Origin of the sequence: Rhodococcus sp. OAS809 (genome assembly GCF_040546695.1) — a bacterium.
Lineage (GTDB): Bacteria > Actinomycetota > Actinomycetes > Mycobacteriales > Mycobacteriaceae > Rhodococcus_F > Rhodococcus_F qingshengii.
Genome location: NZ_JBEPOI010000002.1, coordinates 3820596 through 3878266 on the forward strand (window position 1 = coordinate 3820596; position 57671 = coordinate 3878266).

Consider the following 57671-nt stretch of genomic DNA (forward strand, 5'->3'; position numbering starts at 1 on the left):
GGCTGTGCCCGAACGCTTGACGCGCCTTGGTGTATGCAACGGTCTCCTCGACTGCACGCTCGATGGTGCCGATGGCCTGCGCGCCGATGATGAGGCGTTCCTGCACCAGCTGCGCCATCAACTGACCGAAGCCGAGCCCCTCGGACTCACCGAGGAGGTTCGAGACGGGAACGCGAACGTCGGTGAAGGACAGCTCCGACGTATCGGCGCCGTGCTGACCGACCTTGTCGAGCACGCGGCCGACCGCAAAGCCTTCGCAGTCACGAAGATCCACGATCAGGAGCGAGACACCCTTGGCGCCCGCCTTGGGGTCGGTCTTGACGGCAAGCACGATCATGTCTGCGCTGCCACCATTGGTGATGAAGGTCTTCGACCCGTTCACGACGTAGTGGTCACCGTCACGGATCGCGGACGTGGTGATTGCCTTGAGGTCGGAACCTGTTCCTGGCTCGGTCATTCCGATGGCGCCGAGGATTTCGCCCGTCGCCATACCTGGCAGCCAGGCCTTCTTCTGCTCTTCGCTTCCGTACTCGAGCACGTAGTGGGCGACGATGCCACTGTGCACGGAGTTACCGAGCGCATAGTCACCGCAGTAGCCCTGCGCCTCGAAGACAGCGAGATCGTGCGCGAAAGTTCCACCGCCCCCGCCGTATTCCTCGGGAATCGAGCAGCACAGCAGGCCGAGCTTGCCGGCTTCGAGCCACACGGACCGGTCGACGCGATGCTGAGCGTCCCACTGCTCACGCTTGGCGATCAGTTCACGATCGAAGAAACCACGGGCCAGTTCGGCTACTGCGGTGATCTCGTCGTCGTGCCACGACGGCTTGCGCTTGGTCGCCATGATCAGACCCGCTTCAGCAGGGCAGCGAGTGCCTGACCGCCGCCGATGCACATGGTGACGATGCCGAATTCGAGGTCGCGGCGAACCATGTCGCGCGCGGCACGCAGGGTCAGGATGGCTCCGGTGGCGCCGACCGGGTGTCCGAGGGCGATCGCTCCGCCGTACGGGTTGGTCTTCTCCGGATCCAGGCCACTGTCACGGATGACGGCGATGGCCTGCGAAGCGAACGCCTCGTTGACCTCGGCGGTGCCGATGTCGGACGGCTTCAATCCTGTTTGTGCAAAGAGCTTTTCGAGAGCGAGCACGGGAGCGTAGCCCATCAGACCGGGCTCCATGGCTGCCGTCGTGACGGTTTCGAGCGTGACCAGTCCGGTGAGACCGCGCTTGGCTGCCTCGGTGCCCGTCGCGAGGACGAGTGCGCCGGCGCCGTCGTTGATCCCCGACGCGTTACCGGCGGTGACGGATCCGCCCTCTTCGAATGCGGGGCGCAGCTTGGCGAGGGTTTCGACGGTGGTTCCGGGCTTGGGATGCTCGTCCTCGGTGACGGTGACGGAGCGCCGACCACCGGTCTCGACGGGAGTGATTTCCTCGGCGAATGCCGCCTTCGCTGCGTCGGTAGCGGCGCGGCGCTGAGATTCGACGGCGAACTCGTCCTGCTGCTCGCGACTGACGCCGTACTTACGGGCGACGGCTTCGGCAGTGCGGCCCATGTGAGCCTTGCTGAACGGGTCGGTGAGCATCGCGACGGTGCCGTCGACGAGGCTGCGATCGCCGAGCTTGTAGCCCGAGCGGGCGGCGAAGTCGTAGAAGGGCATGCGAGACATGCTCTCGTCACCGCCGGCGAGCGTGATGGCAGCTGCGCCCCATCGCATCTGCATCGCCGCAGACCACACAGCCTGCAGACCGCTGCCACAGAGGCGGTTGACGGTGTAGGCGGGGACGTTCTCGGGCAGTCCGGCGGCGATGCCGACGCGGCGTGCGTTGTAGGCGTCCGGGCCGACCTGGCCGATGCAGCCCATGACGACCTCGTCGATGTCTTCGGGCGCAACGCCGGCGCGGCTCAGCGCGGCCTTGGCTGCTGCGGCGCCCAGCTCGTGTGCGGGTACGTCCTTGAAGACGCCGCCGAAGCTACCGACGGGGGTCCTGGCCCCGTCGACGATGACGATCGGTTCGGGTGTGGTCATGATTGTCCCCATCTGCTGTGCTCACGTCGATTTCTCTGTCCGTGGCCGATACTAGGACATCGAAGTATCTCGCAGATGGGGACGTTGGTGTCAGGGTGTGGGAGCGCTCTCGGCGACGGGCACGACCTCGGCGTCGGCGTCGGTGTCTTTGTGGTTCCGGTAGCGGTAGAGCCCGATACCCACGAGGATCGCTGCAAGTCCCAGGGACACGATCATCTGGCTGCGCGTCGAGTCCAGGGTGAGCATTCCGATGCAGAGCGCGATGATGGCGGCGATCGTGGCGTAGGTCAGGTACGGGAAGAACCACATCTTGAGTTCCAGCTCCTGGCCCGAAGCTTCGAGCTTGCGGCGGGTGCGCAGCTGGGACACCGAGATGACCAGCCAGACGAACAGCGCGATCGCACCGGAGGAGTTGACCAGGAACAGGAAGACCTTGTCCGGGGAGAGGTAGTTCATGCCGACGGTGAGGAAGCCGACGATCGTCGAGACCAGGACAGCGCGCATCGGGACGCCGGTCTTCTCGATACGTGAGAGCGACTTGGGGGCGTCGCCGCGGCCGGCGAGGGAGAAGATCATGCGGCTCGCGGTGTAGAGACCCGAGTTGAGGCAGGACAGAACCGACGTGAGGACGACGACGTCCATGATGTTGCCCGCGGCCGGAATGCCGTAGGAGTCCATGACGGCGACGTACGGGCTGAGTGCAACCGACGCGCTGTCCCAGGGAAGCAGAGTGACGACCACCGCGATCGAGCCGATGTAGAAGATGAGAATTCGCCAGACGACGGATTTGACGGCTGCGCGAACAGCTTCGAGCGGGTTGGCCGATTCACCGGCGGCGATCGTGGCGATTTCGGCCCCGAAGAACGAGAACACGACCACAAGGACTGCGGCGAGCATCGCTCCTGTTCCGTTCGGCAGGAAGCCGCCGTGACCGGTCAGGTTTGTCATTCCGGGTGCTTCGACGCCGGGCATCCATCCGCAGATCGCCACGATGCCCATGCCGAGGAACGCGATGATGGCGACGACCTTGATGGAGGCGAACCAGAACTCGAACTCGCCGAACGACTTGACCGAGATGATGTTGGTCAGCGTCAGCACGATCATCAGAATCAATGCCCAGGTCCACTGGGGAACCCCCGGAACCCAGCGATTCATGATGAGGGCACCGGCGGTGGCCTCGATGCCGAGCACGATGATCCAGAACCAGGCGTACAGCCAGCCGATCGAGAAGCCCGCCCAGCGGCCGATGGCCTTGTCGGCGTACGAGGAGAACGAGCCGGTTTCCGGCGACGCTGCCGACATCTCACCGAGCATGCGCATCACGAGGATGACGACGACGCCGGCAAGCGCGTAGGAAATCAGGACACCGGGTCCCGTCTCCTGGATCGCCACACCGGAGCCGACGAACAGTCCGGCGCCGATGACGCCTGCGATCGCAATCATCGACAGATGCCGCTTCTTCAGCGTGTGCTGAAGTGCCGGCTGGTCTGTACTGGACATCAGTACTCCTTGTGGGCTGTTCGGGACATGGATCTCGGTGGCGCTCTATCCGGAGCGCATTTTCGATAGCGCCAGTGTCGGACCTTCGGCAAGCTCGCGTCAGGCTCCACTTTGTACAAACGTGACCGCAGGCACTACAAAGTGGCGAGTTCGAGGTGTCAGACTGGACTCATGCCCATCACGCTCCGCCAGCTTTGTGCGACCGAACAGTTCGGCCTTCGCGTCCTGGCTGGGCACGACCAGCTCGATCGCACCCTGACCTGGGCACATGTCTCCGAACTTCCCGACCCGACGCCCTTCCTCGACGGCGGTGAACTACTACTCATCACCGGGGTGTCACTACCGACGACGGCCGCGGAAACGACCCGATTCGTACGGACCCTGGTGGCGGCCGGAATTGCCGGAATCGGTTTCGGAACCGGCCTCGGATACGAGCAGGCGCCACAGACTCTGGTGGATGCGGCCACCCGTTTCAGTGTGCCCCTTCTCGACGTCCCATTGCGAACACCTTTCATCGCCCTGACCAAAGCGGTGTCGAAGGCGCAATCCGACGACGACATGAAAGCGCTGCGCAGCAATTACCAGAGCCTGCGGCGACTGCTTCAAGCTGCGGTGACGGTCAACGGCACCCGGGCAGTCGTACGACGGGTGGCGGAATTGATCGGCGGATGGGCGGCTCTGCTGGACTCGGCCGGACATACCGTCGAGATCTCACACACCGCCGCGGCCGCAGGAATCGAGCGAACTGCCCCCGAGCGCGACGCCCGCCCGATGGAAGTCAGTTTCCTCACGAGTGAGAACGAGGACGTCATCTCCCATCCTCTGCTGACGTCGAGGGGAAAGCTGATGGGGTACCTCGTCGCCGGCTGCCCCGGCGCCGTCGGTTCACTGAATCAGGGCATCGTCATCGCAGCCGCGTCTCTGCTCACGTTGATGACGGCTCGAACCCGAGACGCACAGCTGACGATGAACCACCTTCGTACCGTTGCGATGCATCAGCTGTTCGAGGGACAGAATGCGCTCGCCCGCAACATCTCCGGGGAACTGTGGGGAGGATTTCCGGTCGAGCCTTTCCAGGTCTTCCACGTAGCGGGCCCGAGTGGCCTGCTCGAGAGCGTGTCCGTCTCACTGCTCGATGGTCTCAGCCGCGATCTGGCGTTCGGCATCACCGACGGTGCACTGATTGCCGTCGTCTCGGCTACCGACAGCGGGCGAATCCTCGCCCGTGTCAACGAAATCGACGTCACCGTCGGCGTGTCGGACATGCTGTGGTGGGACGATCTCTCGCGCGCCAGACGCCAAGCCGCGCAAGCAGCAGCCGAGGCGGGTGCCCGCAACCTGCCTTCGATGCGGTTCGCCGAACTCTCGGAGAGCGGATTGTCCGCATTTCTCGACCAGGATCGCTCGACGGCATTCGCGGCGGCACACTTGCGCCCGCTTCTGGAAGCGAAGGGCGGTAGCGATCTCTACCGGACCTTGGCCATGTGGTTGGCACACAACGGGGTGGGCGACGCCGCAGCCACAGCGCTGAATATTCATCGGCATACGTTGCGCAGCAGACTCGCTCGGATCGAGAGCCTTCTCCAGCTCGACCTCGGCTCCCCCACGGAACGTGCGGAGTTGTGGCTCGAGTACCGCCTGCTCGGCGACGCCCCGACCATCTGACCGACAACCAACGAACCCTGAACGACCTGAAGGGCCTCCGCCGGGTTACGGCAGAGACCCTTCAGAGTCGATACGTGCGAGTCGCTACCGACCGACCTTCCCCTAGCTTCCGCCCGTCGGTATCCACTCGCGGAGCACGTTGGCATCAACTACCTGCGCGCCCAAAACCTTTGTCCAGATGATGGTTCCGTTTTCGTAGACACGGAAAGTGCCTGCTTCGGAGGGCAACTGCATCTCCGGGCCGGCAGGAGCACCGAGAGAGCCGCTTTCACCGCCGAGCTCCCGATACTTCTTCTCGATCTGCGTCTCCGTAACCGTACCCGATGGATCGTCGGATGGCGAATTGGATTCCGGCACTGTCGATTCCGAATTCGGTGCCACTACCACACCCGCACCGTCACCGATGGTGAACCAGTCGGATTTCAGGCCGAGTTTCTGACGGAACTGAATTCCGGTGGCGCCAACAGTTGCATCTGTTCCGACTACCTCGACTGCCGTCACTCGCCCGCCGTCGGTACCGAATCCGTTGCGCGAGAGAATCTTGAGCGATTGCAGCTCACCCACATCGAAGGCGTCCGCAATCTGCCCTGCGGTCAGATTCACTGTCCAGTCATGATTCGGAGAAAGGGCGTCACCGAGATCCTCGACGGCCGGGAATTCACCGCCGGAGCTGTAACCTCCTGTGGACGAGGAGAATTCGGTGGCAACGATCTTGCCGTCACGCGACAGAACGGCGCCGGCGGTGGACCGGACGGCTTCGGTGGTGCGGGGATCTTCCTTGCCCGCTCCGCCGTAGACCTGGCAGTCCTGAGTGTCGCAGGTGTCGGCGTACGAGCTGCGATGCTCGGTCGCAGCGTACGAGCGTGCTGCCACGGCTTGCGCCCGTAGCGCTTCGGCCCCACCGGAATCGGCCCATTCGGCCTTCGCTTCGACCGGCACCACGCCGAGCAGGTAGTCCTCCATGTCGAGGAGATTGACTGTCCGAGCCGAGCCGTTGTCGAGCACTACGCCGAGGGCGCCTCGATAGGGCGCGTCGTTGTTGCACAGCTTCAGGAACTGGTCGGCGGGTCGATCAGGACCGAGGTCCACCGGGTCCACCCACGGATGGTCGGTGACCGCTTCCCAGACAACCCCGCCACCACACCCGCTGGTGACCACTACCTGCGCACCGCCACCGGGCAGTGCAGTGAGATGGGCAGCCTCGCCGGGCGCGGTGCGCTGACCGTTGACCACGAGGCCGGCGTCGGAGTAGACGTCGAGCGTCGAGTTGTCCTGGGCCGTGAGCCGCACACTCATCTGGGCAGGCGGCATCGAGTCCAGGACGGTTCCCCCGTAGTAGTGACTGAGGATTCGCTCGCCGGACCAGCCGTCGTTCTTGGCGTAGCCGTAAGCGCCCCACTGGCCCATTCCACGGCCATGTCCGTTGCCGTGCCCGGAGAGCGTGAATTGCGTGTCGGCAGCGACGGCGTGCAGGATCGACGGCTCGTCAGCGCGGATTTGCGTGAAACCTCCGATCGCGACGCCGAGCGCAAGAGCCGGAACGAGACCGAGGACCGAGATCCGCATCAGCGAGGTTCGCCTCCCGGGTCCGCCCACCAGAAAGCGACCTGCGCGACCGGACACAGGCTTCTTACCTGCAGTTCCGCTTCTTCCGCTTCTCGCCATCAATGCTCTCCTCATCGCTACCGGCCTCACGAGTCCGCGAAGTCGGTACTTCGTGCGCAGGCCAGTCCACAACGATTTAACTAAAGTCTCACCCTAAGGTTGAGCGTTATGGACTTTTGTGACTAGTGTGGCAAGAGTGTTTGGAGTTAGCAACACCAGTCACACGAGTCACATCAGCATCACGAGTTGCAGACGTACGCGTCCGAAAACTGGAGTTCAACCCCAGAACATGGCATCCGACCTGCTCGGATCCGGTTTTGAAGGATTCCGTTCACGGCCGTCATCGGCCCTGAAGTTCGCTCGCAAGTAACTACAACCGAGGAGTAATCCCTTGCCACACCGTCGACCGAAGCCCTCGCTCGTACTCGGGGCTGTAGCCGCAGTGGCTGTCGCAAGTCCTTTTGCGGTCTACGGCTTCACGAGCACTACGTCCGATGTACGTTCCGCGAACGAGACGACGTCAGTAGCAGTGCCGACCCAGATCGCAGAGGTGCTCCTCGCGTCGGTGCCCGACATCATCATTCCGGTCAAGGAGCTGACCGGTCTCGATCTCCCCGACATCAACCTCGGTGATCTGAGAAACCTCAAGCTCCCGACCGAAATCCCGCTACCTCCCGGGATCACGCTGCCGACCGAGCTGTTCCCGGCACCCGCTGCTCCCGGCGCCCCGACCGAAACCGCTCCGGTTCCTTCCGAGGAAGAGCCAGGTGCCGTGGTCAAGGAAGTCACCCGCGACACTCCGTTCAGCATGGTCGCGTTGACCTCGGACACCATCGCCTCGGCGCAGTCCAAGGTCCGCGCCCTGGCCGAAGACGGCACCTGGGGCCCGTGGTTCACCCCTGACGCCATCGACTCCGCCAGCTCGGATCAGGCAACCAACGCCGGTACCGCCACCGAACCTGTCTTCGTCGGCGCCACCAAGTCCATCCAGATCCTCACGCCGCAGGGTGCCGCTGCTCCCGCAGCCGAGGTTGTGCCGGCCCCGACTCCGGAAGCTGCCCCCGCGCCCGCTCCGGAAGCTGCCCCCGCGCCCGCTCCGGAAGCTGCCCCCGCTGAAGCACCCGCAGCCACCGGCGAACTCGGGTACACACCCGCTTCGGTGTCCAAGCCGCTTCGCCAGGTGACGACGGCAGCAGATGCCGTCACCGCCGTGTTGATCGACCCGGGTGCCAGCGAGGCAGACAGCAATCTGCAGGCCGTCGCAGCGCCGCTCGGCGGCAGCGGACCGTCCGTCATCACCCGTGCTCAGTGGGGAGCAGACGAGTCACTTCGCTGCGACTCCCCCACCTACGACGACTTCATCGGTGGCGCGACCGTTCACCACACCGCAGGTAGCAACAACTACACGAAGGCCGAATCGGCCGGCATCGTCCGCTCGATCTATGCCTACCACGCACAGACGCTCGGCTGGTGCGACGTCGGATACAACGTCCTCGTCGACAAGTACGGTCAGACCTTCGAAGGCCGCGCAGGCGGACTCGACAAGGCAGTTCAGGGTGCACACGCGGGTGGATTCAACGAGAACACCACCGGTATCGCGATGATGGGCGACTACTCCACCGTCGAGCCTTCGCAGGCGACGCTCAACGCCGTCGGCAAGTTCCTCGGTTGGAAGCTCGGCATGGCCGGACTCGATCCCAAGGGCCGAACGACGATGTACTCCGAGGGCACCGAGTTCACGCCGTACCCGCAGGGCGCAGCAGTCGATCTGCCGATCATCTTCGCCCACCGCGACGTCGGAAACACCGCGTGCCCGGGTGATGCCGCATACGCACACATGAACGACATCCGGAACATCGCGGCCGCGAACATCGGGGGAACGTTGAACCCCTCGAACCCCTCCAATCCGTCGACACCCGCGCCCAAGCCGACCACTCCGGTCGACACGGTCACCGGTGGCACCGGTTCGTCGATCCCGGATCTGGTCACCCAGATTCTGCAGATCACCGACAATTCACCGCTCGCGCAGAAGTGGATCGCCGAAGGTGGCGAGATCGGACGCCTCGGCCAGGCACTGTCCGGAATTCTGCAGGCGAAGCTCGGCAACCAGGGTGCGCTGTTCCAGAACGGCGCTGTCTACACCTCGCCGAACGGCGGAGTGTTCACCGTGCTCGGCGAGATCTTCAAGTCGTGGCAGAGTTTCGGTTCCGACGCGGGTGAACTGGGATTGCCGATCTCGGACGAGTACTCGATCCCGGACGGCCTGCGAAGCGACTTCGAGAACGGTTCGCTGATCTTCAACCAGATCACCGGCATGGTCACGAAGGTCCTCAAGACCTACAACGAGACCTTTGCCCAGGAAATGGCCAACAGCGCGCCTGTCGGCTGACACTCGAGCAGTACACGTCCTCGGGCGCTGGTGGGTTCTACGACCACCAGCGCTCGAGGACTTTTGCGACCCCGTGTGCCGAATTGGTGTCGGTGACCTCGTCGGCTGCGGCTTTGGCTTCGGGGTGAGCGTTGCCCATGGCAACGCCGAGGCGTGCCATCCCCAGCATCGGGATGTCGTTGGGCATGTCCCCGAAGGCAACCAGACCCGACAGGTCGAAGCCGAACCTCTCCGCGGCGGCAACCAGGCCCGACGCCTTCGTGATTCCCGGCGCCGAGAGTTCGATCAGTCCGTTCTCGGTGGAGTACGTCATGTCGGCGAGCGCACCGACGTGCGGAGCGAGCGTGTCGTACATCGCCGTGCTGGTCATGCCTGGACGGCGAATCAGGAGTTTGACGGCCGGCGCCGCAAGCACTTCGTCCTCGGACATCTCGGTGTTGTCCGGGTTGAGCCAGGCATGTTCGTAGTCCGGTGAGCTGACGAACTGTGGGGTGGCGGCGTCATGTGCGCTCTCCCCCACTCGTTCCGCGGCCAAACCTGCGCCCGGGAGTGCAACCAGTGCCAGCTCGGAGAGTTCGGTGAGTGCGTCGACCGACAAGGTCGCGGCGCTGAGGACGCGGTCGGCGTAGCTGTCGTAGACAACGGCTCCATTGGCGCAGACGGCGAGTGGCGCGTATCCCAAGCCCTCGACGACGGGCGAAATCCATCGCGGAGGACGCCCGGTTGCCAGCAGGAACGGCGTGCCGGATTCGACGACGGCATGCACGGCGGCGCGGGTGCGGGCACTGACCAACTCGTCGTGATCGATGAGGGTGCCGTCGACATCGGTCGCAACCAAGGTTGGGCGGTCAGGGCTGATACGACGGTCTGGGCTCACACCGCCATTGTGCCTGCCCGGTACGACGGTCTCGCTCAGCGCGCCCGCTTCGGACATCGCGAAACCGCGAGAGATTCGCGCAAAACGCATTTCAGTCCGACCGGTCTGGTATCTATTGCGGGAGAACAAGACTTTCACAAAGGGAGAAACACCCATGTCCGTGCCGCCCGATCTGCCCCCGCCGCCCTATGGAAACTCCCAGCCTTACGGGAATTCCCAGCCCTATGGCAACTCACAGCCCCAATTCCAGGTGCCTTCGCCGCAACCGCAACCTGAGAAGAAGTCGAAGAAGTGGCCGTGGATTGCCGGTGGAGTCGTCGTGTTGCTTGTCGTCGCAGGCCTCCTCGGTGGACGAGATAAGGACGACTCGAAGTCCACCGCTGCACCGACCACCACCGCTGCACCGACTACCACTGCTTCTACGACGCCTGCAGCTGTCGCACCGATCGTCAGTGCGCCGCCCGCTGCTCCTGCCCCGTCGTCCAGCAAGGTGGCGGCGCCCACGACGACCACATACCAGGCGCCCGCACCTGTGGTCACTACGACAGTTGCGCCTGCCCCGGCCAGGCCGCAGGTCAGCTCCGGTCAGCGGAACGCCGTCCGATCCGCCCAGCAGTACATCGACATGACTGCCTTCTCCCGCAGCGGACTGATCGAACAGCTCGAGTACGAAGGTTTCTCCACGGAGGATGCGACGTACGCGGTAGACAATTTGAACGCCGATTGGAACAAGCAGGCTGCGCTGAGTGCCGAGCAGTACCTCGAGATGACGTCGTTCTCCAGGTCAGGACTGATCGAGCAGCTCGAGTACGAGGGCTTCACGAGTGCGCAGGCCGAGTACGGAGCCAACGCCGTGTACTGACCGCATCAGCGCAAGCGCCGTCTATTCAGCGCGCCCGCTTCGCGCGTTCCTGTGCGTCCATGGCCGCGGCTTCCTCCGGCGTCGGTGCGCCACCGCCGAGTCGGCGAGGCACCCAGTACGCCCCGGGCTCGTGCACGAACCCGTCCTGAACGTGGCGCAGGATCGCATCCATCTCGATGCGCAGAATCTCGCTCAACGCTTCGGCGGGTTCTACCGGATCGATCGGTGCACCCACCTCCACCGAGATCGGGAAATGATTGCGGCCCAGATTTTTCGGTCCGCCCTTGGTGACGATCCGCTGGGCGCCCCAGACGATCAGCGGAATTATCGGAACGCCGGCGTCGATGGCCATCCGAGCTGCTCCGGATTTCATTTCCTTGATCTCGAAGCTCCGGCTGATCGTCGCCTCCGGGTAGACGCCCACCAGTTCGCCCCGTTTCAGGGCGTCGACTCCGGCTCGATACGCCTGCGCTCCGGCAGAGCGATCGACTTCGATGACTCCGCATCCACGCATGAGGAAGCCGAGTACCTTGTTGTCCGCCAACTCGGCCTTTGCCATCACCCTGAGCTTGCGTTTCGCGGTACCGACCGCCAGGGCCGCCGGTATGAAATCGAGGTAGCTCGTGTGGTTGATCGCGATGACGGCACCGCCGGACACCGGGACGTTCTCAGTCCCGGTGCGGGTGACCTTCACACCCTGGAAACCGCTCAGACCACGCGCGACTACCTCGACGGCGGTGTAAACGGGCTCGAAGGACATCGGTCAGCCTTCGGACTTCCGCGCCTCGCGAGCCTTGGCTTTCGCCTCGGCCTCATCGGCATCCATCTTGTCGGCCTGCTCGAGCGTCGGCGCGCTGCCACCGAGGCGAGCCGGCACCCAGTACTCGCCGGCGGGATGGTCGTAGTTCTTCTGCAGATCGAGCAGCAACTCCTGCATCGTCGACCGCAGCTTCGCCGTCAGCTCACTCGCCGGCTCGAAAGGTGCAATCGGCTCGCCGACGGCAATGGAGATGGGAGTGTTGGTGCGGCCCAAACGCTTCGGATAACCCTTCGTCCACACGCGCTGAGCGCCCCAGATGACGACGGGAACGATCGGGACGCCCGCCTCGATCGCCATCCGAGCGGCGCCGGACTTGAATTCCTTGATCTCGAAGCTCCGACTGATCGTGGCTTCGGGGTACACGCCCACCAATTCGCCGCGCTTCAGGAAATCTACGGCCGCCTTGTAGGAGTCGGCGCCCGCGCCGCGGTCGACCGGGATGTGCTTGAGGGCCCGCATGATCGGTCCGGAGATCTTGTTGTCGAAGACCTCTTTCTTGGCCATGAACCGGATGTAGCGCTTCGGGGTCCGTGCCGGCAGTCCCGCATACGTGAAGTCCATGTACCCGGTGTGGTTGATCGCGATCACGGCGCCACCGGACGCCGGGATGTTCTGCTCTCCCTTGACGGAGAACTTCAGGCCCTCGAAAGCGAAGACGGTACGGGCGATGCCGATGACTGTTCTGTAAACGGGATCCACAGTTCGCTAGCGTAGACGGGAATCCGTGATCTGACCCGCAGCAGTTCTGGGGTGGATGTTGGTCAGAATGTCGCAAAAGGGGCGTACGAACGAATGAAGTCGGCAGGACGAGCGGCAGTGGGGGCAGTCGCACTCGCCATGACGTTGGCGATAACCGCATGTGAGGACGACGGACGGACGGGAATCCTGACGGACGAACCGTCTCCGCCGACGACTGAAACCACGACAACAACCACTCTCGCACCCACGACGACAATTGCGCCCACTGCGCCGGTCGCGCCACCTCCGGTTGGTGACGTGCCCGGCAATCCGGCTGCTGCGCCGGCCTTGGCAGCTTGGGCAACGGACCTGGTGTCCTTGGACGTGGCTGCGCTCACGAACGCATGCTGGACGATGCCGCCCACAACGATCGCCGACCGATATTCGGATGTTCCCGCCATCTTGACGGCCATCGCTGCACCAGGCGTCGACGGCCAGTACGCGGTCACCTGGAGCGGCGGCGGACTCTCCGTCGCCGCCAAGCGCTCGGAGATCGCTTCCGGCTATGCGTGCCCGTTCGTCTTCCCTGCGGGGCAATCAAACTTCTACACCGCGGCCGACGCTTCCCATGCCGTCGTCAGGTTTCTCTCACGCGCCACGGGACGGCCGGTCAATACCCGCGACGTCGAGACGTTCTATCCACTGATCTGCCCCGGCAACAGCCCGTGGGATCCCGACGGCACCGGCGCAACCGGCCAGCCGCCACTCAAGCTCGATCCGAATCAGCTGGCCGGTATCAAGTCTTTCGACGCCGACGCTGCAACAGTCACTCCGGTTCGCGGCGACTACGTCCGTGTCACCCTGCCCGTCCGCGACGGAACGGGTAACTCACGCTCGATGCAGTTCACCCTGTCGATCGGCCCCGAGGGATATTGCCTCGGGGCCGCGACCTGAACTGTTCCGGTCAGGAACCGAACGGAAGGAAATCGCTCGAGCCAGCGCTTCCTGAACCGAGGCTGCCCGTGCCACCGCCGGTTGCAGCCTTGACCTGAATTGCGTGGGCCGCCGAGGTGGAGCCTGTGAATCCGGCTGCGCCACTGTAGATTGCCGAAATCGAATGCGTGCCAGTTGTGGTGAAGGTGTGGTTCAGCGCCGCGATCCCGTTGACCACTGCCACAGCGTCACCGATCGGAGTATCCCCATCCATGAACTGCACCGTTCCACCGTTCTGCACCGAACTGACAGTCGCCGACAGGGTCACCGACTTGTTCACCACGGCATCACCAGGCACCGTCACCACAGTCTCCGTGGTGACATCCGAAGGCGCAGGGTCCGTTACATTCACCGTCCGCGCCTGGGCCGAGGATCCGACTACACCGGCTCCTCCCGAATAGACCGCAGTGATGCTGTGCGCACCCGCAGAGGTAAACGAATGCGTCAGGCCGGCAGCGCCGGCCGTAACCGCTTCAGGACCGCCGATCGCGACGCCACCGTCGTAGAACTGCACGGTTCCGACGCCGACAGCATCATCCGACGACGTTCGGACGGTTGCCCACAAGTCGGTCGCCACACCAGTTTTGGCGTCGGTCGGGATATTCAGTTCGACGACGGATTCCTGGTCGGCAACACTGACCTGAACTGACTTCGCACTTGCAACCGAGTTCTTGAATCCGGCACCAGCGGTGAAATCCGCGGTAATGCTCTGTGCACCAGCAGCATCGAAAGAATGTGAGAGGGTCGCGGTGCCACCGGACACCGTCACCGGGGAACCGATCGCAGTGCCATTTGACTTGAACTGCACCGAACCCACAGCGTTGTTCGGAGCTACCGTCGCGGTGAGATCAACAGCAGTACCCGTAACCGCCGTAGCCGGAACCGACAGCGACGTCGTCGTCTCGACATCCACCGGAGCCGGATCAGAAACGGTCACCGTCTGAGCAGATGCCGACGAACTCACAAAGCCAGCACCGGCGGTGAAATCGGCCGTAACACTCTGAGCACCAGCAGCATCGAACGCATGCGACAGCGTCGCAACACCCGACGTGACTGCCACCGGAGTGCCGATCGCCGTGCCATTCGACTTGAACTGCACCGTACCGACAGCGTTGTTCGGAGCTACCGTCGCGGTGAGATCAACCGCCATACCCGTAACCGCCGTCGCCGGAACCGACAACGACGTCGTGGTCTCGACATCCACCGGAGCCGGATCAGAGACCGTCACCGCCTGAGCCGACGCCGAGGAACTCACGAAGCCTGCACCGGCAGTGAAGTCAGCCGTAACACTTTGTGCACCAGCAGCATCGAACGCATGCGACAGCGTCGCAACACCGCCAGTCACCGTCACCGGGGAACCGATCGCCGCACCGTTCGACTTGAACTGCACCGAACCCACAGCGTTGTTCGGAGCAACCGTCGCGGTCAGATCAACCGCAGTACCCGTAACCGCCGTCGCGGGAACCGAGAGTGACGTCGTGGTCACCACATCCACCGGAGCCGGATCAGACACGGTCACCGCCTGAGCCGACGCCGAGGAACTCACGAAGCCTGCACCGGCAGTGAAGTCAGCCGTAACACTTTGTGCACCAGCAGTATCGAATGCATGGCTCAATGTCGCAACACCGCCAGTCACCGTGACCGGGGAACCGATCGCCGCACCGTTCGACTTGAACTGCACCGAACCCACAGCGTTGTTCGGAGCAACCGTCGCCGTCAGATCAACCGCAGTACCCGTAACCGCCGTCGCGGGAACCGAGAGTGACGTCGTGGTCACCACATCCACCGGAGCCGGATCAGACACCGTCACCGCCTGAGCCGACGCCGAGGAACTCACGAACCCTGCACCGGCAGTGAAGTCAGCCGTAACACTTTGTGCACCAGCAGTATCGAATGCATGCGACAGCGTCGCAACACCTGACGCAACTGCAACCGGTGAACCGATCGCAGTGCCGTTCGACTTGAACTGCACCGAACCCACCGCATTGTTCGGAGCCACGGTAGCGGTCAAATCAACCGCAGTACCCGTGACCGCCGTAGCCGGAACTTGAAGCGTTGTAGTCGTACTCAGCGCTGAGCTCGAGATCTCGATGGTCTGAGCTTGCGCGGTCGAACCACCAAAACCTGCAGTACCTGAATAGACCGCAGTGATCGAGTGCGATCCTGCCGTAGTGAACGTGTGATCCAGGGTCGCCGCTCCGCCAGTCACCGCGATGGGTCCGCCGATGTCGATGCCACCGTCCTTGAACTGGACCGTTCCGCCGTTAGCTGCCGGTGAGATGTTTGCGGTCAGCGCGACCGAGGTCTGCTCTACGGCACTACTCGGGACTGTCAACGACGCAGTCGTCTGTACATCGGCAGCGGCCACGCTCACTGTGCGTGCTGGTGACGTGGATGTCAGAAACTCGAGAACACCGTCGTATACAGCGGTGATGGAGTGATCGCCTGCCGCGGTGAATGTATGTGGCAGTGTGGCAACGCCATTGACGACGGCCACCGGGGCGCCGATGTCAGTTCCGCCATCCTTGAACTGAACGGTGCCGCCTGTCGGTGCCGGGGAGACCTGCGCAACCAAATCGGTCGACTGACCGACCGTTGCAGCCGCGCCGGATGTCACTGTGGTCGAGGTCGCCGCCTGCGAGACGACGTTGACGGTGGCCAATGCCTGACCACCCGCATTCAACCCACCACCACTCGAATCGCGCGGAGAGCAGTTGTAGCGCTCCCAGTACCCCGGCCAAAGGGTCTCGTACTGCAAGAACGTGAACGCATTCTTCGGCGAATTGAACGCACCCGAATCACCATCTGTGGCACGCAACTTCGGCTGCACCGTACTACCCGCGGCACCGGCAACCACCGTCACGTCGATCGCGGGCAACCGGAAGGTCTTCCCTGCCCCTACCTCGATTCCACCGTCACTGTTCTTGCTCGTGCTCGGGCCGTTACCGCCCTTGTTGTTCGAGTCAGCAGTCTGATTGTTCCCCGAAATACGCAGATGCGTACCCGCGCCATCCGGCGAACCGCCGTCGTTGATCCGAATCACCGACGGAGTTACACCGGACAAATTCGACGAAGTACCTGCCACGACCTGAGCATCCACCAACGACACCCCTGCAGGTATATCGAAGTCGTACTTGAGCCGCGTCCATTTACCGACACTGCGGCCTGCATGCCCACCCGTCGGCACCGACATCACGTTCGGCTGAACCCGATAGGTGAACGTCGACCCCGCCACCACCTTCTCCGGTGCAGACACCGTCACACCCGTCGAATGAAACACATCCGCGATATCAACAGCCAGATGTTCGTAACCATCGCAACCCAGCTTGAACCCGATCGAGTTCTCCACCGCGGGAGATGACGTCGGAGCTGCCGAAGCAACGCCACCTGCCACCAGCACGCCACCGACCAACGCCGCCACCACGACCGCGGAACTTCTTCTCACCAACACGAACTCTCCTCAGCTAGCAACAGACGTGGATCGGGAACCGCACGGAAGGAGGTCACTCGAACAGAGCGGAAATCGGAATGGAGCTGGACGCTCGTACAGTACCCGTCAAAAGTAGTACTTGTATCAGTTATTTCAGACAAATATTCATGAATTGCCAATAGTTCAGCTAACGACCGATCAGCGATTCCCGAAGAGCGATGCCCCCTTGCACCTATGGGCGCAAGGGGGCATCACATCATCGGAGAATCATGAACCGAACGGCAGCGACAGTGAACCGAGCGAACCGGAGCCACCACCCCCGTTGCCGACGTTCACAACCGATGCAGTCGACGTGGAACCCGTGACGCCCTGGGCTCCGCTGTAGACCGCGGTGATCGAATGGTTGCCGGTCGTGGTGAAGGTGTGGCTCAGCACGGCCTGCCCACCGACAACATCAACGGCAGTTCCGATCGGAGTCGTTCCGTCGAAGAACTGGACGGTTCCCGACGTCGCGCCGGAAGAACTGACCACAGCCTTCAGCTGCACCGCCGTGCCGACCTTTGCCGAGGACGGAGCCGTCAACGACGTAGAGCTTTCGACATCCGACGGGGTCGGAACCGTGACATTGACGTCGACAGACTCCGCAGTGGACGACGTGAACACACCGGATCCACTGAATACAGCCGAGACTGCAAAGGTGCCTTCTGCTCCGAAGACGTGCGGGAGCTTGGCAACTCCGTCAACAACCGCGACCGGGGCGCCCAGATCGACTCCACCGATCTTGAACTGGACCGTTCCGCCGGACGGTACCAGGGCGTCCGAGGGATCTTCGGACACTGTCGCGAAGAGATCAACAGGCAGTCCGACCTTGGCTTCACCCTGAACACTCAGCACCGTCTTTGTCGCCTTGTCGACCGGAGCCGGATCCGACACCGTCACCGTCTGAGCAGGCGCCGACGAACTCACAAACCCAGCTCCAGCGGTGAAGTCGGCCGTAACACTCTGCGCACCAGCAACATCGAACGCGTGCGACAGCGTCGCAACACCCGCGGAGACTGCCACCGGAGTGCCGATCGCCGTGCCGTTCGACTTGAACTGCACCGTACCGACAGCAGTATTCGGAGCAACCGTCGCCGTCAGATCAACAGCCGTACCCGTGATCGCCGTCGCCGGAACCGAGAGTGACGTCGTGGTCTCGACATCCACTGGAGCCGGATCCGACACGGTCACCGTCTGAGCCGACGCCGACGAGCTGACAAAGCCGGCACCCGCGGTGAAGTCGGCCGTAACACTTTGCGCACCAGCAGCATCGAACGCGTGCGACAGAGTCGCAACACCGCCAGTCACCGTGACCGGGGAGCCGATTGCCGTGCCGTTCGACTTGAACTGCACCGTGCCGACAGCGTTGTTCGGAGCAACCGTCGCGGTCAGATCAACCGCCGCACCCGTGATGGCAGTCGCGGGAACCGACAACGACGTCGTGGTCTCCACATCCACTGGAGCCGGATCCGACACGGTCACCGTCTGAGCAGGCGCCGACGAGCTGACGAACCCTGCACCAGCGGTGAAGTCAGCCGTAACGCTTTGAGCGCCAGCAGCATCGAACGCGTGCGACAGAGTCGCAACACCGCCAGTCACCGTGACCGGGGAGCCGATTGCCGTGCCGTTCGACTTGAACTGCACCGTACCGACAGCAGTATTCGGAGCCACGGTAGCGGTCAGATCAACAGCCGTACCCGTGATCGCCGTCGCCGGAACCGAGAGTGACGTCGTGGTCTCCACATCCACCGGAGCCGGATCAGAAACGGTCACCGTCTGAGCCGGCGCCGAGGAACTCACGAACCCTGCACCAGCGGTGAAGTCAGCCGTAACACTTTGTGCACCAGCAGTATCGAATGCATGCGACAGCGTCGCAACACCTGACGCAACTGCAACCGGTGAACCGATCACCGTGCCGTTCGACTTGAACTGCACCGAACCCACAGCGTTGTTCGGAGCAACCGTCGCGGTCAGATCAACAGCGGTACCCGTGATGGCAGTCGCGGGAACCGAGAGTGACGTCGTGGTCTCGACATCCACCGGAGCCGGATCCGACACGGTCACCGTCTGAGCAGGCGCCGACGAGCTGACAAACCCTGCACCAGCAGTGAAGTCAGCCGTAACACTTTGTGCACCAGCAGCATCGAACGCATGACTCAATGTCGCAACACCGCCAGTCACCGTGACCGGAGTGCCGATCGCAGTGCCGTTCGACTTGAACTGCACCGTACCGACAGCAGTATTCGGAGCAACCGTCGCGGTCAGATCAACCGCCGCACCCGTGACGGCAGTCGCGGGAACCGACAACGACGTCGTCGTCTCCACATCCACCGGAGCCGGATCAGAAACGGTCACCGTCTGAGCCGACGCCGACGAACTCACAAATCCTGCACCAGCAGTGAAATCAGCCGTAACACTCTGCGCACCAGCAGCATCGAACGCATGGCTCAATGTCGCAACACCGCCAGTCACCGTGACCGGAGTGCCGATCGCCGTGCCGTTCGACTTGAACTGCACCGTGCCGACAGCGTTGTTCGGAGCCACGGTGGCCGTCAGATCAACCGCCGTACCTGTGATGGCAGTAGCCGGAACCGAGAGTGACGTCGTGGTCTCGACATCCACCGGAGCCGAAGCAATGCTGATCGTCGCGAGTGGACCTGCACCAGCGTTGAGAGGCGTGGTGTCCTTGTTCTCGCGAGGCGAGCACCGGGTCGGAGCCCACTGTGTACCAAGGAAACTCGCCTTTGCGAGCTGAGTGCTGAAGTTTTCGCTGGCACCGAGGTTGCCGGCCGCACCCGCGGTCCTCACCTTCGGCTGGATCACTCCCGTCGCACCAGCGACCATTGTTACGTCGACTGCGGGAAGTCGGAACCACGTGTCTCCGTTGCCGTTTGTCGAGCCATCGAGGTTCTTCTTGGACTTCGGTACTCGAATTCCACCCTCCGAGTTCGTGCTCGTCGTCGGACTGTTGCCGATCACCTGGTTGTTTCCTGACAACCGCAGGATCCCGCCGCTGCCGTCGACATTGCCAGAATCGTTGACTCTGAGAACATTCGGTGCGACATTGTCGAGTCCGATGGAGGTACCTGCGACGACGGTAGCGGAAACGTACGTCGCATTGCTCGGGATGGCATAGTCGATTTTCAGACGTGACAAGTTCGTAGTAGTCGCTCCGGAGTCCTTGTCCGGATATGACGTTCCGCTCGGCTGAATTCGGTAGGTGAAAGTCTCGCCGGGCTGGACAGAAGCCGGGGCGTCGACCGTGATGAGGTTGTCGGTGACCTTGTGGACGTCTCCGATAATCGATCCGGCAACGCACGCTGTTTTGAAACCGGTGGTCGAGATAGCAGCTGACGCGGGCGTGCCGACCAGCAGCATTCCGGCGACCATGGCGGTTCCGGTTATGGGCACGGCGAATCGCCGCAACTGAGAGATTTGGGGCATGGGCACTTCCTTCGGAAGGGCAAACATGAGCAGTGGATTCGGACAAAACGTGTGCGCGCCGTCACAACATAACGAAAAAACTAGTACGTGTACTACTTTTGGCAAGACACTTGTCCAATTCACCCCGGACTCACCCTCGTATCACCAGACGCGGGATGGAAAAGCAGAGTATGGAAACTCGATTGAACGCAAAACTATCGCCAAAGCGGCCCATCGACAACGCTTTTGGTGGTCACCGCGCCAATCGGCGGGAAAAAGTTGATATTTCGTCAGTTCAGAAAAAGTTCCAAACCTACCAGTACGAAAGTACGAAAAGGGCCGCGACGGAGTCCGTCGCGGCCCTGATTGTGTTGGTTCAGCGTGTCAGCGAAGCACATCCGTGCCGACAAACGGCACCAATGCCTCGGGCACTCGCACCGAGCCGTCGGCCTGCTGATGGTTCTCGAGAATCGACACGATCCAGCGCGTCGTAGCCAAGGTGCCGTTGAGAGTAGCGGCCGTCTGCGGCTTGCCGTTCTCGTCGCGGTACCGAACTCCGAGGCGGCGGGCCTGGAACGTCGTGCAGTTGGACGTCGATGTCAGCTCGCGGTAAGTGCCCTGCGTCGGGACCCATGCCTCGCAGTCGAACTTACGCGCAGCCGAAGAACCGAGGTCTCCGCCGGCGACGTCGATCACGCGGTACGGAACGTCGATGGCCGCCAACATGTCTCGCTCCCACCCTAGGAGACGCTGGTGTTCGGCGTCGGCGTCCTCGGGACGGCAGTACGTGAACATCTCGACCTTGTCGAACTGATGAACACGGATGATGCCGCGGGTGTCCTTGCCGTAGCTTCCGGCCTCGCGGCGGAAGCACGACGACCAACCGGCGTAGCGCTTCGGGCCTTCGTTCAGTTCGAGGATCTCGCCCGAGTGGTAGCCGGCCATGGGTACCTCGGAAGTTCCGACGAGGTACAGGTCGTCATCCTGCAAGTGGTAGATCTCGTCCGAGTGAGCACCGAGGAAGCCGGTACCGGCCATGATTTCCGGGCGTACGAGCACCGGCGGAATCATCATCGTGAATCCGTTGGCGATCGCCTTCTGCGCAGCCAACTGCAGCAGTCCGAGCTGGAGCATGGCCCCGTAGCCGGTCATGAAGTAGAAGCGCGAACCCGAAACCTTGGCGCCGCGTTCCATGTCGATCAGGCCGAGCGACTCGCCCAGCTCGAGGTGATCCTTCGGCTCGAAGTCGAACTTCGGAATCTCACCGACGTGTTCGAGAACGATGTAATCGTCCTCGCCGCCGGCCGGCGCACCTTCTTGTACGACGTTGGAAATCGCGCGGTGTGCGGCGTCGAGCGCGGCCTGCGCCTCGTGCTGCGCGGCCTCGGCTTCCTTGACCTTTGCCGCCAGTTCCTTGGAACCTTCGAGCAGTGCGGGACGCTCCTCCGGAGATGCCTGTCCGACCTTCTTGCCGAAGGCCTTCTGCTCTGCACGGAGGTTGTCTCCGGTCAGAACGGCAGCGCGTCGGGACGCGTCGGCTTCGAGCAGAGCGTCGACCAGTCCTGGATCTTCTCCACGGGTGCGCTGCGACTCGCGGACGATTTCGGGGTTCTCACGGAGAAACTTGAGGTCAATCACGACTTCGAACTTTACCCACTCACTGCAGCTCTCCGACGGTCACGTCCACGTCGGAGAGGGAGAGATCACGATTCGAGCAGACTCAGGTAGTCCTCGCGTCCGAACATCCGAGCCGCGTCGACCGCCGTCGGGTGTCCACCTTTCGGGTCGGCTCCCCCGCTCACCAGCGCTTTCACCACCGCATCCTCGCCCTTGAAGACCGCCCCGGCAAGGGGCGTCTGGTTCTTGTCGTTGGGTCGGTTGACGTCGGCACCGCGCTCGATCAGGGCAACGACGGCGTCAGCGTGACCGTGGTACGCCGCCAACATGACGAGCGTGTCGCCACTCTCGTTGGTCAGATTGACGGGAACTCCGGCATCGACGTACGACGCCAGCCCGGCTGCATCACCGGTTCGTGCCATGTCGAAGAGCCGGCCCGCCAGCTCGACAGCCTCGGGATCGAGTGGGGTGTTTTCGCTCATGACTACAAAATACTCACAGACGCGATTGTGAGTTTTGTAGTGAAGGTTCGATATCGCCACGGCAACAGGCATGATGGAATCGATGTCCGAAGACAAGATCGAGAAGTCGCCAGATCCGGCCGATCCCCAGGGGACGCCGGCGAAGAAAACTGTCTCCGCGAGTCGCACCCGTCGGGTCCTGGCTGCTGTGGCGGTAGGTGCGGTGGTCGCCGCGATCGCAACGATCGCGATTTCCGGTGGATTGAACAAGGACGACTCGTCCTCGGTCAGTGTCAGTGGTGGCGGTCCCGCAGCGACGGGATCGACTCGCGACGACGCCTTCACCGCGGCTGCGGCCGGCGACTGCCTCAACTGGACGCCTGCGACCGAGTCGGGCGGAGACCGCACGGACATGTCGAAGGTTCAGTGCGGAACTGAACACCGCTTCGAGGTAGCCGGACCACTCGACCTCTCGGTGTTCCCGGGCGCCGAGTTCGGCCCCGGTTCCCGGTACCCGGGCGCCCTTCGATTCGCCGAACTACGCGACGAGCACTGCACACCCATCGTCATGTCCTACCTCGATTCGAAATTCGATCCCAAGGGCAAGTTCAGCGTCGGCTTGATGTTCCCGAGCGAATCGGGTTGGGCTTCGGGCGAGCGCGCACTGCGTTGCGGGTTGCAGTTCTCGACCACGACCGGCGAGCTACAACCGTTCGTTGGCCGCGTGGCGGACCAGGACCAGTCGAACGTGTGGGACGTCGGCACTTGCATCGGCATCAACCAGAACCTCCCGACCGATCCGGTCGATTGCGCGAAACCGCATGCATACGAGGTTATTTCGGTGATAGACCTCGGCACTCAATTCCCGGGCGCAATGCCGTCGGTCGAAGATCAGGACCGCTATCTCGAGGGCGTCTGCACTCAGGCGTCCAACGAGTACCTTGGTTCCGCAGACGCGCTTCGCGACAAGACGCTGACACTGTTCTGGGACAACATTTCACTGGAAAGCTGGTTGGCCGGCAGCCGCCGAGTCAATTGTTCGATCGGCAAAGAGGTCGAAACCGGCGGGTTTGCCGCGATCACCGGAAGCGCCAAGGGCGACATCCTGATCAACGGCGCCGCTCCGGTCCCGCCACCCGCTGCACCGGAAGGTCGGTCGTTGCCGACGCCGTTGCCCGGCGCAGCTCCGCCGTCGTAAGCCATGACGGTAACTATGACGCCCGACCGGTTCGAGGAACTGGTCGGCGAGGCGCTCGATCTGATTCCGCCCGAACTTGCCAAGGCAATCGACAATGTCGTGGTGCTTGTCGAAGCACGTGACGAGGAAGAGCCGGGGCTGCTCGGTTTGTATCAGGGCGTCGCTCTGACCGAGCGGGATTCTCATTACGGTGGGTACCTGCCGGACACGGTCACTATTTTCCGCGATTCGATACTCGACATCTGCGCATCCGAGGACGAGGTTGTTCACGAGGTTGCCGTGACCGTCATCCACGAGATCGCGCACTATTTCGGCATCGAAGAAGACAGATTGCACGAACTCGGCTGGGGCTGAGGGCAAAGTCGTCCGATTTCGGGGGGAACCAAAAGCGGGCGGTAGGCATCAAAGTATGTGCGGGGGGATATCGACGGCTGTGCGCACGGCCTCCCGACCACTTATCCGCCCTGGTCAGGAAGGAGTTCGGCACTATGCACGTCGACCCTCAAGCCCTAGTTGCCGCCGCAATGGAACTCGAGTCTGCGGCGACGCGATTGCGCGGAATCGTCTCTACTGCGCAGCCGACGCTACGCGTTCTCCCAGCGGGATCCGAAGAAGTGTCCGGTAGCGCGGCAAATTACTTCAACACCATTTCGGGCAGCCTTGCCTCGTCCACCGATCGGGCAATCGAGGAGCTCACCGCGGCTGCGGCAGCTCTGCGCAAGAATGCAGCTGCCTACGAGCTCGAAGACCAGCTCACCAAGTCCAGCCTGGCAGCCGCACCGATCTGATCGACAGAAATCGAACTCGGTAACTCGGCAACACAGTCACACTTCCTGGGGGGAAGAACAATGGTCGGCATCACCGGCGTCATCTGGTATCCACGGGGCGCAGCACCCAACTCCGCAGCACTGGTCGCCGGAGCCGGGCCGGTCCCTCTCGGCGTGGCGGCCGGAGCCTGGTCCACCGTGTCGTCCGGACTCACCGACACCGCTGCGTCCATCTCTCGCGTGATGGCGGATCTTCGCACCGGGTGGTCCGGAGAAGCAGCGGATGCCGCATTGAGCAAATTCGCACCGTTCCAGGAATGGGCTGCAGCGGCCGCGTTGCTCGCGGGAGAAACCGCAGGTAAAGCCCAAGTACAGTCCGGTTCCTACACCTTCGCCACCCTGGCCATGCCGTCGCTGGCGGAGATCGCGGCAGTTCAAGCGGCAAAGGTCGCCGCGTACTCCATCGGCGGTGCCCTGGTCGGCGGTGCCGCCGCCGCCGAGGCTGCCGAAGAAGCTCTCAAAATTCGAGCGGCGGTGACAATGGAAACGTACGACGCCGCAACGGCCCATCTGGCCGTGCAGCAGAACTTCGACTCACCACCGTCCATCGCGGAACCCACAGCTGGGGCATCCGCTTCGGCCGAAAGCCCAGGCAGCGCCGCACGACAGTCCGTCGTGCAAGCGGCATCCACGCTCGCTGACGCAATCGCGGATCCCGTGCGCGCCGCCACCGCTGCTGTCGCATCCGTAGTTTCCAACCCGGTATTTGCCGCCGCTGCCTCACAGGCCGGTGCCATCTCCGGTGGAGTTGCCACCGCAGCCAGCGCCACCACCACCGCAGTCACAGGCGCCACCACTGCCGCATCAGCTCTCGCGACGGCAGGAGCAGGACTCACCGGACTGGGCGGCGCGGGACTCGGCGGCGCAAGACTCGGCGCTTCCACACCATCACTGTTCGGCACCCCGTCGGCAAGCCGGGCACCGGCACAGGTCAGCGCAGCTTCCGCGACTACAGGAGCCGGAGCAATCGCGGGCTCGTCGTCGAGCAGCAGCACCGGTCGGCACGCTCTTCCTGATCCCTCCACCGGCCAGAGCGCCACACGCCAGAACCCCGTGACCTCGCCGGTTCAGGGCACCGCGGATACCGTCAAGGTGGATCCGGCCCGAACCGCAGGCGGATCTGCGCCGATCGCCGGCGGCCGTCATGCGGCCCAATCTGAAGACGAGACCGAGCACGACACACCCGATTACCTGAAGCACTTCGAGCACTTCGCCGACGGCCGAACAGTCATCCCGTCCGTGATCGGTGGCGCACTCGAAACTGCAGAGCATTGATGGTGGATCTCGGCACCTCACCTGAGGGGTGGAATTTACCTGTCGTCGCCCTGTCACAGGACGAAATCGACTATTTACGTGAGCGACTCGGACTCGATGGGCTTCCCGTGGTTCTCGGTGGCGCGACGGTTCACGGCAGTGCGAGCGCTCACCGTACGGCGATGCAGTCCGCGGCAGATTCACTCTCCGAGCGCGATCTCCTCCCCGGTGGGGAGATCCATCACGACCTCAGTGCCCGCCTGCGCGTCCTGACCCACCCCAAGTGGGAGTTGGCGCTGCGTCGGCATGTCGGCGGAAGCATTTCACGCCTCTGCGTCGCGCAGGGCGAATTCCTTTGTGTCGAAGCAACTTCAACCGATTCTTCGTTCGCATTACGCAGTGTCACAACCGAACCAGCTGCACCCGTTGTCACCGCGCTCGGCAGCGCCGAAGCAATGCCGATTGCCGTGATCAACGCACCGACCGAGATGCTCAGCCTGGCATTCGGCGCCGGCCCGGATGCAGGCAGCGTAACCTCGGCCTTGATCAACGCCGGAATACCCGAAGACGACGCGCGCCAACTGGGTAGCGCAATCGTCTCATGCACCGCCTTCGCCGAATTGGTTGGAATACCACACAGTTTGGGAGCGACGACGCTCATGACCGGCGCAGTGACTGTGTACGACACCTTGTCGGGTCGGCTGGTCGGTTCGACCACTCGGGCCGCCGACGGCACCGAATGGACGTCCATCAGTTCCGGAACATCCCATCGCCTCCGACAAGCCGTGAACGCTCTGGTAACGGAACTCGAGGAATCGGCGCCGGAGACTTCCGGGTAACCTCGGGGCGTCCCTTCAACGCCCGGAGCCTTACTTCAGCATGCAGTTCTCGCGTCAACCGTCGTCACCGGGCGAACAAGGCTCGGTCGCCACGATCGACCGGCCGAACGATGAACGGGCAACAACACCGCACCGACAAGACCTGAACGGACTGCGTGGCCTCGCCATCGGTTTGGTGGTCGTGTTCCACGTGTGGTTCGGACGGGTATCGGGCGGGGTGGACGTCTTCCTGGTTCTGTCCGGATACTTCTTCGTCGGCTCACTGGTTCGACGCGCCGAAGCCGGGGGTTCACTCAACCCGGTCCCGGCACTGCGGCGGGTGTTTCTGCGGCTGTTCCCCCTGATCGCGGTGGTCAGCATTTTGACCGCACTGGGGACCGCGTTGCTGCTGCCACGCACACGCTGGGCCGATCTGGGCGATCAACTGATCGCGGTGCTCGGGTTCTTCCAGAACTGGCAGCTCGCCAGCACCGCAAGCGACTACCTGGCCGCCGACGGCTCGGTCACTCCCCTGCAGCACCTGTGGTCGATGGCCGTACAAGGTCAGTTCTATCTCCTGGCCATCGCACTGGTCTCCGTGATCGCTTATGTGGCTTCACGCGTGAATCCCAACTATTTCCGCCCGTCACTCGCGGTCACCCTTCTGGTTCTGACCGCAGGATCTTTTCTCTACGCACTCGCCAAATCTTCACGTCACCAAGCCTGGGCGTACTACGACTCCGGTGCCAGGTTGTGGGAATTGGCACTCGGTGGTCTGCTGGCCGTTCTGATGACCAGCACACGCAGTCGGCAGATCGCATCCCTGCCGTTCTCGGTCAGAGCGACGATCGGCTGGGCGGGTCTTTCGTCGATCCTGTTGTGCGGCATAGTGCTCGACGGCGCCCAGCAGTTCCCCGGCCCGTGGGCGCTGGTGCCGGTGCTGGCCACTCTTGCGCTGATCCTGTCCGGAGTCGGCGACGACACGCCTTGGACGTCGAAGACGCTCGCCCATCCGGCACTGACGTGGCTCGGCTCGTTCGCATTCGCGCTGTACCTGATTCACTGGCCGATTCTGGTGTTTGCACTCGTGATCACCGGACGCCCCGAAGCCGGCCTGCTCGGCGGGGCACTGATCATCGCCCTCTCCGTCGCGGGGGCGCTTGCACTTCGGCGCCTGATCGAGGTTCCGGTGGAACGTGGAGGCCGCTCGCGCCGGTACACCGTCCTGGCTTGCGTCGTCACCGCTGCCGTGGTCCTCGCCGCTTCGGTCGCCTGGCAGTCGTACGCGAGCAGCCAGACGACGGGCCAGCGGGCAGTCGACACCCTCGACCTCCCGACCCATCCCGGCGCACTCGCGCTCACCGACGGTGCCGAAGTACCCAAGGCGTCGATGGTTCCCTCGATCTTCGATGCGCCACTGGACCTTCCGGCCAGTACGCTCGACGGCTGTATCGCCGATTTTCTCGAGCGGGACGTCGTCCACTGCACCTACGGCGACGCCGACGCAGACAGAACCATCGCGCTCGCGGGTGGTTCGCACTCCGAGCACTGGCTCACTGCGCTCGACGAACTCGGCAAGAGTCACGGGTTCCGCGTCGACACGTATCTGAAGATGGGCTGCCCGCTCACCATCGACTCCATACAGACGTTGTCGGACAACGACTATCCGGATTGCGTCGACTGGTCGCGTGGAGTGCTGACCGAGTTGGCCGACGCCTCACCCGATTTCGTGTTCACGACGGCAACCAGGCCGAGTTCCGACGGCCCTGGCGACGTGACGCCCGAGTCTTACGTACACGTGTGGGAGGAACTGGGGCGCGACGGTATCGACGTACTCGCCATCCGCGATACCCCCTGGCTGCACCACGACGGCGTCGCCTACCGCGCGATCGACTGTCTGGCGACAACCACGTCACCCGATCACTGCGCGATGCCACGGTCCGAAATGCTCAGCGACGTCAATCCGGCGCCGTCGGCGATCGGCGATCTGACCAACGTCCGTCTACTCGACCTAAGCGACGGCGTCTGCGGACCGGAGTTGTGCCGCGTCGTGGAGGGAAATGTGTTGGTGTATCACGATTCCCACCACCTGACAGCCAGCTACGTGAGCACGCTGTCCACTGAACTCGGGCGCCAACTGAGCGTCCAGACCGGTTGGTGGTGAAGCCGGCCGTCAGCCCATCACGTCGTCGGCACCGGGGATGAGTCGGTGCTCGAACGGCGGGTTGACGGTTCCCCAGCGCAGGCACTCCCAACCGCCGTCGACCGAAGGCAACAGTTCGACGGTCTCGGTGTTGGCCAAGTGGTTGTTGGCTGCGAACAGACCGGGGACACCGGCAAGCTGGGCTGCGACAAGACGGATCGCCGCACCATGACTGACCACGACGATGTCGCCGCCGTCTCGTGAGCCTTCGAGAAATTCTTCGCGCAACGAATTGACGACGGGGACGTACCGCTCCAGGACGTCGTATCCCGTTTCACCACCGGGGATGCGAGCGCCGAGGTTGCCGGTGTGCCAGTGATGGAACGTCTCCATGAACAGTCGGTGCGCGGCCTCGTCGGTACGATCTTCGAGGTCACCGGCCTGCACCTCGTGCAATCCGTCCCGCACGTCCAGAGAGACACCGGCGGCCTGCTCCACGAAACCTGCTGTCTGCCGGGCACGCAAAGCCAACGACGATACGAGTGCCAGCGGCGGCGCCGAAGCCAGGCCGATGCCCAAAGTCTCGGCCTGTGCCAACCCTTCCGGCGTGAGCTTTGCTCCGGGTAGTGCGGTGTCGAGACGTTTGGCGACATTCGCCTCCGTCTGACCGTGCCGAACGAGGATGAGCCTTCCGGTCATCGTTCTCCCCCTCCATGCTTGAGTTCGTCGATCCACCGAATCGCTTCTTCGTCCGAAGGAGGTTGTGGCCCGGTCGAATTCGCTGTCGCCCACGACCCCAGGAAGCGGACTCCGGATTTACGATGCAGCGCACGCATCGCCTCGGCCACCAGCGAGTCCTCGACGTGTCCGACGCAGTCCACGAAGAACCGGTACGTGCCCAATTCCGTTCGCATCGGCCGTGATTCGATCCGAGTCAGATCGATACCGCGAGCGGCGAATTCGGAGAGTGCACGCACCAGGGAGCCGGGAGCGTTGTCGAGGTGAAGCACCAGCGCGGTGCGATCGGCACCGGTCCGCGCCGGAACCGGGGCCGGCTTGGTGACCAACACGAAACGTGTGCGGGCGCCGCCTACATCGGCGACGTTGTCCGCCAGGCTCTCGAGTCCGAGCATCTGACCGGCCAAAGCCGTGGACACACCGGCGTCGACGGTTCCGGCCTGCACATCCAGGGCCGCACCGGCGTTGGACGAGGCCAACACCACCTCGGCCTGGGGCAGGTTCTCGGCGATCCATCCGCGGACCTGCGCGCCCGCATGCGGGTACGCGCCGATCGTTCGGACCTGATCGGCGGTGGTCCCGGCCCGAACCAGGATGGAGAAACTCACGTCCAGATCGGTTTCGGCGACGATCTGCAGCGGCGAACCGAGAGCGAGTGAATCGAGCGTCGGAGCTACGCCGCCTTCCACCGAGTTCTCGAAGGGAACCACGGCTCCGTCCACGGAACCGTCGCGAACCATGTCGAGAGTCGCCGGCGGACTGCCGGCCGGTACTCGCTCGACGGTTTCGCCGAACGCGCCCTCAGCCTCCAACTGGGCGAGAGCTATCTCCGTGAAGGTTCCCGACGGACCGAAATACGCGATTCTTGGCACGCCTAAAAGATTACGCACCGACCCACGCCGGTCACTGCAAACCCGCGGCACGCAAAGCCGTTTCCACTGCAGGCAGATCCGCGACCTCGATCGTGAGCAGCACCTCACGCATGGCCGACGCGGCTTCGGGGATCAGCGCGGCAAGTTTTTCCGGCTTCGGATCGACCATCGCGGCGCGCACGTCGTCGCCGCGCAGTGCAGCGACGGTGCCACACAGCAGGGCGATCACCTCGTCGCCGTCGGCCGCGCGGGCTACGAAACCGACGGACTCGTGCGCGAGTACCGCCAGGAAATCAGCCACTTCGGTGGGCGTAAGACCGGCGGCGAGTCCGGGGATCCGGCCACCTTCGCACAGACGCAGCGCCGCTTCGGCGGGTGTCAGATCCTCTTCGCCGCCGTCGACATACACAGCGAGCGGAGCGGGCAGGCGCAGCGCGATCGCGTCGTCGATCTGGTCGGTGGTGACGTCGACGTCGAATCGGACGGCCTCGTACGACGCTTCCGTGTCCGCACGCAGTTCTTCCGGATCGATATCGAGACGGACGACAACCCGGCCTGCTGCTTCGCCACCGATCAGAACCGACGCCGGAACAACCGGGAGAAAGAGTGCTTCGAGGAGTCCGCGCGAGTTTCTCGGGGCGGGCAGCCCGAGTGAGAGAGGAATGGCCACAGACAAACCGTAACCCCGGCGCAGGCGGCGGATTCCACGCGAGTTGCGCAAAAGTCTTGCGATTCACACCGAAGCGCCTTAGGTTAGGGTTACCTCATCATCCGATGGAGTTCGAGAGAACACCCGCCAAGGGGGCAGCATGGCAACGAAGACCAGCACCGGCCCGTCCACCGCCGAACGCGTCCGCAGCGCCTGCGTGCGCGCACAAGACGCAGTTCTCGCCATCGAAGGCAGCGATCCCACCGTCACGTCGGTGCATCACCTGCGTTCGAACGGTGACGTCGTCGTTGCAGTCCCACATGCCTCCGCAGCTGCGGCCCTGGCCTGGAACTCCGGCGGCGGCGGCCTGCCTGCCGTCCTCGAGATCACCGATCACGCACCACTGCGGCTGCGTGAGCCCGTACGCTCCCTCGTGTGGCTTCGCGGCTCGTTGCACGCCGTGCCCGACTACGAGGCACGCGTTCTCGCCGACGACGTCGCATCCGAACATCCACACCCGGGGCTCCTCGACATCGGCCACACCTCGGTCCTCCTTCGCTTGAGCCTGGCCTCGGCTGTAGTCGCTGATTCAACGGGGGCAGAACCCGTCGCCGTGGACGAACTGATGAACGCCAGCCCCGATCCCTTCTGGGAAATGGAGACCGCATGGCTGCAGCATCTCGACGAAGACCACCGCGACCTCGTGGACCTGCTCGTGCGCAAGCTTCCCCCGTACATGCGCACCGGACGCGTTCGCCCACTCGGCATCGACCGCTACGGACTTCGCCTGCGGGTCGAGGATCACACCGGTGACCGCGACGTGTGGATGCCGTTCGCCAACCCCGTCGACGACGCTCCCGCGCTGAGCCGCGCCATCCGCACGCTGGTCGGGTGCCCTTTCCTCAACGGCCTCCGATCAGGCGGCGCATCAAACGGCTAGCGTTGCGCGGGTGAATGCCCGCGAAACCGTCCGCACCTGGTTACGGCCGCCGACTCCCGTCCCGGCCGGCCCGGAACTCGATCCGACCGCCAGACGCGGAGTCTGGATCGAGATCACCATCGTTCTGCTGGTCACGTTCGGACTCAGCGGATTGTCCGGGATCCTCTCGCTCGCCGAATCCTTGGCGACGCCGGTTGCGCTCTCGGATCAGACGGTTGCACTCAACCCGTCGCGGGCCGCCATCGACTGGATCGACCTGGCGCGCCAATTGCTGGGCGTCGCAAAGCTTCTCGCGTGGGCAGCGCTGGGACTCTATCTACTGTGGCGTTCGGGGATCGGTCCACGTGCTGCGGGACTGACTCCCAAGCCTCGATTCGGGCGCGACATCGCTCCGGGATTCGGCCTCGCCGCTGTGATCGGTCTCCCCGGTCTGCTGTTCTATCTCGTGGCTCAGGCACTGAGCATCAACCTCACCGTCCAGGCCAGTGCGCTCGACGATCACTGGTGGCGGGTGCCGATCCTCGTACTGTCCGCGATCGCGAACTCCGGTTGCCGAAGAGGTACTGGTCGTCGCCTACCTGATCACTCGCCTCCGAACGCTGGGTTGGAGCGAGAACAAATCACTGCTCGCGTCGTCACTCCTGCGCGGCAGTTACCACCTCTATCAGGGGTTCGGTGGCGGCGTCGGAAACGTGATCATGGGGCTCGTGTTCGGCCGGTACTGGCAGCGCACCGGGAAACTCTGGCCGCTGGTCATCGCCCACGCTCTCATCGACATGGTGGCGTTCATCGGTTACGCCCTCCTGCGCGATCACGTCTCCTGGCTGCCGTGACCGGTACCGTGAACTGGTGACCGGCGACTCCGAATATCCTCAGCGCCCTCCGCGGCGCCAGCCGCCAGGGCCACCTCCGCGTGGACCGATGCCTCCGAGGCAGAACCCTCCACGCCAGAATCCACCCCGTCAGGGCCCACCCCCGCAGCGGCGTCCACCGATGCCGCCGGAAGGGCCGACGGTCATTCGCCGCGACGGACGCCCGCAGCAGCAGAATCCGGCCAATCAGGCCTGGTCACAGGTCCCACCACAAGCGCCGCAGCAGCCCAGGCGTGAGGACTGGGCGCCGACCCAGCGCCCACAACCGTTTCAGGACGACCCGCGCAGGCAGGGGCCGCCGCGTCAGGATCCGCAGCGCCAGGCGAAGTACGCGCCCGCACCGCCGCGCCGAACCCCGCCGAACGCCCCGCCGCGCCCTCCAGAACCTCCGAAGCAGCGACGCCCCCGCAAGCGTCGTAGCTGGGGTAAACGTATCGGCATCACGTTGTTGGTCTTGCTGCTCGCGCTGGCCGGCGCGCTCTATTACGTCGACAGTTCGCTCAATCGAATCGACGCGCTGCCCGACTACGCGGGACGCGTCGCCGATACTCCGGGCACGAACTGGCTGATCGTCGGCTCCGACAGTCGTGAGGGGCTCACCCCCGAGCAGGAGCAAGCCCTTGCGACGGGCGGCGACACCGGTCCCAAGCGCACTGACACGGTCATCTTGGTCCACGTCCCCAAAAGTGGGAAGACGACCATGGTCAGCATCCCCCGCGATTCGTACGTTCCCATCCCCGGCTACGGCTCCGACAAGATCAACGCCGCCTTCGCCTTCGGTGGCGCTCCATTGCTCGTGCAGACCGTCGAAGAGGCAACGGGGCTTCGCATCGACCACTACGCCGAGATCGGATTCAGCGGGTTCGCCGGCATCGTCGACGCCGTCGGTGGCGTCAACGTGTGCCTGGCACAGCCGATCGACGATCCGCTGGCCGGGATCAACCTCCCCGCCGGATGCCAGGACTTGAAGGGTTCGGACGCACTCGGGTTCGTGCGAACTCGCGCGACGGCGCTCGCCGACCTCGACCGCATGAACAACCAGCGCCAGTTCATGTCGGCGTTGCTGTCGAAGGCGACGAGTCCGACCACGTTCCTCAATCCGTTCCGGTTGTGGCCACTCGTCTCCGATACCGCCAAGTCTCTACAGGTCGACGAAGGCGATCACATCTGGAATCTGGCCTCACTCGCCTGGGCGCTTCGCGGCGGGATGACCACCACGACGGTTCCGGTCGCCGGTTTCGAGGACGTGGACGGTTCGGGCAACGTGTTGTTGTGGGACAAGGCGCGCGCTTCGCAGTTCTTCGACGCCCTGGCCAACGATCAGCAGATTCCACAGGATCTGATCACCACGGGGTAATCGCCCTGAGTTCCGGTAGTACCGCGGGAGGACAAGCCCGGCGAACAAATCGCTTTCCGGCAGGACGCGGAATCGGCGGCCGAAAAATACCGTGAAGGTATGAACACAACACACCGCCGATTCCGCACTCTCGCCGTCGTTGCCGCCGCCGTCGGAGCTGCTGCACTCGTGACGTCCTGCTCCGGAACCTTCGAGAAGTTCGACGACTCCAAGGCGTACAAGAAAACCGAAACCTTCTCTTTTGCACAAGCATCCAACGGAATCGACACACTGCCGAGTTGGGTTCCCGCCGGCGCAACGGGTATCGACGAGGTCATCCGCACCACCGGCGACGAACGCATCCTGCGAATGACTGCGAACATCGCGGAGATAGATCACAACAGCTGCATCGCACGACCCACCGTCGAAACTCGTCCCGCATCGTTGTCCGCACAGTGGTGGCCGACGGGGGTCGAGAAGGGCAGTTCTTTTCAGTGCGGCGATTGGTACGTCGGCGAAAAGGACTCGTTCGTCTACGGGTACCGACCGGAAACTGTGGGCTTCGTCATCGATCAGCTCGACAAGAAGTAGCTCCCTCTCAGCGGCGACGACCCAGTAACCTGTTGGGATGACACAGGCGAAGAACTCGAGCGAATTCACCACTCTGCTGCGTCAGCAGATCCGTAACGAGTTCACTGCATCGCAGCAGTACATCGCGGTAGCGGTGTACTTCGATGCACACGATCTTCCGCAGATGGCCGCGCGCTTCTACAGCCAGGCCACCGAGGAGCGCGGTCACGCGATGATGATGATCCAGTACCTGCTCGACAACGACCTCGACGTGGACGTTCCGGGCATCGACGACGTCGTGACGAAGTTCGACAGTGTCCGGGCTCCGGTCGAGTTGGCACTCGAGCAGGAGAAGACGGTCACGGAGCAGATCACGCAGCTGGCACGCACCGCGCGCGATACCGGCGACTACCTGGGCGAGCAGTTCATGCAGTGGTTCCTCAAGGAACAGGTCGAGGAAGTGGCAAGCATGACAACACTTCTCACCATCGTCGACCGCGCCGGCGACAACCTGTTCCACCTCGAAACGTTTGTCGCACGCGAGATGAACACCCCGGCCGCTGCCGACGCAATGGCTCCGACGCCCGCCGGCGGCGGCGTCTGAGGGCCACCGGCCTACCGAGTCTCAGGCCGCTCGGCGGCGTTCAGTGATCTGAGGAAATTGTTGTACGCCTCAAGATCACTGTCGCCGTCGATCTCGGCGCGGCGGTCCAGGTCGGCATTCATCCGTTTGTCGTCGCGGTTCCAGCGCATCGCGAAGATCACGACCACCACCAGAGCGACGGGCTCTCCGTACGACCACGCGAGGGCGCCCGCCAGCTGCTGATCCTGCATCACGTCCACGCCCCACTCCGGAGGCGGATCCACGAACGTGGTCAGCAGCGGCTTTGTCGCCATCATGAGTACGACGCCGATGAACACGTGCAGCGGCATCTCCACGAACAGGTCGAAACACCGGCCGAGGTAGCTCTGTCGCACCGGCAGTGGGCCGGTGGCGAGCACCGGCATGATGAAGAGCAGACCGCTGGCGAGAAAGAAGATCTCGAGAAAGACGTGTCCAGCCGGTAACGCCGAGACGGTGTCGAAGATCGGCGACAGGTAGATCCCGTAGTAGCTGAACAGAAATACCGGGATCGTGAACCCGGGGTGCAGCATCCACCGCGCCGGCGGGCTGCGCAATGCCGAGAGGGCAAGCGCGAGAATGCCTTTTCCTATTCCTCGGTGCGGCGTCGAACGTAGTAGCAGCAGTCCCGGCGAGCCCAGTACCCAGAGCGGCGGGATCGCCATCGAGAGCGTCAGGTGTTGGAACATCCAGACGCTGAAGAGTTCGTAGCCGTAGCTCTCGACCTTCAGTCCGGTCACCGCGATCAGCAGCAGGCACCCACCGAGGAAACACGCTGTCCGATACCACGGCCATGGTCGCCCACTCGCGCGAACTCGCTGAGCGCCAGTCCAATACCAGAGTGCAAGAACAACTCCCAGGGCAGGAAGAAGCGGGAGGGATGAGGTATCCCACTCCAGCATCTGCCCGATCGACGGCGGCGGCGCGTCATTCACGAACGCTTCACCGGCGGGTCCTCCTTCGTCTCCATGCGGGTACCGTCGACTCTACACCTAACTACTATGTTGAATAGTATTTAGGAATTCGACGGAAGGTACAGGTGCACAGCAGTGTCCAGAAGCATGAAGATATCCGCCGCCCTGATCGCGGTGTTCGCGGTAGCACTGATCACGTTCATCACCGTCGATCCGATTCGGGCAGACAACGAGAACGCCGATCGGGCAGCACAATCCACCGCCGTCCTCACCGACGACGCGTACCGATTGACCTCGGCCGCCGATGGCAAGGTGAACCTGGTCGAATTCCTCGACTTCGAATGCGAAGCCTGCCTCGCACTGTACCCGACGATGGAGCGGATCAGAGCGGAGTACGAGGATCGAATCACGTTCGGCATCAGATACTTTCCGATTCCGAGTCACACCAACAGCACTCTCGCGGCGCAGGTCGTCGAATCCGCATCTCGCCAGGGCAAATTCGTCGAGATGTACAAGCGAATGTACGAGACGCAGTCGCAATGGGGTGAATCCGCCGAATCACAGGAGGCGCTGTTCCGTTCCTACGCACAAGATCTCGGACTTGACATGGCCCGATTCGAATCCGACCTCGGCAGCCGCGGCGTCCGCGAGCGGGTCGAGCGCGACTTCGAAGAAGGCCGACGCCTCGGCGTCCAAGGTACTCCGACGCTGTTCCTCAACGACGTGAAGCTGGACCAGATGCCGAGCTACGAGCAGTTGAAAGCCCAGATCGATTCGGCCTTGGGAGAATGATCAGGTCAGAACAGCGCAGATCCCCGCGGAGACGGCCACCGTCACGGCTGCGGCAACGGCCGTCGTGACAGCGGCCGGCACACAGGCCGCCACCGCGCAGGTCAGTCGCCGAGGCGACGCCACGTCGCCGTCGACCAGGGAACTCAATCGCACCGCGGTCGCGCTGCCGCGATCGCTCAAGCTCCAGTCCGGCTGAGGAAGCGGCGATTTCGACACCACGGCAAGGGCGGAACGCACCGCAGCCGGGCTGGTGACGCGAGCGGCGTGTCTGTCCGCCGACAGTTCGACGATCGCGCCGACGGCAGCGGGTGCCGCCGCGAACAACGGCACTCGCGGAAGAACAGCGGCCAAGACTTCGCACGCACCGACAATTCGGTGATGACCGCCGCTCAGGTGTGCACGCTCGTGCGCGAGGACAGCATCCCGCTCGCCTCCACTGAGAGCGGATGACAAGCCTTGCGTCGCAACAACAAATCCAGGCTTTCCGGCGACGCTGTACGCCATAGGCAGCGGATGATCCAGCCACAACACGTCGGACTCCGAGTTGTCGCGGCGCGCGACGATCGAGAGAACATCACGATGGAAATCTCGGACCCTCGCGTGCTCACGTGCCTGCTTGCGGCCGGCCAGCACGATCCGAACAGCGATCACACCCACCACAGCAACGGCTGTGCCGGTGATCAGTTCACCCACCCATGAACTCGTGCCGTGCGCGAAGGCGCTGAAACACCGAGCGATACCGTCGACCAGCCCCTCGACCGGCGCGTGGCTCGGCCACACCAGAACCAAGACCGCGGAGAGAGCGAGATACAGAGCCGACGCCATGCTGCCGAGCCACGCCGCGAGCAGCACCGCCGGTGACAACGCCGAGGAAACGGCTCGCAACACTCTCGGAACCAGGAATCCCACGAGCATCGCACCGAGAAACATCGGCAACGCCAATGTCATTGCACACCTTCCCCGGAAAGACCCCGGCGCAGGGCCTCGTTCTCGGCATCTGTCATGGTCTTGGCGAAGTGCAACAGCACGGCAGCGGAATCGGAACTGCTGTCCAACAATTCGCGCAGTGCTCTGGATGTGGCCTCTTCACGGCTGCGACTCGGCCGATAGAAGTAGGCGCGACTCTTCTTCTCACGACTCACCCAGCCCTTGTCGAAGAGATGCGTCACGACGGTCAGGATGGTGGTGTACGCAAGTTGTCGACGCTCACCCAGGGTCTCGACCAGATCCTTGACCGAGAGCGCGTCGTCGGACTGCCAGAGCACATCCATGACCTCGGCTTCGAGTCCGCCAAGCCCCTGCATTGCTCCTCCATCGCGTCGTGACAGAACTTCAGTCGCCCGTGGTCATCTCCCCGAACGACACGCCCCGGGAATTCAGGTACGCGAGCGGATCGGTCTTCTGTCCGTCAGGTTGCCACACCTCGTAGTGCAGGTGTGGTCCTGTCGATTGTCCACGATTGCCCACGGTCGCGATCAGCTCACCCGCCCGCACCTTCTGACCCGCAACCACGAGCGCCTCGTTGATGTGTCCGTAGACGCCGACGGTCCCGTCGTCCTGCTGGATGCGGACCCAGAGCCCGAATCCCGCGGCGGGACCGGATTCGAGCACAACACCGTCGGTCGCCGACACGATGGGCGTTCCGATCGCGTTCGCGATGTCGAGACCGTAGTGGGTGGTTCCCCACCGTGGACCGAAGTTGGACGTCATCGTCCCGCTGACGGGGGCCATCACCTGTGGCTTTTCGGCCTCGTACACCAGCGCCGCTCGCTCGGATTCGAGTTGTCGCGTCTTGCCGAGTTGTTCGGCTATTCCGGCAAGATCCGTCGACCGGACAAGGTCGAGGATCTCCGGCGCCGACACCGCAGATGCATCCTCGACTACGACCGACGGCGGCGACGCGTGCCCGATGGAAGTGCCGGACGCGAGGATTGCACCCGTCGCCACGGAAACCGCGGCCATGCGCCCGCCGGGTCTGATCGGCTCGGATTTTCGATGTCTTCCCACTTCTCGGTCCTCGCGTCGATGACAAATGAAGGTCTACGCCGCCACCTTACAACTATGTTGCATAGTTTTTAAGACATGCACTATTGCGCATATATGCATATGTGTCTAGGCTGGCGTCGACGAAAGGACCTTCGATGTCACACGGACACGGGCACGGAATCTCCCCCGCCGAGGCTGCGACCAGCAACAGCGGCAAGCATGTCAACAAACTGTGGATCGCCGCCGGCCTCGGGTTGGTGACCTTCGTGCTGCAGGTGACGGTCGGCCTCTTCACCTCGTCACTGGCCCTGCTCTCGGACTCGGCGCACGTGTTCACAGACATCTTCGGCATCTTCATGGCGCTCGCCGCGATCCTCGTCGCACAGCGTGCCGCCCGGCGCCCCGACCGTACTTTCGGCATGTACCGCACGGAAGTGTTTGCGGCACTGGCCAATGCGATCCTGCTCTTCGCAGTCGCCGGGTGGGTGCTTTACGAGGCCGCCAGCCGCTTCACGGATCCGCCCGAGGTTCCCGGCCTTCCCGTCGCGACAGTCGCCGTCGTCGGTCTGGCGATGAACGTCATCGCCTTCCTCATGCTGCGCAGCGGCGCGAAGGAAAGCATCAACATCCGCGGCGCCTACCTCGAAGTCATGGCGGACATGGTCGGGTCCATCGGCGTCCTGGTCAGCGGCTTGGTCACGCTTGCGTTCGGTTGGCGCTACGCCGACCCCGTCATCGGCGTCGCGATCGGCCTCTTCGTCTTGCCACGTGCCTTCAACCTGGGCCGCCACGCCGTTCGCATCCTCCTCCAGCAGGCTCCCGACCGCATCGACGTCACCTCGATCATCGAGAAGATCAACGCTCTGCCGGGAGTCGTCGACGCGCACGATCTGCACGTCTGGACACTCACCTCGGGGATGGAAGTTGCTTCCGTTCACGTCACCGCGGTCAGTGACGCCGATCCCACAACGGTGCTCGCAGCAACCCGAACCTTGCTTGCCGAGGAATTCGAACTGGGGCACGCCACCGTACAGGTGGAACTACAGGGAAGCGACGGTAAATGCGCGGAACTCGCCTGGTGAAATGGACATTCCTAAATGAAACATTCGAATTCACCGGGCTCGATAACCTCACCGAATTCGAAGAAAAATTAGGTCTTCTTTAGTTTGGGAACGCTTACCACAATAAGGTCATACTGGGATGACAGGGCCTCTGACCTGCACTATCTTGGAATTCATGACTTCTGGGGAGACTCACATGACCAAATTCCACGCACTACTCCGAGACCAGATTCGCAACGAGTTCAACGCTTCGCATCAGTACATCGCGACAGCGGTTTACTTCGACAATGCGGATCTGCCACAGCTGGCAAAGCACTTCTACAAGCAGGCTGTGGAAGAGCGTAACCACGCCATGATGATCGTTCAGTATTTCCTCGATCGCGACATCAATGTCGAACTCACCGGCGTCGACGCCGCGAAGGCCGACTTCAAGGATGCCCGCGAGCCCATCGCTCTCGCGCTGACGCAGGAGAAGACGGTCACCGAGCAAATCGTCCAGCTCGCGAGCACTGCCCGCGAAGAAGGCGACTACCTCGGCGAGCAGTTCATGCAGTGGTTCCTCAAGGAGCAGGTCGAGGAAGTTGCAAGCATGACAACACTTCTCACCATCGCGGACCGCGCAGGCGCCAACCTGTTCGACCTCGAAGACTTCGTGTCCCGCGAGATGAGCACCGTCGGTGACACCACCGGTGCACCGAGCGCAGCCGGCGGAACCATCTAGCCTGCAGCACTCACGGATTTTGCCCTCGAGCCGAACGGTTCGCTGCCTGCCAGCAGGATCGAACTGATCAGCTCGGGGGCATCTGTCATCGGTACGTGCCCAAGGCCGGGCAGAACCATCAACTTTGCCTGCGGGAACGGCTTTTTCACGCGCTGCGCCTGATACACGGGCAGGATGAGATCGCGTCGACCCCACGCAACCGTCACCGGCACAGTGGGATCCACGATGGGCGGCAGCACGAAGTCCATCTCGAGACCGAGATCGACGAGTTCGTTCGACACGAGCGAACGGCAGTCGGCCAACGCCGCTGCATAACCGACATGACTCGGATGAGCGAAGAACGCGGCGAGCGCCGGATAGCGAATCAGCTTGTACCGCAATGCGCGTGGCAATCCGTCACCCATGAGCTTGGCTGTGCCGCGCAGTGCACGGAACGTGTTGATCGCTCGCACCTGATCGAGGTGATTGACAAAGAACCCGGCCGGCGAAAGAGCTGTCGCCGACGCGACATCTCCGCGCGCTGCCAGCGAGAGGGCAATCCAGCCGCCGAGGGAGTTTCCCGCGACGTGGGCACGCTCCCCCGCCGGCGTCACTTCCTTGACGAACTCACTGACATCGTCGATCAGCTGTCCCATGACGTCCGGACCGAGTTCGGGCAGCAGCGACTCTCCGTGACCCGGCAGGTCGACGGTGACGACGCGGCGGTACGGCGTCAGCTGGTCCAAAAGCGAATCCCACGCCTGCCGTCGATGGACGATGCCATGGACGAGCACAAGCGTGGGACCACTACCGGAGATGTCATGCGACAAGGTCATGTCACCAACATTAACCGTAACTTCGCGTAACGCCTATAGTTCGGGCGAAAAAATCAGCGCAGCGTGACCTGACGACCACGAAGTCCGTCGCGCGAGCGAAGCTCGGCCGAGGTCAGCGGAGCATCGACGGCCAGAGCCTCGGCAAGACGCTCACCGAGCTCGACGGTTGCCGCTACCCACTCGTTTGCATGCTTTTCGCGGTCGAGGTCGAAGACGGGAACCAACAGGCCGTGGGTGCGGAACGAGCCTGCGTAGCGCGAGCCCTCACCCAGATGCAGTCCACCGGTCGCGTGCACGCGCGCCAGCGCGAGCATCAGGTCGTCTTCGCTCTCGGGACGAACCCAACGCAGGTGCGCCTTCTCGCCGGCGTCGACCCACCACGCGGCAACGAGGCCGTCGCCTTCGAGGCGTGCAGAGGGCATGATCGCCGAGTTGGCGTGCTGCACGGTGGCGGCAACCTCGGGATCGGTTTCGACGCCCTCGGGGATCCACCAGTTGAAGTTCTGGTGCACGGTGATGTCGAGCAGTGCCGAGGGATCGACGACAGCGGTGACTGCGGGGGTCTCGGAATCGGGGTTCGCGGCAGAAAGCGCGTCGCCGGGGGCCGCGTGCTTGATCCAGTTCACCGAAGCGGCGAGGTCTGCGCCGAGGTCGGCCGAGTGCGCCTGAACCTGGACACCGACAAATCCTGTGGCCGTCTCGCCCTCGTCGCGGACGAGTGCGGCAACAGCGCCGGGGAGGACCGTTGCCAACGTGACGGGACGGTCGGAGCCGATGACCGGCAACGGAGCCGTGGCGGACGGAACGAATTCGCGCAGCGCGACCAGATCGCACTCGGCGGCAAGGCCCTCGAACGGGCGGCTGACTACGCCGGCAGCGGCTTCACGCTCTGCTTGGCGTGCCGCCAGCTTCTCTGCGCGTGCGCTGCCCTGCTTCGGTCCACTGTTTCTTTTGCTCTTCTTGGCCACGAGGGCAAAATCTACACGCTGCCCAGCCATTGCTTCGTGCGCCCGGGATGGTTGGTGGCAACCCAACTGACCCCGAGCTCACGACACAGGTCCACATCCGCCTTGTCGTCGACGGTCCAGCAGTACGTCGCGCGACCCGCAGCGGCGGCCCGATCGACCAGATCGGGATGTTCGCGCAGCGCCTTGATCGACGGCCCGATCGCCGTAGCGCCCACAGCCGTCGACGCACCGCCGCCGAGGTACCGCGACGCGTCACCGAGCAGGACCGTCGGCAGCAGCGGCGCCGAACGACGCACTCGCCAGACCGCACTCGCCGAGAAAGACATGACGACAGCGCGCGAGTGATCGGCCGACGGCGGTGACGCGATCCCGAAGCGGTGCAGTTCCGCCAGGAGTTTGGCTTCGACCAATCCGCCGAACCTCACGGGGTGCTTGGTCTCGATGAACAGCTTCACCGGGCGCGCAAAATCCAGAGCGAGGGTGATGAGGTCGGAGAGAGTCAGCAGTTCGGCCGGTTCGCTCGTCGACCCGTAGTCCAGAGCGTTCAGCGAATCGAGCGTCATCTCGCTGACGATCCCCGTGCCGCTGGAGGTGCGGTCGACCTTGCGGTCGTGAACGCAGACCAGGTGTCCGTCGCGGGTGAGCCGGACGTCGCATTCGAGCCCGTCGGCACCCTCCTCGAGGGCCAGTTCGTAGGCGGCGAGGGTGTGCTCCGGCCGCGCAGCCGACGCACCTCGGTGCGCAACGACGAGTGGACCTCGACGATCTGGGCTCACAGGGCAGCGGTCTCCTTCTCGTCCAGCACCGTCTTCTCTTCCAGCACCGTCTTTTCTTCCAGCACCGAGCGCGGCACTGGCACCCACCGGGTTTCCGATTCCGGTTCACCGCGCCAGCTCTTGCGCTCGATCCGGCGGATCACGACGAGTGTCAACGCCGCGGTGACGGCAGCGATCAGTGCGATGAAAGCGTTCAGCAGAACCCCGTCGGCCATTGCCTGAATCCCCGGGCGTGATCGCCAGTACGCGTTGACCACCAGCAGCAGAGCGCTGAATCCCCAGAAGCCCCACCAGATCTTGACCAGCAGGGTTCCGCGCGGATCGCGGCGGACCAACTCGAAGAGATAAACGGCCGGCATCACCAGGTTGAGGATCGGCACAGCGCAGCCGACGACAACTTCCGACGCTGTGCGTGGATCGGATTCCCGGGCACCTGCGAAGTGTTCACGACGCCGACGAAGCAGCCAGCACACAGCGGCGATTGCCGCGAAGACCGAGATCAGCAGTCCACCCAACTGAGTGAAGTACACGGCGGCGTCGGAGACCGTGAGCAGCGACTGCGGGATCAGCCTGGTGCGGTTGCGGACCAGGATCGCGTATCTGCCCAGTTCGGCGAACACTGCCAGTCCGTAGAGGATCGTTGCGAGCGTCAGCAACGGCCCGACTCGGTCGGCCATCCGGTCCGCTCGCGAGGGCGGCACCGGTGAGTTGTCGACGACGTCCTGGAGTCCCCACTGCGGGACAGCGTCGTAGCGCGGAGTGGAGAAGCTACGACGCACTGGTGCGTCCCCCACGCCGCGGGGGTCGGACGGGGAGCGCGCGATCCAGCGGAAGCCACGGCGGTTGGGCGGTTGGTAGATCTCGGTGCGGGTGGGGATCAGCAGGACGCCGCTGCAGCGCGGGCACCACTGCGTCGGGCCGCCGACGACAGGCCAGCGTGCGGCGCACCGGGCGCAGACCTGAACGACACTCACAACTTCGATTCTGTCACGCCGTATCGGTAACGGCAGCAAATGGATTCACTCCCGATTTGTGATCGAACCTCCACCGCGTTCACCTGCATTGTTCGAATAATGTGACCTCCGCCACTTAAAAACTCGAGTTATCCACAGTTTCCACAGGTTCATCCACAGTTCTGGATGAATGAATCGGGCTTTATCCACAGGTCACGGGCAAGACCCTGAGAATTTGCTGACAGGTGTTAGCGAACGATGCACAGGCTCGAGGATGAATTTGACACCGCAGGTCAGTGAACTTTCGGGCGTCGACGTCATTTATCCCGGCAAAGTTCACAATCCATTCAGAAATTGCTCCCGAAAAGACAGAAAAGACCGATATCCCCTTTTTATGAGAAGTCGGTTTTTGACACACCTGGAAGCATGACCGTCGATGACTTCTCCACAGCCCGAGCCAACTCTGACGTTCACCCCGAGACGGGTCACGCAGCTCGCGTTCGTGTTGATCGGATGTCAGCTCGTCATTCGCATCTGGGTTGCCGCGAGCAATTACTTCTACTGGGACGACCTCATCCTGATGGGCCGTGGAGGACGCTTCCCACTCTTCTCGAGCGAACTCCTGCTCTACGACCACGACGGTCACTTCATGCCCGCGGCCTTCTTCTTCACCGGGTTGATCGCCCGTTTCGCGCCGTACAACTGGGCGCTGTCGGCGGCACTGCTCGTCGTCGGTCAGGCCGCCGCGTCGTTGGCGCTTCTGCGCACTCTTCGGTTGGTCCTCGGCCGGCGACCGGCACTGTTGATTCCGTTGATCCTGTATCTGTTCGTCCCGCTGACACTTCCGGCGTTCTCGTGGTGGGCAGCCGCGCTCAATGCATTGCCGCTCCAGATCGCGCTGGCCTGGGCATGCGGCGACGCGATCAAGCTGTACCGCACCGGGCAGGTGCGCTACGTGTTCTCGGGCACCGCGGTTTTTGTCGTCTCCTTGCTGTTCTTCGAGAAAGCAGTGCTCGTTCCGTTCGTCGCACTCGCTTTTCTGGTGCTGTACTTGCGCACACAAGGTGAAGGAACGCCGATACGAAGTGCGGTCACGAAGTGCCGACTCCTGTGGACGGCCTCTGCCGCCGTGCTCGCGTTCTGGATTCCGGTGTATCTGACAACTGTCGAATCTCCGATCACCGGATACGGCCGTTCGATGTCCACCGAACTGCTGCATCACGGAACGTCTTTGGGGATGCTTCCCACTCTTCTCGGCGGCCCCTGGCGCTGGGAGCGGTGGATCCCCAGCCCCGCCTGGGCCGATCCGCCGACGCTTTTGGTGGTCGCAGCCTGGGCCGCGCTGCTGACGACGGCCGTGATGACAGTGCGTGCCCGACGCGGCGCTGCCTGGATCTGGGTCGCCGCGGCGCTGTACTTCCTGGCCTCAGTGGTGGCGATGACCGCTACCCGATCCGACGCCGACACCACGTACGAGTTGGCGCAGACCTTGCGTTACTTCACGGATTCGGCGACGGTGTTCGCCCTCGCCGCCGCTTTGATTCTCGCTGCGCCTCGGCGACGTCCGGCCCGTATACCCGTCGCAGTCGCCGCCGGCCTGTCAGTGCTCTTCGTGATCAGTTCGCTCGTCTCGACCGTCACGTTCGTCGACATCTGGCGCGAGAACCCGACCCGCGACTACCTCGCGAACGCGCGAATGTCGTTGTCACAGAATCAGGATGCTCCACTGCTCGAGCAACCCGTCGCGATCGAAGTGCTCCTTCCCGTCGCCTTTCCGAACAATTTGGCAAGCAACGTTCTCGCGCCGCTGCCTGATCGCCCCGAATTCTCTTCCAGCACTCCGATTCTGCGCACCATCGACGACAGCGGTCAGATCGTCGATGCCGAAGTGACCTGGACGAGAAGGATTCCCGAAGGAACGGCGCCGAACTGCGGCACCCGTGCCGAAGGCCCGACCGAGCTCCCCCTCGACGGCCCCCTGGCCGGCTGGGAATGGACGGTTCAGCTCAATTACCTCGCCAGCGCCGACGGAACGATCGATGTTGCGTTGGAGTCCGGTGACGCAGTATCGGTACCCGTGACGCAGAGTTTGCACTCGGCATTCGTGCGCCTGGTCGGCCACGGAAACAGTGTGAAGATCACGCCGACAACGCCGGGACTTACGCTGTGTTTCGGCGCCGGACAAGTCGGTGCCGTCGTCCCGACCTCCGCAAAATAGTGGCAGAGTGGAAGTCATGGAGCTGCGTATATTCACCGAACCCCAGCAGGGCGCTACCTACGAACAACTACTGACTGTTGCCCAGACCGCCGAAAAACTCGGCTACGGCGCATTTTTCCGCTCGGACCACTATCTCGCCATGAATTCCGACGGCCTTCCCGGGCCCACCGACGCATGGATCACGCTCGCCGGAATCGCCCGCGAAACGTCCACCATCCGCCTCGGCACTCTGGTGACGTCGGCTACGTTCCGTCACGCCGGACCGCTGGCCATCTCGGTCGCACAGGTCGATCAGATGAGTGGTGGCCGCGTAGACCTCGGCATCGGCGCCGGCTGGTACGAGGAAGAGCACCAGGCGTACGGCATCCCGTTTCCGGCGCTCAAGGATCGCTTCGAATTGCTCGAGGAAACTCTCGACGTCGTGACCGGTCTGTGGCGTACGACGGTCGGCGACACGTTCGACTACGACGGTAAGCACGTGCAGATCAAGAACTCTCCCGCGCTTCCCAAACCGCACCAGGTCGACGGTCCGCCGATCCTGATCGGTGGCACGGGCAAGAAGAAGACTCCGGCGCTCGCCGCTCGGTTCGCAAACGAGTTCAACATCCCGTTCAAGTCCCTCGAGGAAACGAAGGACATCTTTGCGCGGGTTCGTCAGGCTTGCGTCGAGCACGAGCGCGATCCGAACGAATTGGTGTACTCCAACGCTCTCGTCCTGTGCTGCGGCCGCGACGAGGCGGAGATCAAGAAGCGCGCCGAGGCTATCGGACGCGACGTCGACGAGCTACGTGAGAACGGTCTGGCCGGAACACCTTCGGAGCTGGTCGACAAGATCGGCACTTTCGCCGAGGCCGGTTCACAGCGCGTGTATCTGCAGACTCTCGATCTCGCCGATCTGGATCATCTCGAACTCGTCGCAAGCGAGGTCATGCCCCAACTGCAGTAAAGAATGGGCCGGGATCTACAGCGCGTTCGCGTCGAGGAACGCGCGTAGGTCTCGGTCCCACTGGGCCGAGCGGGAACGGTCGAGAAAGACGCGCACCAGCATGAAAGCGATGACCAGCAGCGACATCACGCTGAACCAGGTGAAAACGCCGGTCACCACGGCTGCGACGTCGGCAGCGCTCTGAGTGATCGGAGCTACGGTCTTGTCGCCCTGATCATTGACGTAGATGGGGACCTCGGTGCCGGCGGGCGTCGCCGAGTCGACAGTGACATCACCCGTATGAACCTGGCCGTTCCAGTTCCACTGCGCGCTGGCCATTTCGGTGGTCGGCGCAATGTAATCGGCTGTCGAGGCGGTGGTCTGCGTCGAATCTGCAGTCGTCGTCGCCGAAATGCTGTGTAATTCGGCGGATTGTTTGGCGATCAGTGCGTTCTGGCTCGAAGCAGTCGCAGCCCCTGCCCATACCGCGAGAGGCAGCAGAAGAATCGCGAAAATGATCAGACCGAAGGACATGAACCCTTCGATCCGATCACTGCGGCGAACCATCGGATCGTGGCCTACATGAATGGTGCGTCGGAGCAGCGACGCAGTTCCTCGCGTACTACCTGACATTGTGAGCTCAGTTCTCTCGACGACACACTCTTACATCGAGATTCCCTTTGTTTCGATCTAGTTGCAAGTGTTAACGAGCTGAATCACATGTGTCCTCCAACACCTGTCCAGTTATTCGCTCGGCGGAAGGATGTCCGTCTGCGCCGGAACCTGATCCTGACGGAGCAATCCGACCGGGCAACTGACGCCCGTGGCATGCACCGGGCAGTAACCGCCGGGATTCTTCGCCAGATACTGCTGGTGGTAATCCTCCGCGTAGAAGAAGTCGCGCAGCGGGCCGATTTCGGTGGTGATCGCTCCATATCCGGCTTCGGCAAGCCGTTCACCGAAAGCGACGGCCGACGCATGAGCGATTTCTTCCTGCTCCGCGGACGTCGTGAAGATCGCCGAACGGTACTGCGAGCCCTGGTCGTTACCCTGACGCATCCCCTGCGTCGGATCGTGGTTCTCCCAGAAGTGCGCCAGGATCTGCTCGTAGGAGATCACTGCGGGATCGAAGACCACCAGCACGACTTCGGTGTGACCCGTACGTCCGGAGCACGTCTCTTCGTACGTCGGGTTGGGCGTGAAGCCGCCCGCATAACCCGCAGCGGTCGTGTACACGCCGGGAAGCTGCCAGAACTCCTTCTCGGCGCCCCAGAAACAACCCATTCCTACGACGACGGTCTGCAGTTCGGCCGGAAACGGCGGCGTCAACGGATGCCCGTTGACGTAGTGCGCGGTCGGAACCGGCATTTTCTGCTCTCGGCCCGGGAGTGCGTCCTCAGGCGCGATCAGCGTGGATTTTGCGGACGCTCGTCCCAGAATGTCGTCGTACCAGCTCATGCTTCGATGCTACGCGCGAGCGACTGTTTCGCCACGCCGTGATCGCCCGGGCGCCGGGCAACTCCACCCACCGGTAGCCGATTTCTGCTACCGCGGCCGTGGCCAGAAGGAAGAGCGCAAACGCCAGCGTCGGTCCGACGTACAAAACAGTGTTCTCGACGACGCGGTACAGGATCAGGGTGTGCACGAGATAGATGACGTAACTACGCGTCGAGAGCCACTTCACGACCGGCCAGCGCGTCGGGACGCCGTCGTAGCGGCCGATGAGAACTACCGCTGCGGCGACTACCGAAATGGTCCACAGATAGTGCTCACCGGCCCAGTAGACGCGGAACTGGGTCGCCACGATGATGACGTGCATCTGGACGAGGACGGCCGCGATCAGCCAGCGGCCGGGAGCGAGCTTCGCCCACGCGAGGTACATGATCTGGCCGAGGAAGACGGCCGGCAGCGTCGCGGCGATCTTGGACAGCATCGGCACGGTGTACGGCAGCGGCGCGTAGACGTTGTAGAGCAGCACCAGCGAGCACAGCGCACCACCGGCGAGCGGCATGACGATCGGTCGCAGCCGCAGTATCGGGCGAGCCGCTACACATGCGAGATAAAAGAGGAATTGAACGGTGAGTGTCCAGGTCACTCCCAGAACTGCTACCTCGGGCTTGAGAAAGAATCCGCCGAGAAAAAAGCTCATCAACGCTTCGGTATCGGAAATACCTTCCTGACCGCTGAACATTCCGTTGATTCCGAGGCGGACCAGAAGAATGGCAATCGCGGTCGCCACCCAGAATGCGGGCAGCAGTCGACTGAATCGGTTGGTCAAGAACTTTCCGGGGCCGTCGCGAATCGCGGATCGCGTCACCAGAGCACCGGTAAGCATCATGAATACTGCGACGCCGACAAAAGAGAGGTGCTGGTTGAGTTCGGCAGGCTCGATCAAAACGCCGTAGACGACGTCGATCACCCACCAACCCGAGCCGAGATCGTCGATGACGTAGAAAGAGATGTGGGAGTAGATCACGGCGGCAACCGCCAGGGCTCGCAGCAGGTCAGCGCCCGGAAGATTCACCCGAGGCGCGGCCGCCTCTGGTGATTCCGGGAGGAAAACTGGTGCGGGCATCGCGCAAGTTTAAGGTTCCGTTCACCTTTACGACGAATTTGCGCATATTAGCTTACCCTTAGATCGGGGCAAGTTCGGTTTCCCAAACTTTATTCTTTGGTGATTACTACCTGAGCCGGACTGTTGCGGACGGTGTACGAATGTTATTGGGTGGAAACCCGAAGAATGATTTGCACATACGCGAGTGACGTCGCGCCGTGACCGGTGATCGACGCACTCTAAAGCACCAGGGCTCACCAGCCCGCAAAGAAGGGACCCTCGTGTCTGTTTACACGCTGCCGGAACTCCCCTACGACTACGCAGCCCTCGAGCCGCACATCTCGGGCAAGATCATGGAGCTGCATCACGACAAGCACCACGCGGCTTACGTTGCCGGTGCCAACGCTGCACTCGAGAAGCTGGCCGAGGCTCGTGAGAACGACACCATCGCAGCGCAGGCCAACCTGCTCGAGAAGAACCTGGCGTTCCACCTCGGTGGCCACACCAACCACACTGTTTTCTGGAACAACCTCAGCGCTGACGGTGGCGACAAGCCCGAAGGTGAACTCGCCGCAGCGATCGACGACAACTTCGGTTCGTTCGATCTCTTCCGCGCTCACTTCTCCGCGAACGCCAACGCCATCCAGGGCTCCGGCTGGTCCATCCTCGCGTGGGACTCGATCGGACAGCGTCTGATCATCGTCCAGCTCTACGATCAGCAGGGCAACATCTCCATCGGCCTCACGCCGCTGCTGCTCCTCGACATGTGGGAGCACGCTTTCTACCTCGACTACCAGAACGTCAAGGGCGACTACGTCAAGGCATTCTGGAACATCGTCAACTGGAACGACGTTTCGGCTCGCTTCGACCGTGCACGTACCCAGACCGCAGGTCTGATCGTCTAGTCACGCTCTTCTTGCGAACGGCGGCGCCTCACCAGGGGCGCCGCCGTTCGTGTCAGCAGAACACCACCGAGCAGGACCGTCGTGGCTCCGAAGACCAATGCCAGTGTGCGAGTTCCGGAGTCACCGCTGCTCGCGGTGGTCTGATTCACGGCCACCGGATCCGACAGCACCGAGGTCAGCTGAACCTGCTGCGGGGTGGTCATCGCGGGAATACCGGATTTTGCGCCGTCGAGGCCCGTGACCAGTGACTTGGCGATTCCTTGCAGCGTCGTGAATCCCTGGGTGATCTGATCGGTCACGTCACCGAGCATCTGCGGCGCCTGATCAGCGATGGGAATGAGGCCGTCGTTCAATTGTCCGGCAGCACTGCTCAGTTGATCGCTCGCGCCTTGCAGCTGCCCGACAGCGGTGCGGACTAGATCACCGAGCTCCGTATCGGGCCCGACCGAGCCACCCAACAGCGCCGGAACGGTGCCCAATTGCGCATTCAGCGCACCGAGATCCGAACTCACACCGGCCAGTTGCGCTGTCACGTCAGGCGGGATAGGAAGGCCGTTCAGCGCAGTCTGCAGCGCGTCGATTCGTGTCTTCAGTTCCGCGGTCGAGGACGACGCCTCCCCAAGCGTCAGGCCCAGTGAGTCCGCGCGCGTGGCCAGCTCTTCCGCCGACCCCGACGCCTGATCGACAACACCGGACACCTGATCCGCGACGCTCATCAGCTCCAACGCCCCGGACCGTGCGGTCTCGAGGTACGGCAGCAGAGTGCCTGCGCCTGCTTTCACCTGATCGATGGACTTTCCGGCCTCGTTGGTTCCGGCGACCAGAATCTGTGCGGTGGTGAGGTTTTGATCGATCGAGCGTCTGGCGGCCGACGTCTGAGCCAGCAGGCCCTTGATGCCGTCCGCGCCGACCTGCGCCGACACGGCCCGAGTCAACTCGGCCGACTTCTCCGAATCCGAGCCCTTCACCTCGAGGTCGACGCTCGCCTGCCGTGGATCCATGCCGAACATCGACGCGACGGTTTCGCTGAAGTCCTCCGGCACGGTCAACGTCGCGAAGTAGTTCCCGCCGGGGTTGTCGACCACCTGGAAGTCGAAGTCTTCGTTCTTGCCCAACGTGTCCACCAGCGTGTCGCCGGCCCGAAGTTCCTTGCCGTCGAGCGTGGTTCCCGCGTCGGCGTTCACGATCGCGACGGTGTTCGAGGTGTCGGCACCGCCCGCGAAGATCACGAACCCGATCCCCGCCACCGCAGCCGCGACGATCGCGGCCACACCACCGACTGCCAGCCGTCGACCGAGTCGTGACGGCCGGCGATGGGAGTTTTCTGTGGTGTTCTCGGCGCTCATGGGCGAGACGATAAAGCAACAACTTGTAGAAACACTGAGAGCCCTAGTCTGCGGGCGTGGCCGGCTTCTCAGACTCCTCGGGTTCCTCCTTCGGCATGTCCCGAGGCCCACTGATCAGGATGTCGGCCCAGCGCGTGGCTGGGTCGATGTCGAGCAGGACGGCCTTCACCAACAACGAGAGCGGGATCGCCAGCAGCGCTCCGAGCGCCCCGAGAACCCACGACCAGAAGACAAGTGAGAGGAACGTCATCGTCACCGACAGTCCGACGGCGTCGCCGACGAACTTGGGTTGGATGATGGACTGGATCACGAAGTTGATGACGGAGTAGACGACGATCACCCACAGCATCAGCCACGGCCCGCCCTGCAACAGTCCCAGGAGCGCCGGTGGAATCACGCCGATGACGAACCCGATGTTGGGGATGTAGTTGGTGATGAAGGACAGCAACGCCCACAGGACGGGCAGCTGAATACCCATGAGCCACAGCGCGCCACCGTCGAGTACCGCCACGATGAGACCGAAGACCGTCGAGACCACCAGGTATTTGCGAGTTCCGGCGGCAAAGGTGGAGAGCGCGTAGGAGATTTCGGGACGTTGCTCGGACAACACATGCAACCGCGAGCGGATGCTCATGCCGTCGAAGGCCATGAACAACAACAACGCGAGAATGAACACCAGATCCGACAGGATGCCGAGCAGGCCCTCCAGCCCGCTTTCGAGTACGCCCACAACCTTCGTGAGATCGACACTGCTGAGCGTGCTTTGGATCTGTTCGGTGCTCACTCCGAAGTCGGCCAACTTGTCGCGGCCCTCGTTGAGGAGGTTGGTCATCTCCTCGGAGTACTGCGGCAGGATCGTCGCCAACTGAGCCGTCGACACGATCAACGACGCCGCCAACCCGAGCAGGATCAAGTACACGGTGACCAGTGAGCCGAGCATCCCGACCCACTTGGGCCACCCTCGGCGCTGTGACCAATCCTGAATGGGCTGAACGGCAATCGTCAGCACCAGGGCCAGGAATACCGGTCCGAGGATGCCGCCGAACACCTTCATTCCGCCGACGGCGACCACGGTGGCGGCAATACCGAGCAGGACGATCAAACCGCGCGGGATCGACCAGTTCTCACTACCGGACAGCGTGGGGATCGGAGTGGGAGCCTCGACGGCCGGCTTTCCCTTCTTAGAGAACACCGGCTTCCTTTGCCCGGCTCCTGATCTGGAATGCTCCCACGATCATGAAGAGGCCGAACAGGATTGCGTACCAACCCAACAACCAGATGAGGCTGATGATGCCTTCGCCGGGCGCGATGAGAAGAATGATGCCGAAGATGACAGCAAGCACCGATGCGGCGAGCAACCATCCCCAACTGGATCCGGGCAGCGCCTTCATCTTGAAGGCGCCGACAATTCCGAAGATTCCGAACATGATGGCGTAGAAGGCAATTATGTACAGCAGCACCAGCGCAGTGATGCCCGGCCAGACCAGCGCGACGATGCCGGCTCCGACCGAGACGACGCCCGTGAACACCCACCAACCCCACGAGCTCAGATGCTCGCGGTCCCGGATGGCGCGAACTATCGTGATCAAACCGTCGGCGATGGAGTAGATACCGAACAGGAAAACCAAGGCCACCACGGTAATTCCCGGCCACACGAGCGCGATTATTCCGAAGATCACGCCGAAGATTCCGCGGATCAGGATCATCCACCAGATCTCTTTGCCGTACTGCACGAACGGATTCTGCGTGACCATCAGTAGCCTCCGAAACAAGCGGGTGTCTCTGACCGATTCAACAGCTCTTCAAACAGGGCAGTACCGACAGATCGTATGACTCTTGTGACCTTTCCGCCCATCGAAACGCGCGGCTGATACCGAGTTGTGCTCTTCGGGTACGAAGCGAGGGGACTTTCAGCCTGCTTCTCGAATACTTGCTTCTCGAATACCGGGCGCAGTCCACGATCCCGACAGCACTGCAGCCTTCGGCCAGTACAGGCGCAGAAAGACGTTGAAGTCGCCGGACGGAGCCGGCAGCCAGTTCCGCTCCTTCTCACCACCAGGGGATTCGTGCTGAAGATAGATGTCGAGGGAACCGTCGTCGGCAAACACCAGATCGCTTCGATCGCCAATCGCGTATCGGTCGATCGGGTTGTCCACGAAGAACTGCCGCTCGTTCATCATCGTGAGCGACCAGAAGCCCTCGACCGGTGGCAGCTCGTCCTTCTCGAAGTGCAGGACGTACTTCTTCGCCCCGGTCAGCGGCTTCCCGTCGACGTCCGTCGTGGCATGCGGGTACACGGCATCAGCATCGAGATTGGCCCCGAAACCGAGCCAGACGATCAGAGCCCGCTGAGCGTAATGGGTTCCGTAGTGCCCCAAGCCGCGGTGCATCGTCCAGCCGTTCTTCGGACTGCCCTCGGCCTCTTCGGCGATCTCGCTCAGCATGTCCATACCGGTTCGCGCAGCTCTATCGAGGGCATCACGTACCTCCTGCGGACGCGACCTCCAGGGCAAGGAGGAGCCGATTCCTATGTCGGACAGTTGTTTCATCATCTCGGTGTCCTCCGGACGCGGAGGATTGTCGTCGAGAAGTGCGTCGAGTCTGGTGAAGAATGCCTCGCCGTCCATGGCGGGCCACCTGGTCCACCGGCGGCGTCCGCGTGTCGACGGCAGGGTTCACCGGCATTTCACCAGGCGTGTAGTCCTGCGGGTCACCCGTCCACTCCGACAGAGGAGTGAGTCGCGTCCGGTCCTGCAGGCTGTGCACTTCTGCCAGGTCTGTTCCCCCCGACGTCGCGTAGCGGGCGACTATCCAGTTCATCGCTGTCGGAGACCGCAGCAGCGTCAAACCCTTGGGCACGTTGCCTTTCCAATTCGGCCCGGCCACCAGGTACGGTCCCCCGGTCCGCCCGACTGTCCGAGATCCCGGAACCGTGAACACGTCGCTCCACGCGTCGAGGATGGGGACCAGCCAGTACCGCGTGCCGAAGTCCGGCAGTGAGAGCACCTGCGGTTCCGTCGAGACGTCCAGCCACCCCGACGAGTAGAGAGTGTCCGCGTTGGGTGAGACGACATCGGTGAAGGTCGCATCCGGCGTCGTACGCGCGTATGCGAACTGGTTGAGCGGGGCTTTCATCGCCACCGGCGAAGGCACCGCCGTCATGACATCCCGCGATACCGCAGCAATCAACAGGGGATATCCGAAGATCCACGCCTGCGTTGCCAGGTCTTCCAGCCGAGAACGGTTCTTCGACAGAGTCATGTCTGCGCATACCACCGCCCTCACCAGCGCAAACCTGGCTGGCACTCTCCCTCTCTTGTGTGCCAGTACCGAATGGGTGCATATTTCGATTACCCAACGAGGTGTGCCGGACCGACGCATGCGCGTCTGCCCGAGATTTGCCCCAGCACCGAGGGAGGAACAGAAATGAACAGAAACGAAGCAATAGGCATTTCTCCGTTCCAAGCCGCTGGGTCTTTGCAGGGGTTCGTCATTTCCGGTCGTTGGCCGGACACCACCCAGGAGTGGGCGCAGCTTCTCGCATTGGCCGTCCGCGTGGCCTCGATGCCAGGTTTGTTGCCGACCACGACGGTCTTCGGGGTCCGTGAAGACGTTCCCGAAGATCCGCAGCCGGGCACCGTCGGTCTGGTGGTCGCCGAAGGTCCGGTACTCGGCGATTTCGCCTTGACACCCGGCCGTTTCTCCGACCATCAGCCACCGGCGCTGATCATGCTGCACCCACCGTCGGAAACCACGCCCAGCCTGCCGGAATGCGAGGGCAGCGCGTCGGGGTGTGTACTGCTGCCAGGCCTTCCCTATCTGGGTTTGGAGCATCGTGCGGCGTGGGTCGAGGCTGAGCCGGACGGCACAGTCGTCTCCATGATCAGTCGTGTCGGCATCGATCCGATCAGCGATCCCGACACCGCTGTTTTGGCCATGCTCCTCGCCTCGTGACGGCCCCGGTAAGCGATAAGTTCGGACTCCCAAACTTGCTGTGCGCTTTGCCAATTCGTTTCAGGCGCGCTAACGTGGGCAGCAACGAAGGGGAGTAGCCCCCAATCGCCCGTGTCGACATACTGGTTCGACGCGCTCCGCCTGGTGCGGATCGCGAAGCACCCGGCCTGGCGAACCGAAGGTCTTGTGGCCTCGGTGGGCGAGACCTTCGGCCGGACAAGCGCACCCACTGCGCCTGCCCAGGCCGGAGGCTCGCATTTTTCCTCCGACCTACACCGACCGGAGGAGTAAATCTTGCTTGCCGCAATACTTTTGAGTTTCGGCGTCATTTTTGTCGCAGAACTCGGTGACAAGTCGCAACTGATGGCAATGACGTTTGCCTTGCGCTATCGCTGGTGGGTCGTCCTCGGCGGAATCACCGTCGCCACCACCCTTGTTCACCTCGTCTCGGTCGCCGTCGGCCACTACCTGGGCGTCGCCCTCCCCACCGCGGCGATTTCCATCGTCGGCGGTATCGCTTTCCTGATCTTCGGCCTCTGGACCTTGCGCGGTGACGATCTCACCGACGACGAGCAGAACAAGGCCGGTCGCGTCACGCGATCCGCCTTCATCGCCGTCGCCTCGGCCTTCTTCCTGGCAGAACTCGGCGACAAGACCATGCTCGCCACCATCACCCTTGCCACCGACAACGACTGGATCGGCGTCTGGATCGGGTCGACGGTAGGCATGGTGGCGGCCGACGCTCTCGCCATCATCGTCGGCTCGGTGCTGGGCAAGCACCTTCCGGACGGATTCATCAAGATCGGCGCCGCGGTGCTGTTCTTCGTCTTCGGTGTCTGGCTGCTGCTCGAGGGCATCTTCCCCGACTCGTCGGCCGGCATCATCGGCGGTGGCGTTGTCCTGGCCGTGTCCGTGCTGGGCGCACTGGCACGGATGATCTGGAAGCGCTCCCGTGCGACCGACTCCGCTACACACCTCGTCGACGACAATCGGACGCCGATCGACTGACGCTCAACGAATAACGTCGCCGGCACCCCAAATTGCGACCGGGACATGACCTTCCGCCACTCCGCTCGGTCCGAGTAGCTGCCCGAACCGCTTCATCGGGTACAGCGAGACACGTCGATCGAGGATCCGCACACTACCGATTCGGCGGAGTCGATCCTCGACGACAAGACTCTGCGCGAGGCTGCTCAGCCACACGCTGATCAACATGTTCGCTGTTCCGGTAGTCGCCACCAACAATCTGATCTCCGGCCAACTCGACACAAGATTGCCGAGTTCGTCGGTGGAACCGTCCACAGCGACATCGAAGATCACTTCGAACGGTGAACCGACAGCCTGTTGCGAGACATCGCAGCGGAAAATCAACTGTTGCGACGCAGTCAGTTGGGCCAAGCGCCGTCGAATCGCAGTCTCGTTCGTTCCACAAATCGCGGCGAGGCGCGCGTAGCTGGCACGTCCGTCACGGCCGAGCGCCTCCAACAGGGCACCGTCGGACTCGCGGAACTCTGTCGGATCTGCCGGCACCGCAGCGCCCTTTGTCGATGCCGTTGCCAG

The 57671-nt window shown here is 63.1% G+C and carries 53 protein-coding genes and 1 pseudogene (2 of these 54 cut by a window edge); 23 read left to right on the plus strand and 31 right to left on the minus strand.

The genetic code is table 11. The features are described from left to right. The 3 genes from ABIE52_RS20885 to ABIE52_RS20895 form a co-directional block, all read right to left on the minus strand. Positions 1-841, minus strand: the 5' portion of a protein-coding gene (locus tag ABIE52_RS20885; protein ID WP_007731824.1) for an acyl-CoA dehydrogenase family protein. Its footprint begins 311 nt before the window's first position; only the first 841 of its 1152 coding nucleotides appear in the window; it begins with the start codon at positions 839-841; the stop codon falls past the left edge of the window. A 2-nt stretch (positions 842-843) separates the two neighbouring features. Continuing rightward, positions 844-2025, minus strand: coding sequence for a thiolase family protein (locus tag ABIE52_RS20890; protein WP_007731825.1), 1182 nt, complete (start codon positions 2023-2025; stop codon positions 844-846). Between the two features lie 90 nt (positions 2026-2115). After that, positions 2116-3525: an amino acid permease gene (locus ABIE52_RS20895; protein ID WP_064442963.1), complete on the minus strand. Its 1410-nt coding sequence runs from the start codon at positions 3523-3525 to the stop codon at positions 2116-2118. A gap of 171 nt (positions 3526-3696) precedes the next feature. Here ABIE52_RS20895 and ABIE52_RS20900 point away from each other — a divergent pair, with 171 nt between their 5' ends. Continuing rightward, complete coding sequence (locus tag ABIE52_RS20900; RefSeq protein WP_003943944.1) at positions 3697-5190, plus strand: PucR family transcriptional regulator; 1494 nt, start codon at positions 3697-3699, stop codon at positions 5188-5190. A gap of 102 nt (positions 5191-5292) precedes the next feature. On the opposite strand, the gene ABIE52_RS20905 is transcribed toward ABIE52_RS20900, so the two are convergent. Further along, complete coding sequence (locus ABIE52_RS20905) at positions 5293-6855, minus strand: SpoIID/LytB domain-containing protein (RefSeq protein ID WP_047272751.1); 1563 nt, start codon at positions 6853-6855, stop codon at positions 5293-5295. Positions 6856-7186: 331 nt separating this feature from the next. On the opposite strand from ABIE52_RS20905, the gene ABIE52_RS20910 reads away from it, so the two are divergent. Further along, positions 7187-9184 (plus strand): N-acetylmuramoyl-L-alanine amidase, encoded by a 1998-nt coding sequence (locus ABIE52_RS20910; protein WP_125050185.1) that lies wholly within the window; start codon positions 7187-7189, stop codon positions 9182-9184. 37 nt (positions 9185-9221) lie between these two features. On the opposite strand, the gene ABIE52_RS20915 is transcribed toward ABIE52_RS20910, so the two are convergent. Continuing rightward, positions 9222-10043: a Cof-type HAD-IIB family hydrolase gene (locus ABIE52_RS20915; protein ID WP_037131235.1), complete on the minus strand. Its 822-nt coding sequence runs from the start codon at positions 10041-10043 to the stop codon at positions 9222-9224. Positions 10044-10215: 172 nt separating this feature from the next. On the opposite strand from ABIE52_RS20915, the gene ABIE52_RS20920 reads away from it, so the two are divergent. Then, positions 10216-10923 carry an Ltp family lipoprotein gene (locus tag ABIE52_RS20920; protein ID WP_081305320.1) on the plus strand — a complete coding sequence of 236 codons (708 nt, stop codon included), beginning with the start codon at positions 10216-10218 and terminating at the stop codon, positions 10921-10923. A gap of 25 nt (positions 10924-10948) precedes the next feature. Here ABIE52_RS20920 and ABIE52_RS20925 read toward each other — a convergent pair whose 3' ends face one another. Both ABIE52_RS20925 and ABIE52_RS20930 read right to left on the minus strand, forming a co-directional pair. Further along, on the minus strand, positions 10949-11683 hold the full coding sequence (locus tag ABIE52_RS20925) for a lysophospholipid acyltransferase family protein (RefSeq protein WP_007731829.1): 735 nt from the start codon (positions 11681-11683) through the stop codon (positions 10949-10951). Positions 11684-11686: 3 nt separating this feature from the next. Further along, positions 11687-12442, minus strand: coding sequence for a lysophospholipid acyltransferase family protein (locus ABIE52_RS20930; protein ID WP_003943903.1), 756 nt, complete (start codon positions 12440-12442; stop codon positions 11687-11689). A gap of 93 nt (positions 12443-12535) precedes the next feature. Between ABIE52_RS20930 and ABIE52_RS20935 the strand changes: the two genes are divergently transcribed. Further along, complete coding sequence (locus ABIE52_RS20935) at positions 12536-13375, plus strand: hypothetical protein (RefSeq protein WP_125050184.1); 840 nt, start codon at positions 12536-12538, stop codon at positions 13373-13375. 10 nt (positions 13376-13385) lie between these two features. On the opposite strand, the gene ABIE52_RS20940 is transcribed toward ABIE52_RS20935, so the two are convergent. From ABIE52_RS20940 to ABIE52_RS20955, 4 genes are all read right to left on the minus strand, one after another. Then, positions 13386-16859, minus strand: a complete 3474-nt coding sequence (locus tag ABIE52_RS20940; protein ID WP_192712862.1) for a beta strand repeat-containing protein — start codon at positions 16857-16859, stop codon at positions 13386-13388. A 252-nt stretch (positions 16860-17111) separates the two neighbouring features. Next, the gene (locus tag ABIE52_RS20945) at positions 17112-20327 is read right to left on the minus strand and encodes an Ig-like domain repeat protein (protein WP_192712861.1); all 3216 of its coding nucleotides are present in this window, start codon (positions 20325-20327) and stop codon (positions 17112-17114) included. 363 nt (positions 20328-20690) lie between these two features. Further along, positions 20691-21944 carry a serine--tRNA ligase gene (gene serS / locus ABIE52_RS20950; RefSeq protein ID WP_007736032.1) on the minus strand — a complete coding sequence of 418 codons (1254 nt, stop codon included), beginning with the start codon at positions 21942-21944 and terminating at the stop codon, positions 20691-20693. 65 nt (positions 21945-22009) lie between these two features. Further along, a complete protein-coding gene (locus ABIE52_RS20955) occupies positions 22010-22405 on the minus strand; it encodes an ankyrin repeat domain-containing protein (RefSeq protein ID WP_003945404.1) in 396 nt (131 codons plus the stop codon). A 70-nt stretch (positions 22406-22475) separates the two neighbouring features. Here ABIE52_RS20955 and ABIE52_RS20960 point away from each other — a divergent pair, with 70 nt between their 5' ends. The 6 genes from ABIE52_RS20960 to ABIE52_RS20985 all read left to right on the plus strand — a co-directional run bounded on the left by ABIE52_RS20960 (position 22476) and on the right by ABIE52_RS20985 (position 28645). Further along, positions 22476-23582, plus strand: coding sequence for a septum formation family protein (locus ABIE52_RS20960; RefSeq protein ID WP_003945397.1), 1107 nt, complete (start codon positions 22476-22478; stop codon positions 23580-23582). A gap of 3 nt (positions 23583-23585) precedes the next feature. After that, on the plus strand, positions 23586-23936 hold the full coding sequence (locus ABIE52_RS20965) for a metallopeptidase family protein (RefSeq protein WP_007736028.1): 351 nt from the start codon (positions 23586-23588) through the stop codon (positions 23934-23936). A 134-nt stretch (positions 23937-24070) separates the two neighbouring features. Continuing rightward, positions 24071-24370 carry a PE family protein gene (locus tag ABIE52_RS20970; RefSeq protein ID WP_003945399.1) on the plus strand — a complete coding sequence of 100 codons (300 nt, stop codon included), beginning with the start codon at positions 24071-24073 and terminating at the stop codon, positions 24368-24370. Positions 24371-24430: 60 nt separating this feature from the next. Further along, the gene (locus tag ABIE52_RS20975; protein WP_058038058.1) at positions 24431-25684 is read left to right on the plus strand and encodes a PPE domain-containing protein; all 1254 of its coding nucleotides are present in this window, start codon (positions 24431-24433) and stop codon (positions 25682-25684) included. After that, positions 25684-26502, plus strand: coding sequence for an ESX secretion-associated protein EspG (locus ABIE52_RS20980; RefSeq protein WP_192712860.1), 819 nt, complete (start codon positions 25684-25686; stop codon positions 26500-26502). Before ABIE52_RS20975 ends, ABIE52_RS20980 begins: the two co-directional genes overlap by 1 nt. A 40-nt stretch (positions 26503-26542) precedes the next feature. Next, entirely contained in the window at positions 26543-28645 is a 2103-nt protein-coding gene (locus ABIE52_RS20985) for an acyltransferase family protein (RefSeq protein ID WP_192712859.1), read from the plus strand. Between the two features lie 9 nt (positions 28646-28654). Here the strand turns inward: ABIE52_RS20985 and ABIE52_RS20990 are convergent, their stop codons facing one another. From ABIE52_RS20990 to ABIE52_RS21000, 3 genes are read right to left on the minus strand one after another with little or no spacing between them, the layout of a single operon-like run. Further along, complete coding sequence (locus tag ABIE52_RS20990) at positions 28655-29323, minus strand: histidine phosphatase family protein (RefSeq protein WP_007736019.1); 669 nt, start codon at positions 29321-29323, stop codon at positions 28655-28657. Continuing rightward, positions 29320-30234 (minus strand): prephenate dehydratase, encoded by a 915-nt coding sequence (pheA, locus tag ABIE52_RS20995; protein WP_007736017.1) that lies wholly within the window; start codon positions 30232-30234, stop codon positions 29320-29322. Before pheA ends, ABIE52_RS20990 begins: the two co-directional genes overlap by 4 nt. Positions 30235-30265: 31 nt before the next feature. Beyond that, entirely contained in the window at positions 30266-30904 is a 639-nt protein-coding gene (locus tag ABIE52_RS21000) for a hypothetical protein (RefSeq protein ID WP_007736015.1), read from the minus strand. 139 nt (positions 30905-31043) lie between these two features. Between ABIE52_RS21000 and ABIE52_RS21005 the strand changes: the two genes are divergently transcribed. The 5 genes and pseudogenes from ABIE52_RS21005 to ABIE52_RS21025 all read left to right on the plus strand — a co-directional run bounded on the left by ABIE52_RS21005 (position 31044) and on the right by ABIE52_RS21025 (position 35205). Next, positions 31044-31823 (plus strand): DUF2470 domain-containing protein, encoded by a 780-nt coding sequence (locus ABIE52_RS21005; protein ID WP_192712858.1) that lies wholly within the window; start codon positions 31044-31046, stop codon positions 31821-31823. 10 nt (positions 31824-31833) lie between these two features. Beyond that, positions 31834-32656: pseudogene (locus tag ABIE52_RS21010) on the plus strand (CPBP family intramembrane glutamic endopeptidase). 160 nt (positions 32657-32816) lie between these two features. Continuing rightward, a complete protein-coding gene (locus tag ABIE52_RS21015) occupies positions 32817-34052 on the plus strand; it encodes an LCP family protein (RefSeq protein WP_192712857.1) in 1236 nt (411 codons plus the stop codon). Positions 34053-34151: 99 nt separating this feature from the next. After that, entirely contained in the window at positions 34152-34622 is a 471-nt protein-coding gene (locus tag ABIE52_RS21020; RefSeq protein ID WP_192712856.1) for a hypothetical protein, read from the plus strand. Between the two features lie 37 nt (positions 34623-34659). Next, entirely contained in the window at positions 34660-35205 is a 546-nt protein-coding gene (locus ABIE52_RS21025; RefSeq protein ID WP_003944176.1) for a ferritin, read from the plus strand. Positions 35206-35216: 11 nt separating this feature from the next. Here ABIE52_RS21025 and ABIE52_RS21030 read toward each other — a convergent pair whose 3' ends face one another. Beyond that, complete coding sequence (locus ABIE52_RS21030; protein WP_042453191.1) at positions 35217-36158, minus strand: cytochrome c oxidase assembly protein; 942 nt, start codon at positions 36156-36158, stop codon at positions 35217-35219. 126 nt (positions 36159-36284) lie between these two features. Between ABIE52_RS21030 and ABIE52_RS21035 the strand changes: the two genes are divergently transcribed. After that, entirely contained in the window at positions 36285-36929 is a 645-nt protein-coding gene (locus ABIE52_RS21035; protein ID WP_030535837.1) for a DsbA family protein, read from the plus strand. Here the strand turns inward: ABIE52_RS21035 and ABIE52_RS21040 are convergent, their stop codons facing one another. From ABIE52_RS21040 to ABIE52_RS21050, 3 genes are read right to left on the minus strand one after another with little or no spacing between them, the layout of a single operon-like run. Then, positions 36930-37877, minus strand: a complete 948-nt coding sequence (locus ABIE52_RS21040; protein WP_007736002.1) for a M56 family metallopeptidase — start codon at positions 37875-37877, stop codon at positions 36930-36932. It lies immediately after the preceding gene. After that, positions 37874-38233: a BlaI/MecI/CopY family transcriptional regulator gene (locus ABIE52_RS21045; protein WP_030535838.1), complete on the minus strand. Its 360-nt coding sequence runs from the start codon at positions 38231-38233 to the stop codon at positions 37874-37876. The genes ABIE52_RS21040 and ABIE52_RS21045 overlap by 4 nt, the downstream gene beginning before the upstream one ends. A gap of 28 nt (positions 38234-38261) precedes the next feature. Continuing rightward, positions 38262-38891: a M23 family metallopeptidase gene (locus ABIE52_RS21050; protein WP_064073603.1), complete on the minus strand. Its 630-nt coding sequence runs from the start codon at positions 38889-38891 to the stop codon at positions 38262-38264. A 179-nt stretch (positions 38892-39070) separates the two neighbouring features. On the opposite strand from ABIE52_RS21050, the gene ABIE52_RS21055 reads away from it, so the two are divergent. Both ABIE52_RS21055 and ABIE52_RS21060 read left to right on the plus strand, forming a co-directional pair. Continuing rightward, a complete protein-coding gene (locus ABIE52_RS21055; protein WP_054782294.1) occupies positions 39071-39997 on the plus strand; it encodes a cation diffusion facilitator family transporter in 927 nt (308 codons plus the stop codon). A gap of 154 nt (positions 39998-40151) precedes the next feature. Continuing rightward, on the plus strand, positions 40152-40697 hold the full coding sequence (locus ABIE52_RS21060) for a ferritin (protein WP_030535839.1): 546 nt from the start codon (positions 40152-40154) through the stop codon (positions 40695-40697). On the opposite strand, the gene ABIE52_RS21065 is transcribed toward ABIE52_RS21060, so the two are convergent. Genes ABIE52_RS21065 through ABIE52_RS21080 form a run of 4 tightly spaced genes read right to left on the minus strand, consistent with a single transcriptional unit; the run spans position 40694 to position 44230 of the window. After that, entirely contained in the window at positions 40694-41512 is an 819-nt protein-coding gene (locus tag ABIE52_RS21065) for an alpha/beta fold hydrolase (protein WP_003944129.1), read from the minus strand. The two genes, ABIE52_RS21060 and ABIE52_RS21065, sit on opposite strands and share 4 nt — an antisense overlap. 53 nt (positions 41513-41565) lie before the next feature. Further along, positions 41566-42480 carry a DUF5926 family protein gene (locus ABIE52_RS21070; RefSeq protein WP_192712855.1) on the minus strand — a complete coding sequence of 305 codons (915 nt, stop codon included), beginning with the start codon at positions 42478-42480 and terminating at the stop codon, positions 41566-41568. Positions 42481-42491: 11 nt separating this feature from the next. Next, positions 42492-43256 carry a glycerophosphodiester phosphodiesterase gene (locus tag ABIE52_RS21075; RefSeq protein ID WP_003944175.1) on the minus strand — a complete coding sequence of 255 codons (765 nt, stop codon included), beginning with the start codon at positions 43254-43256 and terminating at the stop codon, positions 42492-42494. After that, positions 43253-44230: a DUF4328 domain-containing protein gene (locus tag ABIE52_RS21080; protein WP_192712854.1), complete on the minus strand. Its 978-nt coding sequence runs from the start codon at positions 44228-44230 to the stop codon at positions 43253-43255. Before ABIE52_RS21080 ends, ABIE52_RS21075 begins: the two co-directional genes overlap by 4 nt. A gap of 415 nt (positions 44231-44645) precedes the next feature. On the opposite strand from ABIE52_RS21080, the gene ABIE52_RS21085 reads away from it, so the two are divergent. Together ABIE52_RS21085 and ABIE52_RS21090 are read left to right on the plus strand one after the other, a co-directional pair. After that, positions 44646-46427 (plus strand): hypothetical protein, encoded by a 1782-nt coding sequence (locus ABIE52_RS21085; RefSeq protein WP_192712853.1) that lies wholly within the window; start codon positions 44646-44648, stop codon positions 46425-46427. Between the two features lie 16 nt (positions 46428-46443). After that, complete coding sequence (locus ABIE52_RS21090; RefSeq protein ID WP_058038067.1) at positions 46444-47373, plus strand: LLM class F420-dependent oxidoreductase; 930 nt, start codon at positions 46444-46446, stop codon at positions 47371-47373. 15 nt (positions 47374-47388) lie between these two features. Here ABIE52_RS21090 and ABIE52_RS21095 read toward each other — a convergent pair whose 3' ends face one another. The 3 genes from ABIE52_RS21095 to ABIE52_RS21105 form a co-directional block, all read right to left on the minus strand. After that, positions 47389-47985 (minus strand): Rv1733c family protein, encoded by a 597-nt coding sequence (locus ABIE52_RS21095; protein WP_223304488.1) that lies wholly within the window; start codon positions 47983-47985, stop codon positions 47389-47391. Positions 47986-48096: 111 nt separating this feature from the next. Further along, entirely contained in the window at positions 48097-48810 is a 714-nt protein-coding gene (gene msrA, locus ABIE52_RS21100; protein WP_020905733.1) for a peptide-methionine (S)-S-oxide reductase MsrA, read from the minus strand. Further along, entirely contained in the window at positions 48749-49927 is a 1179-nt protein-coding gene (locus ABIE52_RS21105) for an acyltransferase family protein (protein WP_047272742.1), read from the minus strand. Before ABIE52_RS21105 ends, msrA begins: the two co-directional genes overlap by 62 nt. Before the next feature lie 260 nt (positions 49928-50187). On the opposite strand from ABIE52_RS21105, the gene ABIE52_RS21110 reads away from it, so the two are divergent. After that, positions 50188-50811, plus strand: a complete 624-nt coding sequence (locus ABIE52_RS21110) for a superoxide dismutase (RefSeq protein WP_003944189.1) — start codon at positions 50188-50190, stop codon at positions 50809-50811. On the opposite strand, the gene ABIE52_RS21115 is transcribed toward ABIE52_RS21110, so the two are convergent. The 5 genes from ABIE52_RS21115 to ABIE52_RS21135 all read right to left on the minus strand — a co-directional run bounded on the left by ABIE52_RS21115 (position 50808) and on the right by ABIE52_RS21135 (position 55418). Then, positions 50808-52157: a YhgE/Pip domain-containing protein gene (locus ABIE52_RS21115; protein ID WP_058227349.1), complete on the minus strand. Its 1350-nt coding sequence runs from the start codon at positions 52155-52157 to the stop codon at positions 50808-50810. The two genes, ABIE52_RS21110 and ABIE52_RS21115, sit on opposite strands and share 4 nt — an antisense overlap. Before the next feature lie 43 nt (positions 52158-52200). Beyond that, positions 52201-53349, minus strand: a complete 1149-nt coding sequence (locus tag ABIE52_RS21120; protein ID WP_042920602.1) for an AI-2E family transporter — start codon at positions 53347-53349, stop codon at positions 52201-52203. Next, complete coding sequence (locus tag ABIE52_RS21125) at positions 53339-53911, minus strand: HdeD family acid-resistance protein (RefSeq protein ID WP_003944155.1); 573 nt, start codon at positions 53909-53911, stop codon at positions 53339-53341. The genes ABIE52_RS21120 and ABIE52_RS21125 overlap by 11 nt, the downstream gene beginning before the upstream one ends. A 156-nt stretch (positions 53912-54067) precedes the next feature. After that, positions 54068-54601, minus strand: coding sequence for a DUF1214 domain-containing protein (locus ABIE52_RS21130; protein ID WP_354541527.1), 534 nt, complete (start codon positions 54599-54601; stop codon positions 54068-54070). A 34-nt stretch (positions 54602-54635) separates the two neighbouring features. Then, complete coding sequence (locus ABIE52_RS21135) at positions 54636-55418, minus strand: DUF1254 domain-containing protein (protein WP_354541528.1); 783 nt, start codon at positions 55416-55418, stop codon at positions 54636-54638. Positions 55419-55583: 165 nt separating this feature from the next. Between ABIE52_RS21135 and ABIE52_RS21140 the strand changes: the two genes are divergently transcribed. Then, positions 55584-56111, plus strand: a complete 528-nt coding sequence (locus tag ABIE52_RS21140) for a hypothetical protein (RefSeq protein ID WP_003944138.1) — start codon at positions 55584-55586, stop codon at positions 56109-56111. Between the two features lie 294 nt (positions 56112-56405). Then, positions 56406-57119 carry a TMEM165/GDT1 family protein gene (locus ABIE52_RS21145; RefSeq protein ID WP_058227350.1) on the plus strand — a complete coding sequence of 238 codons (714 nt, stop codon included), beginning with the start codon at positions 56406-56408 and terminating at the stop codon, positions 57117-57119. A gap of 3 nt (positions 57120-57122) precedes the next feature. On the opposite strand, the gene ABIE52_RS21150 is transcribed toward ABIE52_RS21145, so the two are convergent. Next, positions 57123-57671, minus strand: partial view of an Lrp/AsnC family transcriptional regulator gene (locus tag ABIE52_RS21150; RefSeq protein WP_047272740.1) — the 3' portion only. 486 nt of this gene lie beyond the right edge of the window; the window shows 549 of its 1035 coding nt (coding positions 487-1035); its start codon lies beyond the right edge, outside the window; its stop codon occupies positions 57123-57125.

What these genes read in the sequence shown, in the direction of transcription:
- ABIE52_RS20890 (WP_007731825.1), bottom strand. Translation starts at nt 2,025, where the DNA reads ATGACCACACCCGAACCGATCGTCATCGTCGACGGGGCCAGGACCCCC.
- ABIE52_RS20895 (WP_064442963.1), bottom strand. Translation starts at nt 3,525, where the DNA reads ATGTCCAGTACAGACCAGCCGGCACTTCAGCACACGCTGAAGAAGCGG.
- ABIE52_RS20900 (WP_003943944.1), top strand. Translation starts at nt 3,697, where the DNA reads ATGCCCATCACGCTCCGCCAGCTTTGTGCGACCGAACAGTTCGGCCTT.
- ABIE52_RS20905 (WP_047272751.1), bottom strand. Translation starts at nt 6,855, where the DNA reads ATGGCGAGAAGCGGAAGAAGCGGAACTGCAGGTAAGAAGCCTGTGTCC.
- ABIE52_RS20920 (WP_081305320.1), top strand. Translation starts at nt 10,216, where the DNA reads ATGTCCGTGCCGCCCGATCTGCCCCCGCCGCCCTATGGAAACTCCCAG.
- ABIE52_RS20925 (WP_007731829.1), bottom strand. Translation starts at nt 11,683, where the DNA reads ATGTCCTTCGAGCCCGTTTACACCGCCGTCGAGGTAGTCGCGCGTGGT.
- ABIE52_RS20935 (WP_125050184.1), top strand. Translation starts at nt 12,536, where the DNA reads ATGAAGTCGGCAGGACGAGCGGCAGTGGGGGCAGTCGCACTCGCCATG.
- ABIE52_RS20945 (WP_192712861.1), bottom strand. Translation starts at nt 20,327, where the DNA reads ATGCCCCAAATCTCTCAGTTGCGGCGATTCGCCGTGCCCATAACCGGA.
- ABIE52_RS20955 (WP_003945404.1), bottom strand. Translation starts at nt 22,405, where the DNA reads ATGAGCGAAAACACCCCACTCGATCCCGAGGCTGTCGAGCTGGCGGGC.
- ABIE52_RS20960 (WP_003945397.1), top strand. Translation starts at nt 22,476, where the DNA reads ATGATGGAATCGATGTCCGAAGACAAGATCGAGAAGTCGCCAGATCCG.
- ABIE52_RS20965 (WP_007736028.1), top strand. Translation starts at nt 23,586, where the DNA reads ATGACGGTAACTATGACGCCCGACCGGTTCGAGGAACTGGTCGGCGAG.
- ABIE52_RS20970 (WP_003945399.1), top strand. Translation starts at nt 24,071, where the DNA reads ATGCACGTCGACCCTCAAGCCCTAGTTGCCGCCGCAATGGAACTCGAG.
- ABIE52_RS20975 (WP_058038058.1), top strand. Translation starts at nt 24,431, where the DNA reads ATGGTCGGCATCACCGGCGTCATCTGGTATCCACGGGGCGCAGCACCC.
- ABIE52_RS20980 (WP_192712860.1), top strand. Translation starts at nt 25,684, where the DNA reads ATGGTGGATCTCGGCACCTCACCTGAGGGGTGGAATTTACCTGTCGTC.
- ABIE52_RS20985 (WP_192712859.1), top strand. Translation starts at nt 26,543, where the DNA reads ATGCAGTTCTCGCGTCAACCGTCGTCACCGGGCGAACAAGGCTCGGTC.
- ABIE52_RS20990 (WP_007736019.1), bottom strand. Translation starts at nt 29,323, where the DNA reads ATGACCGGAAGGCTCATCCTCGTTCGGCACGGTCAGACGGAGGCGAAT.
- ABIE52_RS21005 (WP_192712858.1), top strand. Translation starts at nt 31,044, where the DNA reads ATGGCAACGAAGACCAGCACCGGCCCGTCCACCGCCGAACGCGTCCGC.
- ABIE52_RS21015 (WP_192712857.1), top strand. Translation starts at nt 32,817, where the DNA reads ATGCCGCCGGAAGGGCCGACGGTCATTCGCCGCGACGGACGCCCGCAG.
- ABIE52_RS21020 (WP_192712856.1), top strand. Translation starts at nt 34,152, where the DNA reads ATGAACACAACACACCGCCGATTCCGCACTCTCGCCGTCGTTGCCGCC.
- ABIE52_RS21025 (WP_003944176.1), top strand. Translation starts at nt 34,660, where the DNA reads ATGACACAGGCGAAGAACTCGAGCGAATTCACCACTCTGCTGCGTCAG.
- ABIE52_RS21035 (WP_030535837.1), top strand. Translation starts at nt 36,285, where the DNA reads ATGAAGATATCCGCCGCCCTGATCGCGGTGTTCGCGGTAGCACTGATC.
- ABIE52_RS21040 (WP_007736002.1), bottom strand. Translation starts at nt 37,877, where the DNA reads ATGACATTGGCGTTGCCGATGTTTCTCGGTGCGATGCTCGTGGGATTC.
- ABIE52_RS21045 (WP_030535838.1), bottom strand. Translation starts at nt 38,233, where the DNA reads ATGCAGGGGCTTGGCGGACTCGAAGCCGAGGTCATGGATGTGCTCTGG.
- ABIE52_RS21050 (WP_064073603.1), bottom strand. Translation starts at nt 38,891, where the DNA reads ATGGCCGCGGTTTCCGTGGCGACGGGTGCAATCCTCGCGTCCGGCACT.
- ABIE52_RS21055 (WP_054782294.1), top strand. Translation starts at nt 39,071, where the DNA reads ATGTCACACGGACACGGGCACGGAATCTCCCCCGCCGAGGCTGCGACC.
- ABIE52_RS21060 (WP_030535839.1), top strand. Translation starts at nt 40,152, where the DNA reads ATGACTTCTGGGGAGACTCACATGACCAAATTCCACGCACTACTCCGA.
- ABIE52_RS21065 (WP_003944129.1), bottom strand. Translation starts at nt 41,512, where the DNA reads ATGACCTTGTCGCATGACATCTCCGGTAGTGGTCCCACGCTTGTGCTC.
- ABIE52_RS21085 (WP_192712853.1), top strand. Translation starts at nt 44,646, where the DNA reads ATGACTTCTCCACAGCCCGAGCCAACTCTGACGTTCACCCCGAGACGG.
- ABIE52_RS21090 (WP_058038067.1), top strand. Translation starts at nt 46,444, where the DNA reads ATGGAGCTGCGTATATTCACCGAACCCCAGCAGGGCGCTACCTACGAA.
- ABIE52_RS21095 (WP_223304488.1), bottom strand. Translation starts at nt 47,985, where the DNA reads ATGTCAGGTAGTACGCGAGGAACTGCGTCGCTGCTCCGACGCACCATT.
- msrA (WP_020905733.1), bottom strand. Translation starts at nt 48,810, where the DNA reads ATGAGCTGGTACGACGACATTCTGGGACGAGCGTCCGCAAAATCCACG.
- ABIE52_RS21105 (WP_047272742.1), bottom strand. Translation starts at nt 49,927, where the DNA reads ATGCCCGCACCAGTTTTCCTCCCGGAATCACCAGAGGCGGCCGCGCCT.
- ABIE52_RS21115 (WP_058227349.1), bottom strand. Translation starts at nt 52,157, where the DNA reads ATGAGCGCCGAGAACACCACAGAAAACTCCCATCGCCGGCCGTCACGA.
- ABIE52_RS21125 (WP_003944155.1), bottom strand. Translation starts at nt 53,911, where the DNA reads ATGGTCACGCAGAATCCGTTCGTGCAGTACGGCAAAGAGATCTGGTGG.
- ABIE52_RS21130 (WP_354541527.1), bottom strand. Translation starts at nt 54,601, where the DNA reads ATGCTGAGCGAGATCGCCGAAGAGGCCGAGGGCAGTCCGAAGAACGGC.
- ABIE52_RS21135 (WP_354541528.1), bottom strand. Translation starts at nt 55,418, where the DNA reads ATGACTCTGTCGAAGAACCGTTCTCGGCTGGAAGACCTGGCAACGCAG.
- ABIE52_RS21140 (WP_003944138.1), top strand. Translation starts at nt 55,584, where the DNA reads ATGAACAGAAACGAAGCAATAGGCATTTCTCCGTTCCAAGCCGCTGGG.